At 42.8% G+C, this 57,671-nt stretch carries 57 protein-coding genes and 1 other RNA gene (2 of these 58 cut by a window edge); 23 read left to right on the top strand and 35 right to left on the bottom strand.

The window, feature by feature from the left end; translation table 11 throughout:
- The 6 genes from C8R11_RS04510 to C8R11_RS04485 all read right to left on the bottom strand — a co-directional run.
- A protein-coding gene (locus tag C8R11_RS04510) for a DUF262 domain-containing protein (RefSeq protein WP_107794661.1) crosses the window boundary here: on the bottom strand, positions 1-309 show its 5' portion. Its footprint begins 1,380 nt before the window's first position; only the first 309 of its 1,689 coding nucleotides appear in the window; the start codon lies at positions 307-309; its stop codon lies beyond the left edge, outside the window.
- A complete protein-coding gene (locus C8R11_RS04505) occupies positions 302-502 on the bottom strand; it encodes a hypothetical protein (protein WP_107794660.1) in 201 nt (66 codons plus the stop codon). Before C8R11_RS04505 ends, C8R11_RS04510 begins: the two co-directional genes overlap by 8 nt.
- A 205-nt stretch (positions 503-707) precedes the next feature.
- Entirely contained in the window at positions 708-1,718 is a 1,011-nt protein-coding gene (locus C8R11_RS04500) for a zonular occludens toxin domain-containing protein (protein WP_107794659.1), read from the bottom strand.
- Between the two features lie 14 nt (positions 1,719-1,732).
- Entirely contained in the window at positions 1,733-1,951 is a 219-nt protein-coding gene (locus C8R11_RS04495; protein WP_107794658.1) for a hypothetical protein, read from the bottom strand.
- Entirely contained in the window at positions 1,948-2,241 is a 294-nt protein-coding gene (locus tag C8R11_RS04490; RefSeq protein ID WP_107794657.1) for a DUF2523 domain-containing protein, read from the bottom strand. The genes C8R11_RS04495 and C8R11_RS04490 overlap by 4 nt, the downstream gene beginning before the upstream one ends.
- On the bottom strand, positions 2,238-2,771 hold the full coding sequence (locus C8R11_RS04485) for a virulence factor TspB C-terminal domain-related protein (protein ID WP_107794656.1): 534 nt from the start codon (positions 2,769-2,771) through the stop codon (positions 2,238-2,240). Before C8R11_RS04485 ends, C8R11_RS04490 begins: the two co-directional genes overlap by 4 nt.
- A gap of 418 nt (positions 2,772-3,189) precedes the next feature.
- Here C8R11_RS04485 and C8R11_RS04480 point away from each other — a divergent pair, with 418 nt between their 5' ends.
- The gene (locus C8R11_RS04480) at positions 3,190-3,444 is read left to right on the top strand and encodes a type II toxin-antitoxin system Phd/YefM family antitoxin (protein WP_107794655.1); all 255 of its coding nucleotides are present in this window, start codon (positions 3,190-3,192) and stop codon (positions 3,442-3,444) included.
- Complete coding sequence (locus C8R11_RS04475) at positions 3,441-3,695, top strand: Txe/YoeB family addiction module toxin (RefSeq protein WP_107794654.1); 255 nt, start codon at positions 3,441-3,443, stop codon at positions 3,693-3,695. The genes C8R11_RS04480 and C8R11_RS04475 overlap by 4 nt, the downstream gene beginning before the upstream one ends.
- 128 nt (positions 3,696-3,823) lie before the next feature.
- Here C8R11_RS04475 and C8R11_RS04470 read toward each other — a convergent pair whose 3' ends face one another.
- The 3 genes from C8R11_RS04470 to C8R11_RS04460 all read right to left on the bottom strand — a co-directional run bounded on the left by C8R11_RS04470 (position 3,824) and on the right by C8R11_RS04460 (position 8,973).
- Entirely contained in the window at positions 3,824-4,084 is a 261-nt protein-coding gene (locus C8R11_RS04470; protein WP_107794653.1) for a hypothetical protein, read from the bottom strand.
- A 369-nt stretch (positions 4,085-4,453) separates the two neighbouring features.
- Entirely contained in the window at positions 4,454-6,274 is a 1,821-nt protein-coding gene (locus C8R11_RS04465) for an AMP-dependent synthetase/ligase (protein ID WP_107794652.1), read from the bottom strand.
- A complete protein-coding gene (locus C8R11_RS04460) occupies positions 6,274-8,973 on the bottom strand; it encodes an acyl-CoA dehydrogenase (protein WP_107794651.1) in 2,700 nt (899 codons plus the stop codon). The genes C8R11_RS04465 and C8R11_RS04460 overlap by 1 nt, the downstream gene beginning before the upstream one ends.
- Before the next feature lie 239 nt (positions 8,974-9,212).
- On the opposite strand from C8R11_RS04460, the gene dapE reads away from it, so the two are divergent.
- Entirely contained in the window at positions 9,213-10,343 is a 1,131-nt protein-coding gene (gene dapE / locus C8R11_RS04455; RefSeq protein WP_107794650.1) for a succinyl-diaminopimelate desuccinylase, read from the top strand.
- Between the two features lie 163 nt (positions 10,344-10,506).
- On the opposite strand, the gene C8R11_RS04450 is transcribed toward dapE, so the two are convergent.
- Entirely contained in the window at positions 10,507-10,983 is a 477-nt protein-coding gene (locus tag C8R11_RS04450; RefSeq protein ID WP_107794649.1) for a hypothetical protein, read from the bottom strand.
- Between the two features lie 161 nt (positions 10,984-11,144).
- Positions 11,145-11,579: a hypothetical protein gene (locus C8R11_RS04445; RefSeq protein ID WP_107794648.1), complete on the bottom strand. Its 435-nt coding sequence runs from the start codon at positions 11,577-11,579 to the stop codon at positions 11,145-11,147.
- A 492-nt stretch (positions 11,580-12,071) separates the two neighbouring features.
- On the opposite strand from C8R11_RS04445, the gene C8R11_RS04440 reads away from it, so the two are divergent.
- The 6 genes from C8R11_RS04440 to C8R11_RS04415 all read left to right on the top strand — a co-directional run bounded on the left by C8R11_RS04440 (position 12,072) and on the right by C8R11_RS04415 (position 17,318).
- Entirely contained in the window at positions 12,072-12,977 is a 906-nt protein-coding gene (locus C8R11_RS04440; protein ID WP_107794647.1) for a TIGR01777 family oxidoreductase, read from the top strand.
- 86 nt (positions 12,978-13,063) lie between these two features.
- The gene (locus C8R11_RS04435) at positions 13,064-13,720 is read left to right on the top strand and encodes a DUF938 domain-containing protein (RefSeq protein WP_107794646.1); all 657 of its coding nucleotides are present in this window, start codon (positions 13,064-13,066) and stop codon (positions 13,718-13,720) included.
- Positions 13,721-14,458 carry an SDR family NAD(P)-dependent oxidoreductase gene (locus C8R11_RS04430; protein WP_219908538.1) on the top strand — a complete coding sequence of 246 codons (738 nt, stop codon included), beginning with the start codon at positions 13,721-13,723 and terminating at the stop codon, positions 14,456-14,458.
- A 44-nt stretch (positions 14,459-14,502) separates the two neighbouring features.
- Entirely contained in the window at positions 14,503-15,111 is a 609-nt protein-coding gene (locus C8R11_RS04425; protein WP_107794645.1) for a DUF1326 domain-containing protein, read from the top strand.
- A 70-nt stretch (positions 15,112-15,181) separates the two neighbouring features.
- Positions 15,182-15,925 (top strand): DUF2182 domain-containing protein, encoded by a 744-nt coding sequence (locus C8R11_RS04420; RefSeq protein WP_107794644.1) that lies wholly within the window; start codon positions 15,182-15,184, stop codon positions 15,923-15,925.
- A gap of 37 nt (positions 15,926-15,962) precedes the next feature.
- A complete protein-coding gene (locus C8R11_RS04415; RefSeq protein WP_107794643.1) occupies positions 15,963-17,318 on the top strand; it encodes a DUF3422 family protein in 1,356 nt (451 codons plus the stop codon).
- A 12-nt stretch (positions 17,319-17,330) separates the two neighbouring features.
- Here C8R11_RS04415 and C8R11_RS04410 read toward each other — a convergent pair whose 3' ends face one another.
- Complete coding sequence (locus C8R11_RS04410) at positions 17,331-18,710, bottom strand: L-serine ammonia-lyase (protein ID WP_107794642.1); 1,380 nt, start codon at positions 18,708-18,710, stop codon at positions 17,331-17,333.
- 489 nt (positions 18,711-19,199) lie between these two features.
- On the opposite strand from C8R11_RS04410, the gene motA reads away from it, so the two are divergent.
- Genes motA through C8R11_RS04395 form a run of 3 tightly spaced genes read left to right on the top strand, consistent with a single transcriptional unit; the run spans position 19,200 to position 21,837 of the window.
- Entirely contained in the window at positions 19,200-20,060 is an 861-nt protein-coding gene (motA, locus tag C8R11_RS04405) for a flagellar motor stator protein MotA (RefSeq protein WP_090697199.1), read from the top strand.
- Positions 20,061-20,116: 56 nt separating this feature from the next.
- Positions 20,117-21,049, top strand: a complete 933-nt coding sequence (gene motB / locus C8R11_RS04400) for a flagellar motor protein MotB (protein WP_107794641.1) — start codon at positions 20,117-20,119, stop codon at positions 21,047-21,049.
- Between the two features lie 29 nt (positions 21,050-21,078).
- Positions 21,079-21,837 (top strand): class I SAM-dependent methyltransferase, encoded by a 759-nt coding sequence (locus tag C8R11_RS04395; RefSeq protein WP_107794640.1) that lies wholly within the window; start codon positions 21,079-21,081, stop codon positions 21,835-21,837.
- Positions 21,838-21,892: 55 nt separating this feature from the next.
- Here the strand turns inward: C8R11_RS04395 and cysS are convergent, their stop codons facing one another.
- Complete coding sequence (gene cysS / locus C8R11_RS04390; protein WP_107794639.1) at positions 21,893-23,275, bottom strand: cysteine--tRNA ligase; 1,383 nt, start codon at positions 23,273-23,275, stop codon at positions 21,893-21,895.
- A 227-nt stretch (positions 23,276-23,502) separates the two neighbouring features.
- Between cysS and C8R11_RS04385 the strand changes: the two genes are divergently transcribed.
- Both C8R11_RS04385 and C8R11_RS04380 read left to right on the top strand, forming a co-directional pair.
- A complete protein-coding gene (locus C8R11_RS04385; RefSeq protein WP_425320574.1) occupies positions 23,503-24,015 on the top strand; it encodes a peptidylprolyl isomerase in 513 nt (170 codons plus the stop codon).
- Positions 24,016-24,027: 12 nt separating this feature from the next.
- Complete coding sequence (locus tag C8R11_RS04380; protein WP_107794637.1) at positions 24,028-24,519, top strand: peptidylprolyl isomerase; 492 nt, start codon at positions 24,028-24,030, stop codon at positions 24,517-24,519.
- Positions 24,520-24,597: 78 nt separating this feature from the next.
- On the opposite strand, the gene C8R11_RS04375 is transcribed toward C8R11_RS04380, so the two are convergent.
- The 17 genes from C8R11_RS04375 to C8R11_RS04295 form a co-directional block, all read right to left on the bottom strand.
- Positions 24,598-25,773, bottom strand: a complete 1,176-nt coding sequence (locus tag C8R11_RS04375; RefSeq protein ID WP_107794636.1) for an O-succinylhomoserine sulfhydrylase — start codon at positions 25,771-25,773, stop codon at positions 24,598-24,600.
- Between the two features lie 71 nt (positions 25,774-25,844).
- A complete protein-coding gene (purF, locus tag C8R11_RS04370) occupies positions 25,845-27,365 on the bottom strand; it encodes an amidophosphoribosyltransferase (protein WP_090697211.1) in 1,521 nt (506 codons plus the stop codon).
- Positions 27,366-27,449: 84 nt separating this feature from the next.
- Positions 27,450-27,971, bottom strand: coding sequence for a CvpA family protein (locus C8R11_RS04365; protein ID WP_107794635.1), 522 nt, complete (start codon positions 27,969-27,971; stop codon positions 27,450-27,452).
- 86 nt (positions 27,972-28,057) lie between these two features.
- Positions 28,058-28,726 carry an SPOR domain-containing protein gene (locus tag C8R11_RS04360; protein WP_107794634.1) on the bottom strand — a complete coding sequence of 223 codons (669 nt, stop codon included), beginning with the start codon at positions 28,724-28,726 and terminating at the stop codon, positions 28,058-28,060.
- Between the two features lie 23 nt (positions 28,727-28,749).
- The gene (folC, locus tag C8R11_RS04355; RefSeq protein WP_107794633.1) at positions 28,750-30,051 is read right to left on the bottom strand and encodes a bifunctional tetrahydrofolate synthase/dihydrofolate synthase; all 1,302 of its coding nucleotides are present in this window, start codon (positions 30,049-30,051) and stop codon (positions 28,750-28,752) included.
- A 96-nt stretch (positions 30,052-30,147) separates the two neighbouring features.
- On the bottom strand, positions 30,148-31,026 hold the full coding sequence (gene accD / locus C8R11_RS04350) for an acetyl-CoA carboxylase, carboxyltransferase subunit beta (RefSeq protein WP_107794632.1): 879 nt from the start codon (positions 31,024-31,026) through the stop codon (positions 30,148-30,150).
- 31 nt (positions 31,027-31,057) lie between these two features.
- Positions 31,058-31,864, bottom strand: a complete 807-nt coding sequence (gene trpA, locus C8R11_RS04345; RefSeq protein WP_107794631.1) for a tryptophan synthase subunit alpha — start codon at positions 31,862-31,864, stop codon at positions 31,058-31,060.
- Between the two features lie 101 nt (positions 31,865-31,965).
- On the bottom strand, positions 31,966-33,165 hold the full coding sequence (trpB, locus tag C8R11_RS04340; protein WP_090697225.1) for a tryptophan synthase subunit beta: 1,200 nt from the start codon (positions 33,163-33,165) through the stop codon (positions 31,966-31,968).
- Positions 33,162-33,779 carry a phosphoribosylanthranilate isomerase gene (locus tag C8R11_RS04335; RefSeq protein WP_090697227.1) on the bottom strand — a complete coding sequence of 206 codons (618 nt, stop codon included), beginning with the start codon at positions 33,777-33,779 and terminating at the stop codon, positions 33,162-33,164. The genes trpB and C8R11_RS04335 overlap by 4 nt, the downstream gene beginning before the upstream one ends.
- Before the next feature lie 22 nt (positions 33,780-33,801).
- Positions 33,802-34,599, bottom strand: a complete 798-nt coding sequence (gene truA / locus C8R11_RS04330) for a tRNA pseudouridine(38-40) synthase TruA (protein ID WP_107794630.1) — start codon at positions 34,597-34,599, stop codon at positions 33,802-33,804.
- A gap of 73 nt (positions 34,600-34,672) precedes the next feature.
- Positions 34,673-37,333, bottom strand: coding sequence for a FimV/HubP family polar landmark protein (locus tag C8R11_RS04325; protein WP_107794629.1), 2,661 nt, complete (start codon positions 37,331-37,333; stop codon positions 34,673-34,675).
- A 170-nt stretch (positions 37,334-37,503) separates the two neighbouring features.
- The gene (gene asd / locus C8R11_RS04320) at positions 37,504-38,616 is read right to left on the bottom strand and encodes an aspartate-semialdehyde dehydrogenase (protein WP_107794628.1); all 1,113 of its coding nucleotides are present in this window, start codon (positions 38,614-38,616) and stop codon (positions 37,504-37,506) included.
- A gap of 73 nt (positions 38,617-38,689) precedes the next feature.
- On the bottom strand, positions 38,690-39,751 hold the full coding sequence (gene leuB / locus C8R11_RS04315) for a 3-isopropylmalate dehydrogenase (RefSeq protein WP_107794627.1): 1,062 nt from the start codon (positions 39,749-39,751) through the stop codon (positions 38,690-38,692).
- A 30-nt stretch (positions 39,752-39,781) separates the two neighbouring features.
- Entirely contained in the window at positions 39,782-40,420 is a 639-nt protein-coding gene (leuD, locus tag C8R11_RS04310) for a 3-isopropylmalate dehydratase small subunit (RefSeq protein ID WP_107794626.1), read from the bottom strand.
- A 10-nt stretch (positions 40,421-40,430) separates the two neighbouring features.
- Positions 40,431-40,559 carry an entericidin A/B family lipoprotein gene (locus C8R11_RS04305; RefSeq protein ID WP_107794625.1) on the bottom strand — a complete coding sequence of 43 codons (129 nt, stop codon included), beginning with the start codon at positions 40,557-40,559 and terminating at the stop codon, positions 40,431-40,433.
- A 40-nt stretch (positions 40,560-40,599) separates the two neighbouring features.
- Complete coding sequence (leuC, locus tag C8R11_RS04300; protein ID WP_107794691.1) at positions 40,600-42,009, bottom strand: 3-isopropylmalate dehydratase large subunit; 1,410 nt, start codon at positions 42,007-42,009, stop codon at positions 40,600-40,602.
- A 509-nt stretch (positions 42,010-42,518) separates the two neighbouring features.
- Positions 42,519-43,964: a TM0106 family RecB-like putative nuclease gene (locus C8R11_RS04295; protein ID WP_107794624.1), complete on the bottom strand. Its 1,446-nt coding sequence runs from the start codon at positions 43,962-43,964 to the stop codon at positions 42,519-42,521.
- 333 nt (positions 43,965-44,297) lie between these two features.
- On the opposite strand from C8R11_RS04295, the gene C8R11_RS16050 reads away from it, so the two are divergent.
- The 5 genes from C8R11_RS16050 to rluB all read left to right on the top strand — a co-directional run bounded on the left by C8R11_RS16050 (position 44,298) and on the right by rluB (position 47,879).
- Positions 44,298-44,450: a hypothetical protein gene (locus tag C8R11_RS16050; protein ID WP_181258153.1), complete on the top strand. Its 153-nt coding sequence runs from the start codon at positions 44,298-44,300 to the stop codon at positions 44,448-44,450.
- 339 nt (positions 44,451-44,789) lie between these two features.
- Positions 44,790-44,888: signal recognition particle sRNA small type (ffs, locus tag C8R11_RS04290), an RNA gene on the top strand.
- A 165-nt stretch (positions 44,889-45,053) separates the two neighbouring features.
- The gene (dnaX, locus tag C8R11_RS04285; protein WP_107794623.1) at positions 45,054-46,691 is read left to right on the top strand and encodes a DNA polymerase III subunit gamma/tau; all 1,638 of its coding nucleotides are present in this window, start codon (positions 45,054-45,056) and stop codon (positions 46,689-46,691) included.
- Positions 46,692-46,704: 13 nt separating this feature from the next.
- Positions 46,705-47,034, top strand: coding sequence for a YbaB/EbfC family nucleoid-associated protein (locus tag C8R11_RS04280; protein WP_107794622.1), 330 nt, complete (start codon positions 46,705-46,707; stop codon positions 47,032-47,034).
- 62 nt (positions 47,035-47,096) lie between these two features.
- Positions 47,097-47,879, top strand: coding sequence for a 23S rRNA pseudouridine(2605) synthase RluB (gene rluB / locus C8R11_RS04275; RefSeq protein ID WP_244531777.1), 783 nt, complete (start codon positions 47,097-47,099; stop codon positions 47,877-47,879).
- Here rluB and prmB read toward each other — a convergent pair.
- Positions 47,868-48,785 carry a 50S ribosomal protein L3 N(5)-glutamine methyltransferase gene (gene prmB / locus C8R11_RS04270; RefSeq protein ID WP_107794620.1) on the bottom strand — a complete coding sequence of 306 codons (918 nt, stop codon included), beginning with the start codon at positions 48,783-48,785 and terminating at the stop codon, positions 47,868-47,870. The two genes, rluB and prmB, sit on opposite strands and share 12 nt — an antisense overlap.
- 124 nt (positions 48,786-48,909) lie before the next feature.
- Between prmB and tadA the strand changes: the two genes are divergently transcribed.
- The 4 genes from tadA to C8R11_RS04250 all read left to right on the top strand — a co-directional run bounded on the left by tadA (position 48,910) and on the right by C8R11_RS04250 (position 54,497).
- A complete protein-coding gene (gene tadA / locus C8R11_RS04265) occupies positions 48,910-49,383 on the top strand; it encodes a tRNA adenosine(34) deaminase TadA (RefSeq protein ID WP_280523864.1) in 474 nt (157 codons plus the stop codon).
- 25 nt (positions 49,384-49,408) lie between these two features.
- The gene (locus C8R11_RS04260; RefSeq protein ID WP_107794618.1) at positions 49,409-49,888 is read left to right on the top strand and encodes a L,D-transpeptidase; all 480 of its coding nucleotides are present in this window, start codon (positions 49,409-49,411) and stop codon (positions 49,886-49,888) included.
- 140 nt (positions 49,889-50,028) lie between these two features.
- Positions 50,029-51,666, top strand: coding sequence for a FecR domain-containing protein (locus C8R11_RS04255; RefSeq protein WP_107794617.1), 1,638 nt, complete (start codon positions 50,029-50,031; stop codon positions 51,664-51,666).
- The gene (locus C8R11_RS04250) at positions 51,663-54,497 is read left to right on the top strand and encodes an EAL domain-containing protein (protein WP_107794616.1); all 2,835 of its coding nucleotides are present in this window, start codon (positions 51,663-51,665) and stop codon (positions 54,495-54,497) included. Before C8R11_RS04255 ends, C8R11_RS04250 begins: the two co-directional genes overlap by 4 nt.
- A gap of 62 nt (positions 54,498-54,559) precedes the next feature.
- Here the strand turns inward: C8R11_RS04250 and nagZ are convergent, their stop codons facing one another.
- From nagZ to era, 4 genes are all read right to left on the bottom strand, one after another.
- Positions 54,560-55,606 (bottom strand): beta-N-acetylhexosaminidase, encoded by a 1,047-nt coding sequence (nagZ, locus tag C8R11_RS04245; protein WP_107794615.1) that lies wholly within the window; start codon positions 55,604-55,606, stop codon positions 54,560-54,562.
- Between the two features lies 1 nt (position 55,607).
- A complete protein-coding gene (gene acpS, locus C8R11_RS04240; protein WP_107794614.1) occupies positions 55,608-55,985 on the bottom strand; it encodes a holo-ACP synthase in 378 nt (125 codons plus the stop codon).
- Entirely contained in the window at positions 55,982-56,707 is a 726-nt protein-coding gene (gene pdxJ, locus C8R11_RS04235; protein WP_090697265.1) for a pyridoxine 5'-phosphate synthase, read from the bottom strand. The genes acpS and pdxJ overlap by 4 nt, the downstream gene beginning before the upstream one ends.
- Before the next feature lie 113 nt (positions 56,708-56,820).
- Positions 56,821-57,671, bottom strand: partial view of a GTPase Era gene (era, locus tag C8R11_RS04230; protein ID WP_107794613.1) — the 3' portion only. 43 nt of this gene lie beyond the right edge of the window; only the last 851 of its 894 coding nucleotides appear in the window; its start codon lies off the right edge, out of view — the gene reads right to left on this strand; the stop codon is at positions 56,821-56,823.

Genomic DNA, 57,671 nt, shown 5'->3' with positions numbered 1-57,671 from the left:
ATTATCTTTATTATTGAAAAATCGCATCATTTCTGCAAGAAATATACTAACAGTAGCAAGTCTTTGTTGGCCATCAATAATTTCTATCTTTGAACCACTTTCATGAGGAATGCCAACTATAGTCCCCACAAAATAGGAAGTACTATTATCTAAATCAATAGCTTTTCCAATATCTTGAAACAGTGCTTCAATCTGTAGTTCAGTCCAGCTATATTCTCTCTGGTTAGCAGGAATTATTAATTTGTTATTTGCAATAACACCACCTAAGCCATAGATGTTAAATTTCATATTAGAATTAAAATTAGCCATTTCTAAATTCTCTCACTAATTCATCAATAAATGGGGCTCGTAGACCAGCTGCTTCTAGCTCTGCAATCGAATTCATTCGAAGTCTTTCTCTCATCCATGTGGCTAAGGGGATGCCCGCTAATTCTGCACACATCTCAAAAGACTTCTTTTCATCATCAGATAAGCGAACTTGAACTTGTTTTATTTTATTCATAATATGATGTATAGTAATTTGTTATGCATAATAATATATTAATTAAAATAACATATCTATATGATATGCATAATTCCTATATATTTTATTTGCATGTGTATATATTATGCATTATATATTCAATTTGTAAAAAAGAAGTTTGTTTTGCAATATGTAAACAGTGAACAAGCTGGAAACAAAATAAAGTTTTTTTCCAAACAGTTTCTTATGAAATATATAACGCTTTTATATTGCTACTTTTACTCTGAGTCCAACCGTGCTTAGCTGCTAACTGGCAACTTTCTTTCGGGATCATGAGCCGTTCTGCTGGTTGACCATAGCAGACACACCCCAATTGTTCAGAGTTGAGGCACGCGGCTACCCTGTCCCAGTCGTAGATTTTTGAAAGGATTGTCGGCAGTATTTTTGCTGTGGTTTGCTGTTCTATGATTTGTTGCTGCTGTGGTGTCGCGACATTTTCTTGGCTGACTGATACTGTCAGTATGTTCTCTTGAATAGTTTCTGTATTTTCATGATCTGATAGAAATTCATGCGGTGTTTCTTCTTTGGGTGTGTCGGTTTTGCTTAATATTCGGTCAACGCCGAAATAAACAAAAACCGCGGTTAATATCAGGAATGTGACAAACACATAAAAAACCATTGGTATGCGCTTTTCAGGTTTGATGTGTTGGGTTGCCGAGTGGTACAGGTTAAAGGATTGCTTGGGCAGTTTGTAGTTGAATGTGATGGCGGCGTTTTTGTTTGATTGTGCTGCGGGGTTGCGGCAGTATTCCGGCCATTCGTAGATTTTCCGGCCTGCCCATGTCGGGCGAATGTGCAAATGGCGGTCTACCAGCGCAAGTACGTTTCTATGTATCAGTGTTGGTGATTGGGTGATTAAAAAGAATGTCAGGCCGAAGTGTCGGTGAATGGACAGGTCTTTAATGTCTTCGGTTATCTTGCTGCCAGTGGTCGGCCACATTCTTTGTACTTCATCGACGACGATTATAGAGCCGTGTTCTATGTTGGTGAGTTCGGGTAAGTTTTGTTCCGGTTCTGTGGTCTGGTTCCAGTTTTTAACGTCGTCATAGGTCAGTTCAATTGTCGGAATTTTTAGTTTTGGAATACCGACTGTATAGATGATTTTTCCTTCGTCATGGGCTTTTTTGATGACGTTCCAGACGGCGTATGAAGTTTTGCCGCCGCCAGGTACCGAGGTTAGTAATGTAATGCTCATGATGTGCCTCTTGATTAGAACCGTCTTGATCCGTCAGGGTTATAGTAGTCTTCCCATTCACCGCCGTATTCATGGTCGTAGTCGTAGAATTTTGTGGCGTTGGAAACGGTTTTGCGGCTTTTGGCGATTGAGAACAGGACGACGCGCAAGACAAGGGCTAAGCCGATGATGTGCCAGACATCTGCAAGCGCTGTGGTGATTGCGGAAACGACGATTGAGGAAATGTCTATCATTTTGGTAATATTCCTAGTTTTGACATTGATGTGAATGTGACCCTGAAGGCCATTGCACCGGCTATGAGCCCTAATGCTTCCCCTATTCCGGCAAGGCCAATGAGTTGAAGCGCGTCGGTTGCGAGTGAGTCAAATTGGCTGCGGGCGTAGTTCAGGGCAATGTCAAAGGCGGCACTGATGGCGGCGTAACTGATAACACCCACACCGGCGGCAGATAGTCCGGTTTTAACGATTGCGCCGATGTTGGATTCAAAGAACTGGCCGAGCGGGACTAATATTTCCTTGATCATTCTGTTTTAATCCCTGAGATGATGAACATTGCAGACAGGCCAGCGATTACGAGAATGATTGGCCGCACGCCGGTTGCAAAGTCGCACGCGGGTTGCATGGACAGGTTTAAATTGCCATAGCCATAGCTGACTGACCTGTCAGCGGGACAAGAGCCTTCACCCCATGATTCATAGCTGAATATGTCGGGTAATTCGTATTCTTCGAGGTCTTTGTCGTTTACGTTGTCAAAGTCTATTTCGTAGTCGATGTCTGGCGGATCAGGTGGCGCAGGTGGCCGGATTTCGCTTTCTGTGGTGGTTGATCCGGTGGGGTTGTTGTTCAGGTCGTAGGTAGTGACTGTCTTTTTTTCTTTAACGTCGATCTGGTTCGGGTTTTCGGTGGTGGCTGCGTCGGTGATGTCGACTGATGTTTCAGTTACCTGCGTGCCGGTGGTGTTGCCTTGTGCGTCTTTGGTGGTGATGGTTTCGCTGCCTATGGGCTGGTTGATCGGTGCGTCCAGTGCTGGCGGCGTGCTGACATCGACGGGCACATCACCGCCGTTTTCCAGTATGTGGTCGGTTGATGCGGGGTCATTGAGTTGTGTTGCTGCATTATCCCATTCGGTTTCACTGGGTACGGTCGGTTCTGATGTGCCATCTAAAATACATTCCGTACCTTGTTGTACATAGCGGGACGGACATTGCTTTGGTATTGTTTTCTTAAAAAAGGAGGAGTCCGTATACTGATTGACAATAAGGAGTACTAGGGGTGCGAATATTATTTTTGATATTTTTATTGTCGCCTTGTTTGAGCTATGCGGCAGAGTCTATCAATTGTCATTTTAATCGCTTTCATCAAGTCAATCATGAAGTACCTGATGTGACTGGTTATGCGGACCTTGAAGCAAGTATTGCGTACATGTATTTGTACAAGTACAATTATGAGTACATTACTGAGAGGTACTAACGATGGATACAATGAGCTATTCCGCATTTCGCAGCCACCTGGCAGGTACGCTGGATAAGGTGAATGATGACCATAAACCGATCTTGATTACTCGGCAAAATGGTAAACCTGCTGTGGTGATGAGTCTGGAAGATTTTCACGCCTACGAAGAAACTGCCTACCTAATGGCAAGCCCTAAAAATGCAGAGCGATTGAATCAAGCGATAGCGGAAGTGGAAGCAGGAAAAGTGATTCAGAAAGGGCTTATTGAGGAGTGATTTTATCCTGGGCTGAAAAAGCATGGGAAGACTATCTATATTGGCAGCAAACTGATAAAACAGTCCTGAAGCGTATTAACACACTAATCAAAGACATCAAGCGAGAACCATTTGACGGACTTGGAGATCCAGAATCTTTAAAACATAATTGGTCTGGCTATTGGTCGCGTCGCATTAATCGAGAGCACCGCCTGGTTTACAGAGTGAAAGATGATTCATTAATTATCGTACAGTGTCGCTACCACTATTAGGCCCAAATACATCATAGCTGTTATGCGACGCTTAATTTAACTGAAAATTTTGACCGATCTAACGTTTATCAGCGTGAACGTTAGATCGGTCACTTTGACACATACCGATATGTGTTTAGGGTAACGGGTTATATTTTTAGTTTTTTGTCAGGGAATAATTTCTCATGTATTTCGTGTAGCTCATATATCTCCTGCATTACTTCCGGAGGAAAACCATTTCTTGACCGATCATGATCGTTCACTAACAATTTATTTATGAATGGATAGAATTCTGGAAATCCCCAGTGTAGCTCAATTTTATCTGCTACATGTTTGAAGTCGCGTTCAAGTACAGATTCATTGTTATTTAGATAGGCATTAAATTCTTTGATTAATTTTCTTAGAGGCACTCTAATTCCCTTATCAGTTTTAAAATAAGGGAATTATATTTTGAGGAATTCAACTAACGCAATTGAGAAAAGATATACTAAAGTAATCTTTTTCCAAATTACATTACTTTATACATGTAATATGTTGAAAATAAAAATTATTCATCTTCTAAAGACTGGGAATTAAATTAAGGACAGTTCAGTTGTTTTGTAATAAATGGGTAGTCAGACTTGAAGTCTGCTCACCTTTAGGTTCGGTCAAATGCCAGCCTTGTACGCATATCATTTCTTAGTTTAAAGTATTCCCACATTTGTTTTGTATTGCAAAACAAGGTTGAATCCGCTGCATCCGGACTAGTAATCGGTTTTTTTGTTTGAAAGTAATAAAAGTTAATGTCCTTCGTACATTCTTTCAATTTTGGCTTTAAATTGTTCCATAATTTTGGATCGCCGTAGTTTTAAAGTCGGTGTTAACATTTCATTATCAACAGTCCATGGTTCGGGCATGATTGTGATTTTGCGGATGCGTGCATAGCCGGGAAACTCACGGGTTTGGTAAGTCACTTTTTCAAGCAGGATTTCCTCGATTTTTTGCTTTTGTGCATCATTTGCATTTATGATATCTGCATCAATCCCTTGTTCTGCGGCAAATTTGTTCCAGTTATTTTTATCAAGCACGACCAGCACACTTAGGAAAGAACGGGCCTCACCAATGACCATGATCTGTTCGAAAATCTGATCTCGTAAAATGGCTGTTTCCATGTCACCGGGAGGAATTTTTTCGCCGGTAGACAATACTATGATATCTTTTAATCGTCCTGTAATCGTAATATGACCTTGCGAATCAATCGAAGCAACATCGCCTGAATTCAGCCAACCATCAGTTGAAATTATCGCTTGGGTTGCCTGAGGATTGTTCCAGTAACCCATCATGATATTCGGACCGCGGATCAATAACGCATCGTCTTCACCCAATTTGACCTCAACGCCGGGTAGCGGCAATCCTACACTGGCCGGTACATTGTCTTCATGACGGTTGACGCAGACAACCGGGCTGCTTTCTGTCATGCCATAACCTTGCAGAATGGGCAGCCCCAGGCCGATAAATACGCGGGAAATTTCGGCTGACAGTGCCGCGCCGCCACTCATGGCATGGCGCAAACGCCCACCCAGTTTATTCATAAGCTTGGATGCCACCAAATGATCCAGCAACGGCCATAACAAAAATACAGGCCGCCAGGATGCGCGTTTTTGTTGGTGCTCAAACCGGCTATATCCAACCTCAGCGGTAAATTCAAACAGCCATCTGGCAAATGAAGAACCTTCAGCAAGTTTTGTACGAATGCCTGCGTAAATACGTTCATAAATTCTTGGTACCGAGATCAGAATGGTCGGACGAATCGTCAACAGGTCTTCCTGTAATTGTGGAATTGAACGCGCATAGGCAATGGTGGCACCACACATCATCGGCAAATAGTAACCCACAGTTCGCTCAAACGTATGTGACAAGGGCAAAAAAGACAAAAGTAAATCATTTGGCGTAACCTGTACAACCTGTAAGCTGCTGTAGGCATTCGTCAGAATATTGTGGTGATTGAGCATCACACCTTTGGGACGGCCGGTCGTTCCTGAAGTATAAATAATGGTAGCCAGGCTGTTGGGATCGCTACTGATATGCTGTATTTCTTCGGCTTTGGCCGGAAGCCACTTTGACAGTGTCATTAAACGAGGGTCATTTGAAAGTGAGGAAGATGTGTTTTTTTCACCAGTCGACTCTACCAGTACGATGCGCTGCAGACTTTCAATATTACTGCAAGCTTCACAGATTTCTGGCGTGTGTACAGAATCTTCAAGTATTAACAGTCTGACACCTGCGTCGGCCAGCATGTAAGCGATGTTATCAGCGCGATCTTCAGTATAAAAAGGCACGACAACCAGTCCCAGACCTAAAGCAGCCTGATCAAACATAACCCATTCCGGGCTGTTTCGTATCATCACGGCGACACGATCTCCAGGGGGCAGCGATTCTCTAATCAAGGCAGCTTGCCAAAGGGCTACCTGTGCATTCATCTGCGACCAGGTATACACACACCACGTTGCGCGTTCCGCATCGTAGTAACGGTAGGCTTCTGCTTCAGGGGTACATTTCACGCGTTCGTTAAATAAACCATCCAGTGTTTTTGCCTGTTCAACTGAAATAATATGATTCATCATTTTGCCTGGTTTGTCTGAGATTTGTCTGCGTTGCTGTCACCGCTTTGTTGATTTTCTTCTTCTGCCTTGTTCCCAGAAGGGGCCGAATCAGATGTGGTTGCTTGCTCGGCAGGTGCTGGCTTTTTATGTTTCTCAGTTTCTGAATCTGGGGCTGGTATTTCTTTATTCTCGCTGTTAGGTTGCACAGGTTTTGTGTCTGTAAACAAATCCGAAGCAGCGATTTCACTTAATTGTCCTGATTCAAACAATTTGGATTGTTCAATTCCACTGATTGGAGGATTTTCACTGGCGTCATCCTCAGGCTGAGTCACTTGCTCTGGTTCAAACTGCTCAAGCTCAGGCTCAGTCGAAGCAGCGAGCGCGGATTGATTGGACAGATTGAATGGTTCGTATGCTATATCCTGTGAAAAATCGTCAACTTTAATGACACGGCTACGCAATTCTTTCATCTTTTTCAGTAATTCAGCTTCCGCGGCAGTGATTACATTCAGATGGTATGCCTGCGTAATTTGCTTGTCACCCTGTGCCGTCACCTTTCCTGATTTCACAGCGTTGCGTACTTTGGACTCAAGTGGAGCGCTTTCGATCGCACATTTGAGGGCTTCTTCCAGGTCGGACATCGGGTCGCCCGGTGTGGTCGGTATAAAAATACCGGAAGTCAATCGGTCCCGTGCTTCACCTGGTTCCAGCATTATTCTGGCAATTTCATGTCCTAAATCGTCAGTTGGTGGAGAATACGGTTTTCCAACAGGGAAAATCCACTTTCTAAGTAACCATACAAAAACTTTGTTAGCAGGAAAATTACTCAGAACTTCGTCAAAAGTCTGCTGAATGCGATACACAGCATCCTGCATGGACCAGTGCAATAAAGGCAAATCTGCTTGCGGGCGGCCATCGTCTTCAAACCGTTTCAGCGTCGCTGAACAAAGATACAGATAACTCAGAATATCACCCAAACGCGCAGACAGTCTTTCCTTGCGTTTCAATGCACCACCCAGGAACATTAAGGCAATATCGGCCAGAAAAGCAAAATTTACGGATAACCGCGTGAGTTGCTGATAATAATTTGCAATTTCCGGCGGGCTGTTTTCAGGAACGCTGCCTTTCATGTATTTACCGAAAAGACCATACACGATACTGTTCATCGTGTTGCGCATGCTGAATAAAACATGTCCGACCAGCGCGGCATCAAATATTTTCGAGGCGCGTTTCTTGTCCGTATCGTTTGCTGCAGTGACTTCCTGCAAAATATAAGGATGGCAGCGGATTGCCCCCTGACCAAATATAATCATGCTGCGCGTCAGAATATTGGCGCCTTCAACGGTAATACTTACCGGAATATGCTGATAAGATCTTCCCAGATAATTGCGCGGGCCAATACATATTCCTTTACCGCCATGAATATCCATGGCGTCATTAACTGCCTGACGTGCTCGTTCGGTTAAGTGGTATTTCACAATAGCTGAAATCACAGACGGTTTTTCACCCAGGTCGACGGCTCCGGCTGTCATGACGCGTGCGGCATCCATCATATAGGCATTGCCGCCAATCCGCGCCAGAGCCTCTTCTATACCCTCAAAATAACCGATCGGTGTATTGAATTGCACGCGCACCCGGCCATAGGCACCACTGGTTCTTGCCGCCAGTTTTGCAGCGCCTGCACCGGTTGCCGGTAATGAAATCGAACGGCCTGCCGCCAAACAATTCATTAGCATGCGCCAGCCCTGCCCTACGCCTGCCTGACCGCCAATAATCCATTCCATTGGAATGAAAACGTCTTCACCTGAATTGGGGCCGTTTTGAAATGCTGCGTTGAGTGGAAAATGACGCCGTCCGATATTGAGTCCGGGAGTATCTGTTGGTATCAATGCCAGCGTAATGCCGAGATCTTCTTCCTGGCCGAGTAAATGATCGGGATCATACAATTTAAAAGCCAGCCCGAGAATGGTCGCTACGGGACCAAGCGTAATATATCGTTTCTCCCAGGTAACGCGCATGCCCAGCACATCCTGTTTGCCTTCAAATTCGCTTTTGCAGACAATACCGTAATCCGGGATAGATCCGGCATCCGATCCGGCTTCAGGTGAGGTCAAACCGAAACAGGGTACTTCCAGGCCTTTGGCCAAACGGGGTAAATAATGATTCTTTTGTTCGTCAGTCCCGTAATGGAGCAGTAATTCCGCCGGCCCCAGTGAATTAGGCACCATGACCGTAACTGCCGCCGTGCCACTTCGTGAACTGATTTTCATGACCACTTCGGAATGCGCCAGTGCAGAGAATCCGTAGCCACCATACTCTTTCGGGATGATCAAACCAAAAAACCCATTGTCTTTGATAAACTGCCAAACCTCCGGCGGTAAATCTATTAGTTCATGAGTAATCTGCCATTCATCCAGCATTTCGCATAATTGTTCGACCGGGCCATCAAGGAAAGTCTGTTCTTCGTCACTTAATTGCGGCTTGGGGTATGCCAGCAATTTATTCCAATCCGGTCTGCCGCTGAATAAATCGCCGTCCCACCAGACAGTACCTGCATCAAGCGCTTCTTGTTCGGTTTGAGATATTTGCGGTAGCATTTTACGAAACATTTTCAATATCTGATTAGTGACAATCAGGCGGCGTAAAACAGGCACAAACAAAATGATTGCGATTACAGCCAGTATTGATAAAAAAATATAAAATAGCGACAGGAGCATCTTTTTTTCCCTTATTGATCGAACTCAGTTAGTTAAATTCCTGCTTGCGCACATGGTCAGTGCATGTCTTTCAACAGACGTGTAGAATTCAGATTCTGCCTCAAGGCATAAATTTACATGATAATCACATAAATCCCTACACCCGGATTGCAGTTTTGTACTTAAGGTGTTGTTTAATACATACACTTGATATCTGTCCATATCATTCAATCCCTTTTTTTATATATGAAGGATTCTAAATGACCAATGAAACATTGGATTTAGCTCAACAATTAATTGCGTTGCGCTCTGTGACACCCGAGGATAACGGTTGTCAGCAGATACTTGCGCAGCGGTTGGAAAAAATAGGTTTTCATATCGAGAATATGCGTTTTGGTAAAGTTGATAATCTCTGGGCCAGACGCGGTGAGGCGTCACCCGTACTGTGCTTTGCTGGACATACCGATGTCGTTCCTACCGGTCCATTGGATCAGTGGAATAGCGATCCCTTTGTTCCATCAATTCGCGATGGGAAATTATTCGGGCGCGGCGCAGCAGACATGAAAGCATCGCTTGCTGCTTTTGTAACAGCCATAGAAGCATTTATTGCCGACCATTCGGCTCATAAGGGTTCTATCGCGTTGTTAATCACGTCGGACGAAGAAGGTCCTGCCGTTGATGGCACAGTCAAAGTCGTTGAAACACTCAAGGCGCGAAATGAATTACTGGATTATTGTATCGTGGGCGAGCCCACTTGTACCCATCAATTAGGCGATACTATTAAAAACGGACGGCGCGGTTCACTCTCAGGCAATTTAACAATTAAAGGTATCCAGGGTCATATTGCCTACCCGCATCTGGCAAAAAATCCCATTCATATTGCCGCACCGGCTATAACGGAGCTTGCGCAAATGCAGTGGGATGAAGGCAATGAATATTTCCCCCCTACCACCTGGCATATTTCCAATATCAATGGCGGCACTGGTGCAACCAACATTATCCCAGGTTTGGTGAACATGCTTTTTAATTTCCGCTTTTCAACCGCCAGCACAGTTGAGTCGCTGCAGACAAAAGTACACGAAACACTCGACAAACACCAGCTAAACTACGATCTAGGCTGGGAGCTTTCTGGAAAACCTTTTCTTACATCCGATGCCGAACTTGCCAGCGCCATGCGGGAAGCGATAACGCAAGTTACCCATATTGCACCGCAACTTTCTACTTCGGGCGGTACTTCGGATGGGCGATTTATTGCAGATATCTGCAGGCAGGTGGTTGAATTCGGACCTTGCAATGAAACCATACACAAGTTGAATGAACATGTAAATGTGACTGATATCGATCGTCTGTCAAAAATTTATCAGCTTACAATGGAAAAATTATTAACTTAACAGGTCATTGAAAATTGTTATCGAAAGACTAGCGATACCAGGTAAAAACAGGCAATAAAGCGATATTTACGCATAATTTGAACATTTTATGCCTGTTTTTAACGCAACAGAGATCACGCAGATAATTTTTCACACGGCCTGTTAAACGTTTCTCAATTTACTGTTAGTTTGGCGCAGTATGCTTCAAATTAACTTTTGCTTTATCTATTTGCAGACTTCCATCATCATGTCCTGGAATAACGGTGGATTTACCTGCCAATGATCTATGATAAGCTGCTTTTTCTTTATACTCCTGCTGTGCTTGTTCGTAGCTGCGTATTTTAAGTGCAATGCGTGACTTAGTGTTTTTCGCATTTTTGCCAAAACGGCTGGTATGCGAATGTTCTAATGCCTCAAGTTGTTCTTCAGCTTTAGCCTGCATTTCTTCAGCCAGTTTTTCATACTGTTGCGCCAAAGCATCATGATTGTGATTGCCTTTGCCAGGTTGTATTATATCGGCTCCATTATCTTGAGCAGATATTAATGGACTCACGGGTGCGCAGGCAATTAACAATGCAAACATCGATATGATTGCAAGATATTTACCTACAAGAATGAGTACTGGTAAAACAAGAAAATTATTGATGGTTTTTAATTGCATGGCAGTAATACTCCCGATAAAAAAATAGCGCTTTAACGGTGAATTAAAGCGCTATAACACTTAACAAAGATATGATTCAAGGGGTGTCATTATGGATAAGCTGTTTAATAAATACTCAAAGCAGTGTCTGATCGCGTCAAATCTTATGAAATACGTCTAAATTACAAACCATTGTGCTGATTCGCTTTGTATGTTGCTTTATTAAATTGTTTGTTAATTTGAGCGGGTCGGTCAGTTAATTCTGGAGATGTTTGGGCAGCAGCAACAGCCTTATGGTACGCAGCTTTTTCCAAATTATCTTGTGCTGCTTGCTCGAATGTAGAAATTTTATATGCGATATGCGATTTTATATGTTGCCCGTTCTTGCCAAAAAAACTTGAGCGTGGTTTATGCTCAAGTATTTCCATTTGTTCCGTTGCCTTCGCCTGCATTTCTTTAGCCAGATTTTCATATTGCTCGGCTAATGCAAAGTGATCATGCGAACTCACGTTATTCTGAGCGCCATAACCCGCCTCTGTCGCCCAAGTATTCATTGACAAACTTGCAACGAGTAAAACAAGTGCGCTTAATATTGTAAGGTACCTGCTTGTTTTCATGTGGATATGACTCCATTCGATTAATCAGCAGTCATTATATTAGCGAGCTAAGCTGAATAAAGATATGAGGGAAACTATTGTTTTATACTAAGCGAAACCATTAGTCGTCTGTTAAGAAAACTATCTGCGCTGACGCTGCGTCTGCAACTGCATCGAAAAGTTGTATTTAACGGCTTGTCAGGACGCGTTGAGGCATAATTCCATAAAAATACCCGCTTTGATTCTTTTCCATCAATCACAGTAATTCCTTTGACATCGAAATTTTGGATACCACTCAAACAGCAGTTTTACTATCTGTTCTTCTTTTTTGGTATTTTGTCTTACTTTATCTTTTAATTTTCATTTAGTCTAAACATAATCCATCATTGTTATTAAGGTTATACATTATACTTAAACTGTCATTGTTGATTTTCCAAAGCGCTTCGCCAGTGAATAATAAGAAAAATACATGATGGCGTTTATTAAACAAACAAAATGAGAGGGGCTATCTTTATGAAAATTTTGATAACGGGCGGAACCGGTTTTATTGGACGATCACTGTGTCCGGCGTTGTACTCCGCAGGGCATTCAATAACTATGTTAAGCCGTTACCCTAACAAAGTCTCGTCTATTTTCGGCGATCAGATTCAGCAACTTAATTCAGTTAAGCACTTAGCTGATGACGCACATTTTGATGCGATTATTAACTTTGCCGGCGCACCCATTTTTGCGAGTCGTTGGACTGATAAGCGTAAGCAGATTCTTCTAGAAAGCCGGGTTGATATCACACGCCAGTTGGTTGAATTCATCGAACGGGCGGCGACTAAACCGGCCGTTTTTCTTAGTGGCTCAGCGATTGGATTCTATGGCGATCAAGGAGACACTTTACTTGACGAGTCCGCATCAGTATTGGAACAAGATAATTTCGGCCATCAGTTATGCGCAGCCTGGGAGCAGGCAGCCAATAAGGCAAAAGAACAGGGTGTCCGTGTTTGCATACTGCGTACCGGATTGGTGATCGGTAAACATGGCGGATTTTTGCAGCCTATGATTTTGCCATTTAAACTGGGGCTGGGTGCAAAACTTGGCTCAGGCACACAATGGATGCCCTGGATTCACATGGATGATTATGTCGCAATTTGCGAAACATTACTCAATAAAGACGAATTAGAAGGTGTCTTTAATCTGACAGCGCCCAATCCGGCCACCAATAATGATTTTACACGCGTGTTAGCAAAGCAACTGAAAAGACCTGCATTTTTAACAACTCCTGCCTGGGCATTAAATTTATTACTGGGAGAGATGTCACAGTTGTTACTTGGCAGCCAACGTGTCATTCCGAAACATCTGCTCGATTCAGGGTATCAATTTAAATATACAGAATTGGAAGCGGCATTAGAAAATGTGCTGCAGAAATGACTGGCATGAATGTATTGGTCACGCAGTTATATACTGTTATCCTTATGTTTTAAAAACTTTCAGATAAACATGCAGAGGAAAAGCACATGAATCAAGAAATGCCGCCCTTAGACCCACACCCACTGAGCGAATATGTCGCTTGGGCTGGAGGACGTAATCGTGAGCCCATTCTGGGCGTTTTAAAAGATAAATTACCCCAAGACCCTGCTGAGCGCGTGCTGGAAATGGCCAGTGGTAGCGGCATGCACATTAATTACTTTGCGCCTCATTTTGAGCATTTACATTTTCATCCCACTGACCGTGATACTGAGGTTTTTGACAATATCAAGAACCTGACCAGTCAGCAAGGTAATAATAATATTGCTGATCCGGTGCATCTGGATTTAACAGACCCAGAAACCTGGTTTAACCCGGGTCCTGAAAAGTCTTTTGCTGTCATATTCTGTATCAATATTTTTCAGGTTGCTCCTGTTTCTATAGCTGATGGCATGATGAAATGTGCAGCGCATTTGTTGAAAGACGACGGTTTTTTACTGATCTACGGACCATTTCGTGTAGAGGGTGAATTCTCAACAGGCTCCAACAAGGAATTTCATGACACACTGAGTTCTGCCGGCGTGCCGGAATGGGGATTAAAAGACATTGCTGATTTAAAAAAAGCGGCCGCTGAACATGGCATGGAACTGAAAGAAAAGATCGATATGCCCAGTAATAATTTTTCACTGATCTTTGGAAAAATATAATTGATAACTGCATCAGGTTCGGCGATTGTCGTTGGTGTTGGGCCGGAACGCGGATTGGGCGCAGCGCTTGCGCGTTGTTTTGCCGAAAAAGGATTGCATGTTTTTATAGCCGGTCGCAGCGAATATAAATTACAAAGCGTGGTTAAAAATATTCAACAGGCAGGCGGTTCTGCAACTTACGTGGTCGCTGACATAACGAGCGAAACCAGTGTGAATCTTTTATTTGATATCATACAATCCCGAAACGACACGATACATGTCGCTGCTTACAATGTTGACAGCAATATCCCTGCTTCTTTTCTGGAAACCGGCGTCGAAACATTTACAGCATTATGGCAACAGAATTGCCTGGGCGCTTTTTTATTTGCAAAACAGCTAATGGCACTAATGCAAACTCAGGCACAGGGAACGGTTTTCTTTACAGGTGCGACCGGTTCGCTCAGAGCAAAGCCGCCATTTACTGCATTTGCAGCTGCCAAAGCCGGATTACGAGCGCTGGCGCAAGGTCTGGCACGGGAGTTTTCTCCGCAAGGCATTCATGTGGTGCATACCATCATTGATGGTGTGATCGATGGAGAACGAGCGCGACTCCAATTTCCAGAATATGTTAAAACGAAAGGTGCGGATTGTCTGCTGCAACTGGAAGCGATTACCCAGACTTATTGGGCCATCCATCAGCAGCCTCGCAGCGCATGGACACATGAACTGGATTTGCGGCCCTTTAAAGAGCCCTTTTAATAGTATTATTTGACGCACTATACATACAAATTCGGACAATATTTATGAACACTTCCACTGATTGGAATCTGCAAGGCAGCTATTTTGAAGCGTGTAATTGTGCAACCGCATGCCCTTGCGTTTGGCTACAACCACCTACTGAAGGCAACTGTAAATTACTGGTCGCTTGGCATATTGACAAAGGCCACTTGAATGGTGAGTCGCTTGATGGTTTGAATGTTGCATTAGCCTGCTTCGCACCCGGCAATATGAAAGACGGTAACTGGGAGGCGGCATTGTATATTGATGAACGCGCCAGTGACACGCAACTTGAAGCAGTTACAGAAATATTCAGCGGTAAGCATGGCGGACACCCTGCGCTGCTCATGAGCTTTGTCACCGGAATCTGGGGCATCAAAAAAGTAAAAATTGATTTCCGGATGCAAGGCAATAAGCGTGAATTAACAATACCTGACATCGCCGACATAACTGTTGAAAGCATACAGGGGATTAAAGGCAGTGAATCAACAATCGATAATCCGCCGTTATGCGTGGTCACCAGTCATCCGTCGGTCGTTGCACGATCAACTCATTATGAGTTTCATGACTACGACAAGGCCTGGAAATTCTCGGATCGCAACAGTTACTACTCACCGTTTACTTATCAGCCTTAACTCACAAGCGAACTTTCAACACATCACTGCAGGATTATTAATAATCCGGTAAATTTCGTTGGTTAATAGCATGTCTAAGAACCAGGCAATCATTTTTTCAACCTTGTTGGCAGTAATTATTATTGCCTGGGCGTATCTTTTTTATCAACATTGGCAAATGACAACATTGCCAATGTCTGACATGTGGATGCTGCCATCCGATGCTTCTGTCTGGCATTGGATTGATTTTGGTCTGGTCTATATGATGTGGGCGGTAATGATGGCCGGAATGATGCTACCTTCGGCCATGTCGATGATTTTAGTTTACGCAAAAATTTGTGAACAGCGCTATCAAACATCTCATCCTTATACTTTCTTATTTGTGTTTGCTTATCTATCGGTGTGGTTAATATTCAGTGTAGTACTGACTTTGTTGCAATGGCAAATGCATGGTCTGCAGTTTTTATCGCCCATGATGGATGTGCAATATAAATGGATGGCTGTCATAATTTTTCTTCTGGCAGGCATTTACCAGTTCACACCGCAAAAAAACAGCTTTCTTCAATCCTGCCGTACCCCATTGGGTTTTTTATTGACAGAATGGCGTGAAGGAACGCTGGGTGCCTTCAGGATGGGTATTAAGCACGGCAGTGCTTGCCTGGGATGCTGCTGGGCGCAGATGATGATCATGTTTGCAGTAGGTGTTATGAATCTGCTGGGCATGGTGTTAATCACTGCATTAGTTTTTGTAGAAAAAATTATACCGCATCATTATCAGTTTTTTTCCAAAGCAATGGGTATTCTGTTTATAGTATGGGGCTTCTGGCTGATATAAATTATCCAAACAGCTTACAATAATACCGGGAATTTTAATGCATTCAGACAACACGTCATCACCTTTGGCTGCCAACAATACAGATTCGTTGAGAAAAGAATTACTGGGTATTTCTCAACATCAGCAAAGACAGGAATTGCATAGCGAACTTAATGCGACCGCGCAAGATTTAGTGACCATTCCTGCGCAGCTTTCACATCTGGTTTTGTTGTCTGAACGGCAATGGATTGATCAGGAGCGTAAACTACTAAGCGAATTGTGCGAGCATTACAACATTGCATTACCTAACTGCCATGAAAACGAATTCACAGTAAATCTGGATGAATTACAACTCAAATGGGAACGCCACACTGAATATTCAACATACACAATTTATCAGACAGGATCTTTTGAAATCCCTTTTGACAATCCACCTATCAGACGCCTTCCGCACAAGTGGCTGGCCAGGTTACCTGGCGAAATTCTAGTCGCCACTCATATTGCACTCGATGATCGTTCGCGTCCCAAGCGTAGTTTGAGCGAATTGGCGCAGTTATTTTCCTCTAATACTGTCATTGGTTCTAAAGTAGCCGGTGGCAGCGCCAGTGTATGGAGTGACAATCAAATTCATGAAGACGGATTTGGTCGTATTCTGATACATGATGAAAATCTGCGTAGCAGACAAATTGGGCGACTGGTACAGCGGTTGCTGGAAATTGAAACTTACCGCATGCTGGCCATGCTGCCGTTACCCATAACACGCCAAATGATCCCCCAATTGGCTCGTGCTGAACATCTTCTAGCTACATTGATTGCTGATAGTGCCAATTTGACCAGTATTGAAGACGAGCAACTATTGCTGGATGAAATAACCAAATTAGCAGCACAAATTGAACGGCTGTCAGCACAAACTGGGCATCGATTCAATGCATCCCGAGCCTACTATAGTATCGTAAAATTGCGTATTACCGAGCTACGCGAGGAACGTATTGAAGGTTTGCAAATGCTTCAGGAATTCATGTTTCAACGTTTATCGTCAGCAATGGGTACTTGTGAACTGGTATTTTCAAAACTAGAAATACTGTCTATGCGGCTTGCACGTGGTTCAGCTTTGCTGCGTACGCGTGTGGATATTTCCATGGAGGCGCAGATCCGTGACTTACTCAAATCAATGGATAATCGCGCGCATGTCCAGTTGCGCCTGCAGGAAACAGTCGAAGGTTTGTCTGTTGTTGTGCTGAGTTATTATTTGCTTGGCTTGATTGGTTACGGTTTAAAAGCGATCAAGGCGACCGGTTATATGATCAATGTGGAGCTGATAACCGGTATCGCCATTCCAATTGTTGTTGTTGCTGTTTTTTTTACAGTAAGGGGTTTTCGAAGAATGGTAAACAAACAGCATCAAAAAAAATGACTCATGCGGTCACTAGCATTCTGTAATACTGACTGCCAAACCACCCAGTGATGTTTCCTTGTATTTCACTGACATTTCCAAGCCTGTCTGTTTCATCGCGGCAATGCAGTTGTCTAATGACATAAAATGCTGGCCGTCACCCCGGATTGCCAGTGATGCAGCCGTATAAGCTTTAATCGCACCAAAACCATTACGCTCTATACATGGTACCTGAACAAGGCTGCCGACCGGATCACAAGTCATCCCAAGATGATGCTCCAATGCAATTTCTGCAGCGTTTTCAATCTGTTCGGTAGTGCCGCCTTTTATTGCACAAAGTCCCGCCGCTGCCATGGCTGAGGCTGAACCTACTTCACCTTGACAACCCACTTCTGCACCTGAAATGGAGCTGTTATGTTTGATTAACCCCCCTACTGCTGCGGCCACCAATAGAAAATCCCGTACCTGATCGTTTGTGGCACCTTCATGTGTGACCGCATAAAAAATAACTGCGGGAATAACACCAGCCGCTCCGTTGGTCGGTGCTGTAACGACCATATGGCCTGCCGCATTTTCTTCATTAACAGCCATGGCGTAAGCACATAACCAGTCATTTAAGTTTGCGTGCTGCGGATTATTCTGTAATTGGCGATACAAGGATTTAGCGCGCCGCTGTACATTTAACCCACCCGGTAAGCGACCTTCGGCTTCCAGGCCATTCTGAATACATGTATACATCGCATCACGGATCGCATCAAGCCCGGCGTTCAATTTATCCTCGCTGATACGTTCCGCTTCATTACAGCGTTTCATAGCAGCAACGGATAATTTACTATCGGCTGACATTTTCATCATTTGGTTTGCATTTTCAAATGGATAGGCACAAGATTGTTTCGCTTCCATTTTAAGCGGCGCAACAAGTTGATTGATCTCGGCTAATGTTGTGATAAATCCACCGCCAATTGAGAAATAGGTTTCCGTCAGAACCGTTTTACCAGTCGCATCCATGAGTTGAAAAATCATTCCATTAGGATGCTCAGGCAATGGGTCTCCACGATCAAAAATAATACCATCCGTTGGAGAGAACAGAATCGAATGTGTATTATCGAGTTTTAGCGTGTCACGCTGCGAAAGATCGTCAACCAGCTTGTTTACATCTTCTTTAGCAAGCTCCTGCGGTGTGTAATCATTCAGTCCCAGAATCACCGCACGATCGGTCGCATGGCCCTTACCGGTAAATGCCAAGGATCCCTTAAGGGTACAGCGCAATTGGAGTGGCTGCGTATTTTTATGATCGTTAATAAATGCCTTACAACGACGACGAAAGTCCTTTGCAGCTACCATCGGTCCCATAGTATGGGAGCTGGAAGGGCCTACGCCAATTTTGAAAAGATCAAGAACACTGATGAACATGAGTAACGCCCAAATAAACAATAAATGAATCGGTTAAAAAATAATAGAAACATGAAAAATCTTATGGCCAGTATCACCATAAGATTCATGACATCTTTGATTCTAATCATTCTACAGATAAAGCCAAGTTATTGGCTAGCCAATAAAGAAAAAAGCGTTGGAAGGGTAAAAGAATTGATTCTGATAGCAAGTATTAGGCTACCTAACACCTCACGCATTTTCACTCGAGAGAATCCGTGTGTCCGCGCATTATCACTTATTTTGTTTGAAAGCAGACACCGTTTTTCAATATTGTAATGTTATTGCGGTGTGATACAAATATTGCAACACAATGATTAATATTTAGTTTTATTGGCGACAAAAAGTGACGGCAGAAATACGGGCTAATTTCGCGTTTTCTCACATCTTTATATTTATATGTATATGTTAACTTTTGCTAAATTTATTAAACCAAATGACTATTTAATTTACTCCTAGGGACTTTTTACAATGTTAGTTATTGTCGGTTACGTTATTATCATTTTATCTGTTTTTGGTGGATTCGCGCTTGCAGGAGGCCATTTGGCTTCATTATGGCAGCCAGTCGAGGTGTTGATGATTGGCGGTGGAGCATTCGGAGCTTTTGTTGTCGGCAATTCTGGTAAAGCAATCAAAGCCACCATGAAAGGCTTGCCGAGTGTTTTCAAAAGTTCAAAATATACCAAAGCGGTTTATATGGAGCTCATGACATTACTTTATGAGATTCTGGGGAAAATACGTAAAGAAGGTTTAATGTCAATTGAAGCAGATGTTGATGATCCGAATAATAGTCCGATTTTTACAAAATATCCTACCATTCTGGCCGACCATCATGTAACAGAATTCATTACCGATTATTTGCGCTTGATGGTCGGTGGCAACTTAAATGCTCTGGAAATTGAAAATTTAATGGATAGTGAATTGGAAACACATCATCAGGAAGGTACTGTTCCGATACATAGTGTTGCCAAAATGGGTGACGGTTTACCGGCTTTTGGCATTATCGCTGCAGTTATGGGCGTCGTGCACACCATGGAATCTGTCCATTTACCACCGGCTGAATTGGGTGTTCTGATTGCTGCTGCATTAGTAGGTACTTTTTTAGGTATTTTGCTGGCGTATGGTTTTGTCAGTCCACTGGCTGGAAAACTTGAACATCAATTGCACGAATCAAGCAAACTGCTTGAGTGTATCAAGATTACATTGCTTGCTAACCTGAATGGATATTCACCTGTACTGGCGGTGGAATTCGGAAGAAAAGTATTGTTTTCCACGGAGCGCCCTTCATTTCTAGAACTGGAGGAACATGTGAAGAAGAGCAAAGGAGACTAAGTTCCACTTTGGAATTAAGACAAAAGATTAACAATAAGACTTAACGAGGTATATTTATGGCTGACGATCTTTCGCAACGTCCCATCGTTATCAAGCGTATTAAAAAAGTTGCGGGTGGTCATCACGGCGGCGCATGGAAAATTGCCTATGCCGACTTTGTGACTGCAATGATGGCATTCTTTCTGTTGATGTGGTTACTAGGATCCGCTTCACAGGGTGATTTAGAAGGCATTGCTGAATATTTCAAAACGCCATTGAAACTTGCTATGTTTGGCGGTGCCAACGTTGGTGACGCAACCAGTATTATAAAGGGTGGTGGTACTGATCTGACATACAGTACGGGCCAAGTTAAAAAAGGCGAGGCTGTTACTGAAAAGAAGATACTTGATCTTAAAGCTGCGCAGGCCGAACAAGAACGTATAGAAATGTTGCGCCTTAACAAATTAAAAAAGAAAATCGAAGCTGCAATCGACGCCAATCCAATATTAAGGAAATTTAAAAATCAGTTATTACTAGATATTACCACGGAAGGATTACGGATTCAGATTGTGGATGAATTAAACCGCCCTATGTTTTCCAGTGGACGGGCTGAATTACAATCTTATACCAGGGTCATCCTTCAAGAGATTGGAAGAACACTGAATGATGTGCCCAATAAAATCAGTCTTTCAGGTCATACCGATGCAACTCCTTATCCTTCCGGAGATAAAGGTTACAGTAACTGGGAGTTATCGGCTGATCGCGCCAATGCCTCTCGCAGAGAGCTGATTGCTGGGGGCATGGAAGGTGAAAAAGTATTGCGTGTTGTCGGACTATCGTCGGCAGTACTATTTGACAAGGAAAATCCTTTCAATCCAATCAACCGTCGCATCAGTATCATCGTAATGAATAAAAAAGCCGAAAATGCAATTACCCAGGAAAGCGAAATAGTTAATGTAAGAAATCAAACAGAAATCAATGCGCTGACAGCACCGGATTCTGTTAACTGATCATTCTTACATTGGAAGAAGGCCGTTAAATGAAAAAAGGTAAATTCAATAGCCGTTTGCCAGTACTGATAGCATTTGTGGCCCAGCTGGTGGCCTTAACAATGATTTTACCTTTAATGGTCACATTTCCGTCTGCTGGCATTCTTGAATGGGCCATATTACATGGTATTGTGGCCGCCATCTTCAGCTACCTCTTTAAAATGGCCACTTGGTGGATTCCAATACAATTGAGTTTCATGCCGGCTGTTATAGCTACACTTTCAATTGGGTTATCCCCGTATTGGTTTGGCCTTGGTTTTTGTTTACTTGTATTGATTTATGGTAAAACATACCAGACGCAAGTACCTTTGTATCTCTCCAGCAATGAAGTTACAGTCGCTTTGACGTTATTCTTACCCCTCAATAAAGAGTTTACTTTTATAGACCTTGGGTGCGGCTGCGGAGGATTACTCAGCAGACTCAATAAAACACATGCCAATGGCGCATTTTACGGCATAGAGGCTGCGCTATTGCCGTATTTAATCGGTAAAGTAAGAAATTTATTCAAAAAATCTGGTTGTAAAGTTCAATGGGGTGATCTGTGGAAGCAGAATCTTTCTCAATATGATGTCGTTTATGCCTATCTGTCTCCAGTGCCCATGAAATCAATATGGGAAAAGGTCTGTCGCGAAATGCAACCTGGCAGTATTTTTATCAGCAACACATTCATGATTCCGGGTGTAACACCCGAAAAAAGTATCAGATTGAATGATTTCTCCGGCTCCACCTTATACATTTGGCGTATTTAGCTCAATGTTCCACAGTATATGTTGTGGATATTATGAAGTTAAAAATATAGAATTCTTAATTTCGTCTCCAGGTGGTACCTTGTGGCCCATCTTCAAGAATGATACCCGAATTAAAGAGATTCTGGCGTATTGTATCGGCTTCTGAATAACGACCAGTTTTACGTGCTTCCAGACGCTCTTGAATCAACTGCTCTATTTTGTCGGGTGAAATTTCTTCTTCCGATGTTTCGACTGAACTGTTCTGTAGATAGAATTGTGGCGTTTGTTGCAATAAACCCAATACTTTACCGAGTGATTTAAGCAACGATGCGCTTTCAACAGATTGTGTTTTGTTAACTCTACCGGCAAGTTCAAATAACACAGCAATGGCCTCAGGCGTATTGAAGTCGTCATTCATTGCCGTCATGAATCTTGATGCATGTTCATTTGTCCAGTCTATATCATTATTATTCGCTACTTCAATATCTTTTAAAGCAATATATAAACGATCCAGTGCAAGTTTGGCATCTTTTAAATGCTGATCGGAATAATTCAATGGACTGCGATAATGTGCACGTAGAATAAAAAAGCGTACAACTTCAGGCTGGTAGCTTTTTAGAATTTCTCTAACGGTAAAAAAATTTCCCAGTGACTTAGACATCTTCTCACTGTCAACACGTACAAAACCATTATGCATCCAGTAATTAACAAAAGGATGATCATGTGCGCCTTCACTTTGAGCGATTTCGTTTTCATGGTGTGGGAATTGCAAATCCTGTCCACCTCCATGAATATCAAAGTGTTCACCCAGAAATTGCTCACTCATCGCTGAACATTCAATATGCCAGCCAGGGCGACCTTTGCCCCAGGGTGAATTCCAGTAAGGTTCTCCAGGTTTGGCTGATTTCCATAAGACAAAGTCAAGCGGATCTTTTTTATTGGCATCAATTTCAATACGCTCACCTGCTCGCAAATCAACCAGTGATTTGCCGGATAATTTCCCATAACCTGGAAAATTATGAACAGCATAATATACGTCACCATTGTCCGCTTTATATGCCAGTGATTTTTTGACTAATGTATCAATCATGACAATCATGTTTTCTACATATTGAGTTGCACGCGGTTCATATGTCGGCCGATCAACACTTAATGCTGCGGCATCTTCTTCCATTGCGTGGATAAAGCGATTTGTCAGCGACTCGATTGTTTCCTTGTTAGCGAGCGCACGTTTAATAATTTTATCATCAATATCAGTAACATTCCGTACATAAATGACTTCAAATCCACATGCCTTCAGCCAACGGGTGACCATATCAAAGACGACCAAAACGCGTGCATGACCCAGATGGCAAAAGTCGTATACGGTCATGCCACAAACATAAATTTTTACTTTTCCGGGTGCCAGGGGTACAAAATTTTGTTTATCACGAGTGAGCGTATTATAAATTTTTAACATGCAAAAATTAGTTATGATTGTAGAAATGTCTATCTTCTTGATAGAATCCTGAATGCACTGAATTTAATCAAAAAAACCTGAGGAGTATAACATAACAAGTAATCGTTAATTCCTCGTTAACAAACAATTCATCAAGGAATCCAATGCGTATTATTCAATCTATAATATCCGTCTTCGTTTTTTTTATTTTTTGTAGTACAACAAGTTATGCAGCTAATCCACAAGTGATGATAAAAACAAACCAGGGTACTGTCACGCTTGAGCTTTATCCTGAAAAAGCACCCAAAACAGTTGACAATTTTCTGCGCTACGTTGAAGAGGGGTTTTATAAAAATACGATATTCCATCGTGTGATCTCCAATTTCATGGTTCAGGGCGGTGGTTTTGACACATCATTTCACCAAAAATCTACGCATGCTCCAGTTGAAAATGAAGCCAATAATGGCCTTAAGAATGAAGTTGGTACGATAGCGATGGCACGTACATCCGACCCACACTCGGCAACAGCACAGTTTTTTATTAATGTTGCTAATAATACGTTTCTTAATTTTACTGCGCCACATCCAAGAGGTTATGGCTATACCGTTTTCGGCAAGGTAATTGATGGCATGGAAATCGTGAATCAAATTGCCAAAACACCCACTGGATCTGGTGGGCCTTTCCCGGGTGATGTTCCCAGAAATATGATTATCATTGAAGATATTTCAGTGCTATCATCCGCCACAGAAAATAATCAATAATAGGTAATTTTTATGATCAAACTAACCACCAATTTTGGTGATATCACGCTAGAGCTCAATAGCGACAAAGCACCTGAAACGGTACAAAATTTTCTAAACTACGTTACAAGTGGATTTTATGACAACACCATTTTTCATCGTGTGATCGATGACTTTATGGTTCAAGGCGGCGGTTATGAGCCGGGTATGAAGCAGAAACAAACGCAACCCCCCATTCAGAATGAAGCCGCCAATGGTTTGAAGAATGATATCTATACCATTGCCATGGCCAGAACCGCTGATGTTCACTCAGCAACTTCACAATTCTTTATTAATGTCGCCAGTAACGGGTTTCTCAACCACAAAGAGCCTACCACACAAGGATTTGGATATTGTGTTTTTGGCAAAGTTGTTGAAGGACAGGACGTGGTTGATAAAATCAGGAAAGTAAAGACCGGCGATCGCAGCGGACACCAGAATGTTCCGCTTGAAGACGTTATTATTGAGAAAGCTGAGGTTATTTAGATATTCAGCTTCATGTAAACAACAAGCCGGTCTTGCAATTGGTAATAGGTAATTGATTTTTATTGTCCGATTTCTATTTTATCCTAAACCGGTTGCCAGATCGGCCTGAATATCCTCCACAGCCTCAAGACCAACTGCGATTCGCAAAAGACCGTCGGTAATGCCTGCAGCATCACGTGCTTCCTGACTGATTCGTCCATGTGTGGTCGATGCCGGGTGTGTTATCGTGGTTTTAGCATCGCCCAGGTTTGCAGTTATTGAAATTAATTGAGTTTGATCTATCACGCGCCAAGCGGCTGCTCTATCCCCTTTGATTTCAAACGTTACAATACCACCACCTGTATTTTGCTGTCTATTAGCGAGCTTGTATTGTGGGTGCGATGGCAGACCGGGATAGAAAACCCGATTGACATTAGGGTGTGCTTCCAGCCATTGCGCAATTTGTAGAGCGTTTCGCGAATGTGCATCCATGCGAACTTTAAGTGTTTCCAAGCCTTTCAGGATAACCCAGGCGTTAAAAGCACTCAATGTGGGACCTGCGGTACGCAAAAAACCATAAACCCCCCCTTCCATCATCAGTTCCCGATTACCTAGAACGGCTCCGCCCAGCACTCTGCCTTGTCCATCCAGATATTTGGTAGCTGAATGTATTACAATGTCCGCACCTAAAGCGAGAGGTTTTTGCAGAACGGGGGTGCAGAAACAATTATCAACTGCAAGCCATACACCTGCATTTTTAGCCACTTTTGCCAGCTCAGAGATGTCAGAGACTTCTGTTAATGGATTAGAAGGCGTTTCAAGGAAGAAAAGTTTGGTGTTTGGCTTGACTGCCGCTTCCCACATTCCGACATCAGTCGCAGAGACAAATGTTGTTTCAACACCAAATTTTTTCAGGATATTATTAAATAAATTAACAGTAGCGCCAAATAAGCTCTGTGATGCGACTATATGGTCACCTGCTGATAACAAGCCCATTACACATGCCAGAATCGCAGACATGCCAGATGATGTAGCAACACACGTTTCCGCACCTTCCATAGCAGCAAGACGTTCTTCCAATGCTGTTACGGTTGGATTGGTAAATCGCGAATAAATGTTACCGGACTCTTCACCGGAAAACCGGGCAGCAGCCTGTGTCGCATTATCAAAAACAAAACTGGAAGTTAAATAAATAGCCTCAGAATGTTCGTTAAACTGGCTGCGATGAATACCTGTTCGCAGTGCAAGCGTTTCAGGTTTGAGTTGATCAGGCATTTTTAACAATTACTCCAGAAGAAACTTGAATAGAAGAAAAATGACAGTATGTGCTGTAATGGTACTGTCATTTAATCAGACACAGCAAGGCTTAAATCAAGCTGTGTTTTTGACGCCGATCGTGAAACAGTCTGTTTGGCGTTTCTTTTTGCTTCCAAAGTATTTAAATATTCAGGGGTTACATTTCCAGCGATATAGTCGCCATTAAAACAGGAAGTTTCAAAACGGGATAACGCAGGATTTACTTTTGACACAGCTAGTGTCAACGCTTCCAAATCTTGAAAAATCAAATAATCAGCACCTATTTCACGGCAGATTTCATCAGTGTCACGTTCAGTTGCAATTAGCTCCTGTCGGGTTGGCATATCTATTCCATAGACATTCGGGAAACGTACCGGTGGTGATGCCGAAGCAAAATAAATTTTATTAGCACCTGCATCACGGGCCATCTGTACAATTTCACGGCTTGTTGTCCCACGTACAATTGAGTCATCAACCAGTAATACATTTTTTCCCTTAAACTCGATACTCATTGCATTAAGTTTCTGACGCACAGATTTTCTGCGTTGCTGTTGTCCTGGCATAATAAATGTCCGTCCAACGTAACGATTCTTAATAAATCCCTCGCGAAACTCCACACCCAATTGATTGGCCAGCTGTAATGCGCTTGGACGACTAGAATCAGGTATGGGAATAACGACATCAATATCCAGATTGTCCATGGATTGTGTAATTTTTTGAGCCAAAGATCTGCCCATATTTAATCTTGTTTCATAAACAGAAACTCCATCTATCACGGAATCGGGCCGCGCCAGATAAACATATTCGAAAATACATGGATTCAGGACTGTTTTGTCAGCACATTGTTTACTGTAAAAATTCCCTTTATCATCAATAAAAATAGCTTCGCCGGGCGCAATGTCACGTATCAGTTGAAATCCAAGGGTATCCAAAGCAACACTTTCAGAAGCGACCAGAAATTCTTTTCCTTTTTCAGTTTCTATTGTGCCAAACACCAATGGGCGAATACCGCAAGGATCGCGAAAAGCCAACAGGCCATAACCGGCAATCATCGCAACAACTGCATAGGCACCTTCACAACGCTGATGCACTCCACTGACTGCTGCAAAAATCGCGGCAGGATCAAGATGGCAATTACCCGTGCTTTCCTGTAATTCATGTGCCAACACATTCAATAATACTTCAGAATCCGAGTGAGTATTGACATGACGCAAATCCGTTTGAAATAATTCCTGATTAAGTTTGTCTGCATTAGTGAGATTGCCATTATGGCTCAATACAATGCCAAAAGGGGAATTCACATAAAAGGGCTGGGCTTCTGCAGGTGATTGAGATGATCCTGCTGTTGGATAACGTACATGCCCTATTCCCATATTACCCAGTAATGCGCGCATGTTTCGGGTACGAAAAACATCACGCACCATGCCCAGCCCCTTATGCATATGAAAAGTGTTTCCTTGCGCTGTTACAATGCCGCCAGCATCTTGTCCACGATGCTGTAACATGAGTAAGCCATCATAAAGCAACTGATTAGCCGGTGATTTTGCAACAATACCTAAAATTCCACACATACCAATACTCCGTGAGTCCAGTGTTTGGATAATGACATAACAATTATTCTTCTCCAGCTATACGCAGGTTTCAGTCGCGAAACGTCAGTTCGATTGCTGGATAATTTCATCTTTTCTTTCAAAGCTAATGCGTTTAGACAAGTCATCAGGTAACCAGGGTAGCACTTGTTCAGCCATTGCTTCCATGGGAGGGCTTAACACAGCTTGATGCCATAAAGGTTGCTGGGGCAAAGCGGTTAAACCTGCGATCAAAACTAAAGTCATAATGATGATCAATGCCCGGGCAAACCCAAAAAAAGCACCTAGAATCCGATCAATAAAACCTAAGCCAACATTCTTAATAAGTGTATTCATCAACGTGGTGATTAAAACGGAAACAATCAAAGTTACGATAAACACCAGAATAAACGCAGAAATAAGCCGCAGCGACTCACCACCTATCTCAGGTGGCATATAAGGCTCCAAATCATGTGTAAATGTACTTGCCGCAATAAAAGCAACCACCCAACCTGCGATTGATAAGACCTCGCGCACCAAACCCCGAATGATACTTAAGATGACTGATATAAAAAAAATACCTAGGACAACATAGTCAAAAATAGTCATTGATAAGAAAGCTTACGCGCTAAATTGAGCGCTACTAATCTAATTTGATCTGGGGACAAGTGACAAAGTTAAAATAGTCGCATTTTTTATCTCGGCGTCACTACACCGTCGAGCCCCAATCTTTTGAGTTTTTCAAGCTCAAGCTCCGCAACATTACGATTTGAAAAAGGACCAATACGTACACGCGTGACAACATTGCCGTTGATCATATGTGTTTCTGTATATACACTTCTGACTCCACTAGACTTAAGATTGTTCAACTGTTGCTGTGCTTTTGTTTTGTCGGAAAAAGCGCCTAACTGCACAACATATTGATCGGAGGCTTGACTTGGCTGTTGTTTCGTATGCACAGTCTGTGCAATCTCGAATCTCGGCTTGATTCCTGGTATAGGAATGTGACTTTTTACGATATTTTCATCATTTTCATTGGCATCATAAACCTGGTCTAACGGTTGGAGTACATCTGAAAAATCAGGCGATAAAGCAGATGAAAACTCTGCTTGGTCAATCGTTTCATTTATGTTGCCTAACGGTGGTGGGGTCTCAGATGGCAGAACTAAAGGCGGTATCTCGGTAATATCTTCTTTAGGGAAAAGATGAATATCAATTTCATGTGTTTCTGCATCAGGTTTGGGTTCATCAAATATCATGGGCAGAATGATGATTGCCGCCACAACCAGCACAATTGCACCTACCAAACGCCTCCGGGCGCGCTTTCTGAGCAATAGCTCTTCTTCAGTGATATTTTTGTTCATTTTAGATAGTCAAGTATTACTGATTATTTTCCCTTTCTTAATTCCTGATGCCCTAAAACTGCACCTACTGTATAGAAAGACCCAAACACGCAAATTCTATCATTTTTGTCTGCTTGTTCACAGGCAAATACATAAGCCGATTCAATATTCTCAAATTTGTGAAAATTGTGGCTTTCCCGGATAGCTTTCAGTTTATAAAGATTTTGTAATAATTCATCGGCATTAGCACCTCTGTATGCATCAATGGAAGATAATAACCAGATATCTATATGTTGCTCAAGTTCCTGTATCACTCCATAAATGTCTTTATCACGTAGCATAGCAAAAACGGCATATGTTTTACCGGATGGTTGAGTGATTTTAAGATTTTTTGCCAGCGCTTGCGCTGCTGCAGGATTATGTGCAACATCCAAAATAATCATAGGTTGATTTGATGTCACCTGAAATCTTCCAGGCAAAGAAACCTTTAATAATCCTTCACGGATTGCCTGCATGCTAACCGGTAATTGATCGCTGAGCATTTCCAAAGCCATTAGGCATGCACTGGCGTTTTGCAATTGATAAGCGCCGCGCAGTGCAGGAAGCGGCAGAGTCCGACGCCACCCTTTATGGCTCCAAAAATTCCAGTGATCAACCTTCTCGGTATAACCAAAATTCTGATTGATTATTTTCAACTGAGCACGGGTATTTTCTGCAAACTGAACAATGCTGCATGGCAGATCTGCTTCTGCGCAAATGGCTGGTTTGTTCTGTCTAAATATACCCGCCTTTTCATATCCGATAGCGTCACGGGAATCTCCTAAATAATCCATGTGGTCAAGGGCTATACTTGTCAGGATAGCGCAATCAGCATCAAAAATATTAACAGCGTCCAAGCGCCCGCCCAAACCTACCTCAAGTATGGCAACATCAACTTGTGCAGAAACAAATAAGTGCATCGCAGCAAGTGTGCTGAATTCAAAAAAAGTTAACGAAATACGGCGATTCTCCCTTGCCTGATTGACATGGAAGAACGCTTCACATAATTGTTGATTCGTTACTTCTTTTTGTCGAATACGGATGCGCTCGTTGTAACGATTAAGGTGCGGTGATGTATAACACCCGACATGGTAACCTGCTATGGTTAAAATAGATTCCAGCATCGCGCAGACAGACCCCTTTCCATTGGTTCCGCCAACAATAATCACCGGACAGGTCGGTGTTAACCCAAGCTCAAAACGCACCTGGGCGGCGCGTTCGAGTGTCATGTCAATTGTTTTTGGGTGTAGCTGTGCAAGGTATTCCAGCCACTGTGCAAGTGAGTTATTTTTCAGATCAGGGTGCATTAAGGTAAACTATTACCCATGTTTGCACATGAGATAATAAATCAATCAGAAGAGCAAACAATTAATTATTTTAATTTTCGTTGCGATTTATTTAACTCAAACCGATATTGTTGCAGGTGCTGGGATGCGCATCAGTAAAGTGGATAGGTTTGCAATTTTTTCGCGCATCTGCCTGCGATCAATAATCATATCTACTGCCCCGTGGTCTAATAAAAACTCAGCCCGTTGAAAACCTTCCGGTAATTTCTGCCGTACAGTTTGTTCAATAACACGTGGACCAGCAAATCCAATTAAAGCACCTGGCTCGGCTACGACAATATCACCAATAAAAGCAAAACTGGCAGAAACACCGCCCATAGTTGGGTCAGTGAGTACAGATATAAAGGGTAATTTCTCACGGCTTAGACGCGTAAGTGCTGCTGATGTTTTGGCCATTTGCATTAGGGAGAATAATCCTTCTTGCATACGTGCACCCCCACTGGCGGTAAAACAGACAAAGGGCACTTGATGATCAATGCAAGCATTTATTCCCCGGACAAAACGTTCTCCAACAACTGATCCCATTGAACCGCCCATAAATCCGAACTCAAATACGGCGACAACAAGTGGCACAGACAGGATGCTGCCTTTCATTACTATCAGGGAATCATCTTCATCGATATTCGATTTGGCTTGCGATAGACGATCAACATAGCGTTTACTATCTTTAAATTTCAAAGGATCGGTGGGTTGAACTTCAATCCCAATTTCCTGACGGATATTTTCATCAAGCAAATAATCAATACGTGTTCTGGCAGAAATACGGTTATGAAAATCACACCGAGGACAGACGTTCAGATTTTTAACCAAATCAGTATAGTAGAGCACGGCTTCACAAGAACTGCATTTGCTCCAAAGTCCTTCTGGAACAATTTTCTTTTCACCGTTTTCTTTGCGTTTTATTTTAGGTGGTATGATATTTTGAAACCAACTCATAAATAGTACTCTCCTCTATGAGAGATTATATTCAGCTGCATTTATTATCAATAGCCTTACGCATGTCTGCAACCAAGTTACCAACATTTTTTACTATCTCTGACTGGGGTGAATGCTCAATTTCTTCGATTATACGGCTACCGATTACAACGGCATCTGCCAGTTGTGCAACCGCACTCGCTGTTTCACTATCACGTATGCCAAAGCCTACACCAATGGGTATAGCTATTGCTGCACGTAATTTCTCCAGCATGGATTCAACATTTTTTAAATCCAGATGCGCAGCACCTGTCACCCCTTTTAAAGAAACATAATAAATATAACCTTTCGCAAGTTTTGCAACTTGTTGAATGCGAGATTGAGCAGTTGTGGGAGACAGCAAAAAAATTGTATCTATACCATACTGTTCCAGGTATTTAACCCATTCTTCGCATTCTTCAGGTGGATAATCGACTGTGAGCACACCATCTACGCCAGCATCTTTTGCTTTTAGTACGAAATGCTCGTAACCCATTGCTTCCACAGGATTTGCATAGCCCATTAAAACGACAGGCGTTTGCTCATTTTTTTTTCTAAATTCCGCTACCATCTCAAGTACAGTAGTCAAACCTACTCGATGCTTCAATGCGCGTTCTGAAGACCTTTGTATCGTTGGTCCATCCGCCATCGGGTCTGAAAACGGCACACCAAGCTCAATAATATCGGAACCGGCATTGACCAAACAATGCATCAAATCAACAGTTAATGCAGGATCTGGGTCGCCTGCAGTAATAAAAGGAATCAGTGCTTTTTTTCGATTTGATTGCAGTAAAGCAAAAGTTTTCGCTATGCGACTCATAGTAATTGATAAAAAATATTCAAAATTCAAAATGCAAATAAAGTCAGCATCTGAATTCTAAATTTAAATTTTGTGAAAAAAGCTTATCAGGTTGATAATTCTCAGAGAGAAAGTCCAGACATTTCTGCAACAGTTGCCATATCCTTGTCACCACGTCCGGAGAGATTGACTAAAAGCAATTGATCCTGAGCAAGAGTTGGTGCAAATTTAGCTGCATAGGCCAAGGCATGGCTTGACTCAAGTGCGGGCATGATGCCTTCAAAACGACATAATGCGTGAAATGCTTCCAAGGCTTCTTCGTCTGTAATACCAACATATTCAGCACGATGAATATCTTTCAGCCAGGCGTGTTCAGGTCCAACGCCAGGATAATCCAGCCCAGCCGAAATAGAGTGTGTCTCGATGATTTGACCGTTTTCGTCCTGAATCAAATAAGTCCGGTTTCCATGCAGTACGCCGGGCTTACCTTTCATTAATGTTGCAGCATGCTGGTTTGTATCCAAGCCCTTTCCAGCGGCCTCCACACCAACCATTCGCACATTCTCATTATCGATATAGGGATAAAACAAGCCGATAGCATTGGAACCACCGCCCACACAGGCAATCAACACATCCGGCTGCCGTCCAAAGGTTTCTTCCATCTGTGTTTTGGCTTCTTTTCCAATTACCGTTTGGAAGTCACGCACCATCATGGGATAAGGGTGTGGGCCAGCAACGGTACCGATGATATAAAAAGTATCTTCAACATGTGTCACCCAGTCGCGCATGGCTTCATTGAGCGCATCTTTGAGTGTGCGCGAACCGGATTCAACCGGGATTACTTCAGCACCCAATAATTTCATTCGATATACATTGGTAGCCTGGCGTCTGACATCTTCAGCACCCATATAAACGACGCATTCCATTCCGTAGCGTGCTGCTACTGTTGCAGTCGCCACTCCATGCTGACCAGCACCTGTTTCAGCGATTACACGGTTTTTACCCATGCGCCGGGCCAACAGTGCCTGACCGATAGTATTGTTCACCTTATGAGCGCCAGTATGGTTTAAATCTTCGCGTTTAAGAAGAATTTGAGCGCCACCCAGGTGCGCCGACCAACGCTTGGCATGATAAATGGGGCTTGGGCGCCCCACATAATGTTTTAATTCATATGCGAATTCGTCCTGAAAATCAGGATCACTACGATAGTGCACGTATTGTTCGCGCAATTCATCCAAAGCCGAAATCAACGTTTCAGCGACAAACACACCGCCATAGGGGCCAAAATGACCACTTTTATTCGGTAGATCATAAACATTCACAGTTCTCGAACTCCTTGCATGAAAGCAATAATTTTTTGCTCATCTTTTATACCTTTTGCCGATTCTACACCACTGGATACATCTACTGCCCAAGGACGAACTTGTTTGACTGCAGTTGCGACATTTTCGGTATTCAATCCTCCCGATAAAATCACTGGCAGCGGTAAATATTGTGGAATTAACCGCCAGTCAAATACTTGTCCGGTGCCACCTGGCATGCTCTTTGCGTAGGTATCCAGCAGCAATCCTTTGGCCGTGTGATATTGATTGGCATATTGTAACAAATCCACATCATCCTTGACGCGAATTGCCTTAATATAAGACAAAGAAAATTGCTCGCAAAACCCGGGGTCCTCATTACCATGAAATTGTAACAAACTTAATTTGGCGGCTGATGCAGTTTCTTCAACCCAGTCGGAATCAGGATCGACATAAACGCCTACTGTATTGATAAAGGCCGGTATTTTTGCTGCAATTTTACTTGCTTGCTGTGGCGTGACATAACGCGCACTTTTGGGCCAGAACACAAAACCGATGGCATCCGCACCCCATTTAATCGCTGAAATGACATCTTCTACGCGGGTAATCCCGCAAATTTTTACGCGGACCGTCATATTTTAAATTGACTAGAAGTCGTCATGAAACACGCGAATAATCCATAAAACTTAAACTTTCGCTCAATTTGGGAAAATTCCACTTTGGATCATACATAATGCCGGTTAAATATAAACCTGCCGCAGAAAATGTGGGGGCAGCGAATGTTCTATTGCGGTTTTCCAATAAAATCTGCATCCAGTCTGGAGAATATTTTCCTTTGCCAACATAGACTAGACACCCTACGATGTTTCGCACCATATGATGTAAAAATGCATTAGCACAAAAATCAAACAGCATCATATTACCACGGTGTGATATCTCCAGGCGTGTCAGTGTGCGTACTGGTGTTTTTGCCTGGCACTCAGCGGCGCGAAAGGCTGAGAAATCATGTCTGCCAATCAGTTTCTTGGCACCGGCTTGCATCTTTTCAAGATCAAGTGGCTGATGGAACCAACCAACTTTTTGGGAGAAAATGCCTGGCCGTATAGGATGATTGAGCAGTAAATATTGATAACATCGGGCATGTGCACTGAAACGCGCATGAAACTGGTCTGAGACCGCGTGGGCCCATAGTATCGCAATATCTTTTGGCAAGAATGCATTGACACCTCGAACCCACGCATTCAGTGGGCGCAACGCTGATGTATCAAAATGGACTACTTGATACAAAGCGTGCACACCTGTATCGGTTCGTCCGGCTGTTACCACGCGAATTGATTCACAGGCAATTTGTGATAAAGCGAATTCTAACTTATCCTGTATTGAGCACCCACATGGTTGACTCTGCCATCCACAATAATTGCTTCCATTGTACTCAAGTATAAGTGCAATTCTCACAATATTGCTGGAGTCAGTCTATGATGACAAGCCAAAAAACTACACACACATTCTAAATAAGCAAACAAATACACTACAGCTTTTCCAGTAATTCTGTTGCAGTTTTTTGTTGATTATCATCGCCTTCCTGAACAACTTCTTCGAGCATTTCTCTTGCGCCTTCCTTGTCTTCCATTTCCAGGTAAGCTCTTGCCAAATCAATTTTAGTTTCTATTTCATGCCATTGCTCATTTTTTGCATTTGGCTCGGAAAATGCGGCAGCAGACTCATTTTCTCTGTCTTTTTCCTGATGATCAGAAATTTCGTCGGTATTTTCTATATCCAGATTGATATCAGAGAAATCAATTTCCGACGCTTCCTTTTCTGAATTTGCTAAAGCATTGGCGTTGACATCAGGATCCTGTAATTTAGACGATGAATCCAATTCAGGTATGTCAAGCATATTTACTTCGCTGTCTTTTTTATGGGCATTTTCATCAATCGCATTGCTATCATCGGCTAAATCAATTGCTGAAGGGTCGATTGAAAAATCAAGGGCGTTATCATCAGCATGAGATTCAGACTTTGAGGCTTGTTCCTTGTTTGATTCAGCTTCATTCCATTCATGAGCTTCTGGTGACTCTTTCGTTTCATCAAAGTCAATTTTCAATTCATAGTTCTCTGTATCATTATCCGCAAGATTCACTTCATTATCTGGAAAATCAATTGAATGCTCATCGTCAATTACGATGTCATTTTCTGGCACCTCTGCTTTTGATTGATCACCAGAACCAAGCAAATCGTTTAACTCATCTGGCGCGTCACTCAAGCCGCCAATACCGGAAGAATTGTTATCATCAAATTCATTTATTTCAGCAGATGATTCTGATTCACTTAATAACTGGGTTGCTTCATTCTCAGATTGTTCATTTTCATTAGAGAAGTCGAGTTCTATTGCCTGATCGGAATCAAATGATTCTTGTTCCAAAGTTTTAACTGGTTCATCAGAATCAGACGTTAAATCTATTTTTGTTACGTCATCACTTGTTCGCGAGTTTTCTTCCGGGAAAAAATGGTCCGGTTGATCGAACTCATCTTGATCATCCTTTTCATTTTCAACAACGTGAGCAGCAGCCACCGCTGCCGCTGTTTTGTTACGTAGCGCTGACGATAACTCTTCATATTTGGATTCTTCAGCTTCGGCTTCAGCCTCCGCGGCTTTTCTCCTTCGCCTGAAAACAACTGCAAGTAGAGTGAGCAATAAAATTGCTGCAATTGCGCCTAAATAAATCAGATTGTCCATGACTTGATCCAGCACTGATGCTTCTTCCGACTCAGGGGACTGTATTGGATTTGAGCTGGACTCAATCGGTACTGCGGGTGCAACAGGTTTTGTTTCAATCATTTCTGCTTTATCTGTTGCTGGTAATGTTGTTGAATCTGCTTCTGTCATAACGTCTAATTCAATTGCAGAATCTGCAAATTCAACTTCTGATGATATAGCATCAGATTGAATGACTTCAATTGACTCTATTTCAGACTTCGGTCGTTGCACCTGTGTCTGTGCATTTATCTGTGCCTGCGTTAAATCTGAGCTCTGCAATGCTAATAATTTTTGTAAATTCTCAACATTCTTTTCTAGCATGGCAACTCGTTCATTCGCTTCTCGTAAAGCGAGATTACGAGCAATGGCATCCTCCTCCATCATGCGCACGCGTTCTTGCGTACTGAGATCTGAAGGTACATTCTGAGAATCCGAGGCGCTCGCGCCGCTCGACAACCGCAATACTTCTTCCGGCGTTCTGGCTTGTGTAACTGCGGCGCTGTCAATTGTCGTAGTAATTTGTCCAGAATCAGTTTGTTTAAGGGTTTCAGAACCTTGCTGTTCTTGTGATGACAAAGCCAAATTCTGGCGATATTGATGCCAATTGCTTACCTGTACTTTGACTTCAGCACTTGCGTCCTTTTCGCTGATTTCAGTTAACGCTTGCAAATCCGGAATTTTTAAAACCACACCTGTTCTGAGCAAATTCATGTTGTCTGCGATGAAAGCTTCACGATTTGCCCGATACAGTGCTACCAGCATTTGGTTTACATTGACTTCTTTGGGTTTAACCTGCCTGGCAATTGACGACAGCGTATCTCCCTCTAATATCGGACCATATGTATCAGGTGGTTGAACGGCACGCTCAGGGGTCAACTGCCGCATTTCCATGGCTGGCTGCGCTACAGGGGGCGAAGTGACAGGCGTCATTTGTGACGCACCCTGTACTGCAGAAATAGTCTCCGTTCCTGCAATAACCCCTGTATTTTCCTGAACTGAACGTACAACCGGTACTACTGGTTCCGATACTTGAGTATCCGCAGGATCAAGCAATACAGTGTATTCACGCAACAAACGTCCTGAAGCCCAGCTGAGCTCCACCAACATATTTAGAAAAGGTTCGTTAATTGATTGCGGAGAAGTAATTTTGACGTAAGGAGTACCATTGACACGCGACTCTATTAAAACCCTAAAAGTCGAGAAAAAAGGTTCATACCGTATACCCGCTTGCGCAAATGCCTCACGGGAAGCAAATTCGGCTTTTAATGTTGACAGCTCTTCTTCACTGACGGAAACCAAGTCGATTTCTGCATTAAGAGGCTGCCCCAGGGAGGAATTGATTGTTAATTTACCAAGCCCAGCAGCATTAACTGTTATTGTGAAAATTAAGCCGAATAAATACAAACATGCTCTTAAAAAAGAAGTATACACAGAGGACCCTCTCTTGTTCTCAAAAGGAAATAGATCTAGCCTAGCACTACCTTTGATGATGCAAGTTCTAAATATTCCGCGAATTATATGCTAATTCTTTGAAAATAATTCTGAACTTTATGGTAAGACGATACCATTTGTCTTAATAATCAGTCAATAATTGTCTGAATTTAATGTTGCACTAGAATTCTAAGCATTCTGCGTAACGGCTCAGCAGCGCCCCAAAGCAATTGATCACCAACGGTAAATGCTGATAGATACTCATCACCCATTGCTAATTTTCGAATACGCCCGACTGGTATTGATAAAGAACCGGTAACAGCTGCAGGGGTTAGTTTTTCTGTTGTTACCTCGCGCTCATTTGGAATAACCTGAACCCATTCATTGGCTTCGGTAATAATATCTTCCACTTCGTTTAAAGGCACATTCTTTTTGAGCTTCATTGTAAGCGCCTGACTATGGCATCGCATGGCGCCGATACGTACACAAGTCCCATCGACCGGCACTGGAGAGTCCTTTCTGCCCATAATTTTATTGGTTTCAGCTAAGCCTTTCCATTCTTCACGGCTTTGACCGTTGGCTACAGCTTTATCAATCCAAGGAATCAAACTGCCTGCTAACGGTACCCCAAAATTGGCAACCGGAAAATTTTTATCACGAAGTGTACCTGCAACTTCACGATCAATATCCAAAATACTTGAAGCCGGATCATCAAGCAGATCTTTGGCTACTCTATGAGCTTCCCCCATTTGTTGCAGTAGTTCACGCATATTACGTGCACCGGCACCTGATGCAGCCTGATAAGTCATTACATTCACCCATTCAACCAAGCCCTTCTCAATGAGCCCCCCAACAGCCATTAACATCAGACTGACAGTACAATTGCCGCCAATATAGTTTTTCACACCATCGTGCAAAGCTCGCTCTATTACAGGCATATTTACAGGGTCGAGAATAATGACTGCATCATCATTCATTCGCAAGGCTGAGGCAGCATCGATCCAGTATCCCTGCCACCCCGCCTGTCTAAGTTCTTTGGCAATCTTATTGGTATAATCACCGCCCTGACAAGAAACAATGACATCCATTGCAGCAAGATCATTTAAATCATAAGCATCTTTAAGCAACGGAATATTTTTTCCAATATCGGGTCCTTTCTCCCCTTTTTGAGAAGTTGAAAAAAACACAGGATCAATCAAAGAAAAGTCTTCTTCCTCACGCATACGCTGCATCAAGACAGAACCCACCATACCACGCCAACCGACAAAACCAACCTGTTTCATTGCTTACCTATAATTTTTGAATATAAAAATATATTGATCTTTTGAAAAATTAATTATTATTTGACTTATTGATTTATAAGTTTGACAACACTGCATCACCCATCTCTCTTGTTCCTAAAACATGTGTCCCCTGACTTACAATATCTCGTGTGCGCAGTCCCTGTGCCAGAACTTTTTTGACCGCATTTTCTATGCGTTGCGCTGCTTGCTCCAGATTAAATGTATAGCGCATCATCATCGCAACGGAAAGAATGGTTGCCAGCGGATTTGCGATATTCTGACCTGCGATATCCGGCGCCGAACCATGAATCGGCTCGTACAAACCTTTATTATTACTATCCAGCGAAGCAGAAGGTAGCATGCCAATTGAACCAGTCAGCATGGAAGCTTCATCAGACAAAATATCGCCAAACATGTTTCCAGTTACTATCACGTCAAATTGTTTAGGATCACGGACTAATTGCATGGCTGCATTATCCACCAACATATGCGAGAGCGTGACATCCGGATATTCGTTACTAACTTCTTCCACGACATTGCGCCATAGCTGGGTGCACTCAAGAACATTCATTTTATCAACCGAGGTTAACTTATGATTTCTTTTTTGTGCGGCCTGAAAAGCAACATGTGCGATGCGTTGTATTTCAGATTCATTATAAATCATAGTGTTGAACCCAACACGTTGTCCATCACGGGTTTCTATACCGCGCGGATCACCAAAGTAAATATCGCCGGTTAATTCCCTAACAATCAGAATATCGAGTCCAGCAACCACTTCAGCTTTTAAGCTGGATGCTTCTGAAAGTTCTGAATAAAGTATTGCAGGACGTAAATTGGCAAACAAACCCAACGCTTTGCGAATAGCAAGCAGTCCTCTTTCGGGTCGCAGAGCTCGGGGCAAGGCATCGTATTTGGGTCCACCTACCGCGCCGAGCAGTATCGCATCTGCTTGCGCAGCCAGTTGATGAGTGGCGTCAGGATAGGGTTCACCGGATACATCGACGGCACAGCCTCCTATCAAGCCGTGCTCAATTTCAATATCAAGACCATCTTTTTTTAATACATCCAGTACTCGCACTGCCTGTGCAATAATTTCCGGCCCTATACCATCACCTGCCAAGACTGCAATTTTCATAGTTGTTGTTTCATTATTATTTTTACATATTTACGTAAAAAGCCAAGGCTGCTCTTCACGATGCCTTTGTTCAAATTGCTTGATTTTATCGGTTTGTTGCAACGTCAACCCGATTTCATCCAGACCATTTAACAAGCAGTGCCGGCGAAATGCATCCACGTTAAAAGTAAATTGTTCACCATCTGGCGTAATCAGCAATTGCGTCTGCAGATCGACCTTTAATGTATAACCCATCGTTTCAATTACTTCGCGAAACAGCTGGTCCATGATTAACCTATCCAAAATAATGGGCAGCAATCCAATCTTAAAGCAGTTGTTAAAAAAGATGTCTGCAAAGCTCGGTGCAATAATAACTTTAAAGCCATAATCCTGTAGTGCCCATGGAGCATGCTCTCGACTTGAACCGCATCCAAAATTGCTTCGTGCCAGCAAAATTTGTGCAGACTGGTAACGTGGTTGATTCAGAACAAATCCAGGATTCAGATGGCGCTGCGTGACATCCATACCCGGTTCGCCGTGATCCAGATAACGCCATTCGTCGAATAGGTACTGTCCAAACCCAGAACGTTTGATCGATTTCAGAAATTGTTTTGGAATAATGGCATCGGTATCCACATTAGCACGATCCAGCGGTGCTACGAGTCCCTCAAATGCTTGAAATGTCTCCATTAGCTAAATTTTATTCTGCTGTTCGTTCAATTGCTTCACCACCTTTTTGAATATCCTTACCAAAACCCGATATCGTATTGCAAGCTGACAGATATAAAGAAGCGGCAGCTGCAATCATCACTATTGATAATGTTTTCATGATTTTCCTCATTAAAAAATAATAACATTTCATCGATTGATTAATCGATTTCTCTTACATCGACAAAATGCCCTGCAATAGCTGCTGCGGCAGCCATTGCAGGGCTGACCAGATGCGTACGGCCACCTGGCCCTTGCCGTCCTTCAAAATTGCGATTGGAAGTTGAGGCACAGCGTTCGCCTTTACTCAATCGATCATCATTCATTGCCAGACACATAGAACAACCAGGCTCGCGCCATTCGAAACCGGCTGTCTGAAAAACCTTATCCAGACCTTCTTTTTCCGCCTGGTGTTTGACCAGTCCAGAACCTGGCACAACCAACGCCAATTTGATTGTCGAAGCAACATGCTTTCCTTTGACCACATCTGCCGCCGCACGCAAATCTTCAATTCTCGAATTTGTACACGACCCAATAAATACTTTATCGAGCGTTATGGACTGAATCGGTGTATTTGGCTGTAAGCCCATATAATTGAGTGCTTGTTCCATATCCTGACGTTTGACCGAATCAGCAACGTTCGCAGGATCAGGTACAAAACCGTCAACCGTTGTAACCATTTCAGGAGAGGTTCCCCAAGTGACCTGTGGACGAATACTGGCAGCATTTAAAGTAAGCGTTTTATCAAAAATGGCATCCGGGTCGCTATGTAGTGTGCGCCAATAAGTAATCGCTTTTTCCAACAACTCACCTTGCGGAGCGAATGGTCTTCCTTTGATATATTCAATGGTCGTTTCATCAACCGCCACCATGCCTGCTCGCGCTCCGGCTTCAATCGCCATGTTGCATAAGGTCATGCGCCCTTCCATCGTGAGCGCCTGAATCGCGCTGCCCGTAAATTCAATTGCATAGCCCGTCCCCCCAGCAGTGCCAATCTCGCCAATAATTGCCAGCGCAATATCCTTAGCGGTCACCCCCAGTCCAAGCTTGCCGTCAACCACGATTCGCATGGCCATAGATTTTTTTGTCAACAGGCACTGCGTTGCCAGAACATGTTCCACTTCAGATGTCCCAATCCCAAAAGCAAGACAGCCAAAAGCACCATGTGTACTGGTATGTGAATCACCGCAAACCACTGTCATGCCAGGTAACGTAGCGCCCTGTTCCGGACCGATAACATGCACAATTCCTTGACGCAAATCATCCATCTTAAATTCGGTAATGCCCAGTTCATCACAATTTTGATCAAGCGTTTCAACCTGCAAACGTGAAACTGGATCGTGGATGCCCTGGTCTCGATCTGTTGTGGGCACATTATGATCAGCCACTGCAAGTATTGAATTTATTCGCCAGGGCTTACGCCCGGCTATCTTCAAACTCTCAAACGCCTGCGGACTGGTTACCTCATGGACCAGGTGGCGATCGATATAAAGCAGCGTGGTGCTGTTCGCACTATCTAATTCAGTATGGACAACATGCTGTTCCCAAAGCTTATCGTATAACGTTTGCATCATCTTACAATTTATGGATTTAATTTGATTATGTAACGTTAAATTATTACATAAAGTACGATTAAGAAATAGCCATAGTCTTTTTTTAGACAGCAGTTTTCGCAGCAAATTTCGGATGGAACCCTTATTAAATTTTAAAATGGGGCACAATTAAATTTATGCTAATTTGGAACTGATAATCCTATATTCAATGTTGTTTCATGAGATTCCACCATAAGAAGAATGAAATGCATATGCCAAGAATGCCAGCAACGCACCTGATTTTGAGTTGCAGTGCTGGCAGAATTGAATAAAAGTACGAAGTGACGATCATCTATTCCAAGCTAACAAGCTGCTGAAGAACTGTCTGCGTCGCCATTGCGAGGTTAAAAACAAGTTTAAATACTTATTGTTCAACTTCTTATTCGGCATATTATGCGCCGCGCTCGTTAAGCCAGCTTGGCTTCTAACCGTTCAAAAAATGTTTGCAACAATAATTTACTTTTTTTACTGCAAATGGATTCGCTCTGTCACGTAAAATGATTCCGCAACCACACTTCCAGTTTGCGCGTAGCCAATACATCATCGCGATTATAGCCAAGTATTTCAACTTTTAACCGCTGTTTTTTTTGTGTCTCGGTAGTTTTCAAAAAATGATTGAATTGTACTACGGACCATTGAGAACCAGATTCTTGATTTTGCCATTGAAAATTAACCAACCCGGGGTGTTTGCAGATATCCTTTAAACCGTAGCCTTGTAATGGCAGTATAAGGTTATCCATGACCGGTCTCTGCATGTCAAATAATGGTGTATCTTCGTCGTGCTGTCCCAGCAACCATTGCACGGTAGCATGCTTATCCATGCCGTAGCGTTCTGCATATTTTTTAATCGTGTTTTTTTCATGATTTGAATAATGGGCGAGAATAAGCGAGGTATAACGCGTACGATAAAGTTCTATTTTTTCCAGAAATAACAGCCAACCGTTATAGTCCTGTGTTTCATCATCAGTCCATATGTAGTCAAAATCATTACGAGTATAGGGTGGTATCAGCAGACCCCATAAATAAACATGCCGTTCGCGTGTAGACGTCAGTGGATTATCTTCAATATCGAAATGAATCCAGGTGCCCGCAGGAAGTGTTACTTTATTTAGTTGAAATAATTCATCGTTAAGAAAAGAGCGAGCCTGCAGGATGACACGCTGTTTTCGTTTCAGACTGGTCAGATGCGGCATATCCGGAATATCTTCGGCATTTTGTGTGGCAAGTTGTGAGATAGTTTCAATACCATTCTGAGCTAGATGTTCGGCTGTGTGTCCGTGCACGCCATAGAGCAATGAGATATCCTCCATAATGTCAAATTGTGGACGACAATGCGAAAAATAAGGACAAATACGGCATTTGCTATGGCTATACCGTACGACCGGCTGCTCATGTTGTTCACGTAACCGCCGCATGTCGTTAATAAACGCATCAACAAGCGAATCGATTTCGTCGCCAATATTTGCTATACGTCCATCTCCAAGAAATACAATGGCCGGTAATTGACCGGCCAGCAACCGACGATACAGACCCAGTTGAATCTGCAGCGCCTTTTTGTTTTCTTTTTGTGACAGTTTGGCATCAGCCGCCTGATATTCCCCACATTCATGACGAATCAAAAAATCAGGATAACCCACCAGACCAAGTTCATGATCAATCAATCGAGCCTGATAAATGACGGCTACGCCCTGTTGCATTAACGCTTGCGTATGTTCGAAAGTGGCTGCACGATACACCTCATGCTTTGACTGTAATTTGGCCAATATATTGGTTTCGTGCTGCAGTCCGGCATTAAATAATAGCTGATTGAATGGATCTGCATCATGGTTAACTGCCTGATGCAGATCGAGCCAAGTGCGTCTTTTGCAGGACACCCAGGTTGTCGCATCACTGGGTTTGATTAAATAAAGATTGGGATTATTACTGACTGTCATACTGTCATTCAATGGTTTGCAATCCTATCTGGTCCAACTGACTATTTAAAAAAATTAAGTTACGATAGTTATAATTCATGGCAGGCTTTATTTTCATGCTTATGCAAATAGCTACACAGTCTTACCAAAAAATGTCAAATCTCGATAGAACCTCACTGAAGAATAACATTCGTTTCCCTTGACGATTACTATCACGTTGTTATTTCAAAATATTTTATTATATAGTGCAGCAGTGTCGTAGAATTTCTTACCGCACTAAATAAGGCAGCATATCAATAGAGCAATTTATTCTTAAATAAACCTCGCTTGATCAATATTTGCAAAGGACAACCCATGAAAAACTTAAAATTATTTATAATTCCAGTAGCAATATTCATAGGGCTAGGTGGTTGTATATCATATAGTTCAAAGAAGGAAGAAACAGTAGTGCCAACTCAGTCAAGTTACATCGATGCCCAAGAGCGAATTAGTGAATATAAAAATTAAACGGTTTTTTACCAAAGACGAGATATTTACAAATTAAAAACTGCCGAACATCCACCGAATGTTCAGAAGATGCATATTTTGGCCCAATCTTCACGAAGTACAAAATTACATCTTCATTAACGATTCCCGCCATAGAGGTTACGGATTCCGGAAAGACACAGATCAATATTGAAAAAAACTAATAATTATTTGTTATTTGACAGGATCAATGAACAAATTCGAAGTATAACGCCTTCTATGACATTTAAGCCTTGTAACATTGCATAAATTCTGGAAAGCGCTTTGTTTGCAGTTCGTGTACTGGTATACTCACGCTTCCTGTAAAAACTGTTATCCAATGGCGGGCCTCCCCGCATTGCAAAGTAGCGAATCTGGTCAGGTCCGGAAGGAAGCAGCCACAGCTATTTTTTGCAAGTGCCGGGGGTCTGGCTCGCCACCCTGATAAGCTTCAATTGAAATTTCTTGTTCCGTTTTTATTACGCCTTTTCAGAATAAGTTACCCTGCAGTGGATCGCGCGCCTTTTGGACAACCTGCTCGTAGTTAATTCACCTGCTATAATATACATTTAGCGCATCATTATATTCAGAAAATTTAATAAGATCGTGTCTCAATCACAAGTCCTTGCACGAAAATGGCGACCCAAAACCTTTTCCGAGTTAACCGGACAGGATCACGTTGTAAGAGCATTAACGAATGCACTGGAGCAGAACCGGTTACATCATGCCTACCTATTTACTGGTACACGGGGTGTGGGAAAAACAACAGTAGCACGTATTCTTGCCAAGGCACTGAATTGTGAAAAAGGTGTGACATCCACACCATGTGGAAATTGTGCGGTCTGCATGCAAATTGATGACGGACATTTTATTGACTTGATCGAGCTTGATGCCGCATCCAATACACAAGTCGATAACATGCGGGATTTATTGGAGAATGCACTTTATGCGCCCACCAATGCCCGTTTCAAAATTTACATTATCGATGAAGTACACATGCTCTCCAAGTCAGCATTCAATGCCATGCTGAAAACCCTGGAAGAGCCTCCTGCGCATGTTAAATTCGTGCTGGCGACGACAGATCCGCAAAAAATTCCCGTTACCGTCCTTTCCCGCTGTTTGCAGTTTAATTTGAAGCATATCCCGCCTCCCCTTATTTCGGAACATCTGAGAAATATCTTGGCTTTGGAAGAAATTCCTGCGGATAGTGTTTCGTTGGCACTTATTGCACAAGCCGCTCAAGGTAGTATGCGGGATGCTCTTAGCATTCTGGATCAAGCGATCGCTTTTGGGGACGGCAAGGTAACTGAAAGTACGGTTCGCGATATGCTGGGTGCCATTGATAAACGCTATCTCTATGACATACTCACAGCACTCGCAGCAAAAAATGGACAGCAGATGCTATCGCTTGCTGACGAAATGGAAATGTTGTGTCTTTCATTTGAATCTGCGCTGCAGGATCTGGCAGCAATATTACATCGCATTGCACTCGCACAAACGGTACATCAGGCAATTGATAACGAAATGCCGGACCACCAGCAGATTTTCTCGCTGGCCAAAATATTTGCTCCGGATGATATACAACTGTTTTATCAAATAGCGCTGCACGGACGTAATGATTTAAGTCTGGCACCAGATGAATACGCCGGTTTTACTATGACGTTAATACGTATGCTGACTTTTGCGCCAGATAATCTGGTTACATCGCACTCATCACTGCAACAATCACACACCGTGCAAAATGCCCCAGCAACAAGCACGGCACATGAATTTACCCATACAAAGAGTAATGCAGTCATCTCTACAAAACAAAAAAAAACCACAGAATCCTTGGCTGACCAACACATATCTTCCACAGGATCCTTACAGAACTGGCCCGATCTGGTCAAACAGCTGAATTTGACCGGTATGGCGAAAATGCTGGCGCAACACAGTGAGGCAAATATCTTAACCCATGATAAGATTGAATTATTTGTTCCGGAAGTACACAAACACCTGCTCGATAAAAAATACCAGCATGCAATACAGACCGCGCTGGACGTACACTTTTGCAAGCCCGTTTCTCTCAACTTTGCTATTGGCAGTATTACCGGCATGACACCGGTTGCTATACAACAAATAGAAAACGAAACAAAACAGGCAAAGGCGATAGCAGCAATCGAAAAAGATCCGATTGTGCAGGAATTGGTAGACAGTTTCGATGCGAAAATCATAGAATCATCAATTAAACCTATTCAAAATTAAAGGAGATTCAAGCATGAAGGCTAATCTGGCAAACATGATGAAACAAGCCCAACAAGTTCAGGAAAGCATGAAACAGATGCAAGAAAAACTGGCTGTTCTGGAAGTCGAAGGGCAGTCTGGCGCAGGCATGGTCAAAGTCGTAATGACCTGCCGTCACGATGTTAAAAGCATACATATTGACGACAGCCTGGTCGGTGACGGCGATGACAAGGAAATGCTGGAAGACCTGATTGCAGCTGCATTCAATGATGCTGTACGCCGTGTTGAATCAACAACACAGGAAAAAATGGCCGAGATGACAGGCGGACTGGGTTTGCCACCCGGCATGAAACTGCCATTCTAATCAAAGCATAAGAACACGATTCTATGTCTACGAACAAGCCATTCAGGCCAGCAAAAAGAAAAATGCCTTTGCGGACTCCGGCATTTGCAAAACAAGATTCTTCTGTTGCCACCGCAACCACTTATAAACTGCAAAAACTTTTAGCACAAAAAGGGCTGGGTTCGAGACGAGAAATGGAAACACTGATTGCCTCAGGTCGTGTCAGTATCAATGGCAGGGTGGCTGTTCTGGGTGATCGCATCGGCTCGGAAGACAGAGTTCAAATTGATAAACGTGTCATACGCTTTGATCTGGCTGAACGTTTACCACGTGTGTTGCTTTACCACAAACCGGAAGGTGAAATTGTCAGTCGGAATGATCCGGAAGGCCGCCCAACCGTTTTTGACAAACTACCCCACCTTAAGTCTTCTAAGTGGATTGCGATCGGTCGTCTGGATTTTAATACCAGCGGTCTATTGATATTTACCACTGACGGTTCGCTGGCAAACCGCTTGATGCATCCGCGTTTTGAAGTAGAACGGGAATATGCAGTGCGTATCATTGGTGAATTGACTACCGAACAGATTACACGGTTGACAACAGGCATTCAGTTGGAAGACGGCACCGCTTCTTTCAGTCAACTTGCTGAACAGGGCGGCGAAGGCATAAATCGCTGGTACCGCGTGATATTGCAAGAAGGCAAGAATCGTGAAGTCCGACGCATGTTTGAATCACTCGGGATCATGGTCAGCCGACTGATGCGGGTGCGTTTCGGTCCGATCAATTTACCCCCGAGAATAAAACGCGGCAAGTGGCTGGAACTTGAAGAAAAGGAAACGAGACGTTTGTTAAGTTTACTTTCCTGACTTGCGATCATCTGCCGCCAGTTGATCGCGACTCAATAAAAAAACAAACGCATCACCGGCGCTGGTTTCCAGCCATGTGAACGGTATCCGTGGAAAAGCCGCTAACAAGGCGTCTCGGTTGTGTCCGATTTCCACAATCAGTAAACCAGATTCTGTCAAATAATCGGCGGCATTGGATAAGATATGCCGTGTGGCATCCAGTCCGTCAATTCCGCTGGCCAACGCATTAGAAGGCTCATGGCGGTATTCCTCTGGCAACGCTGCCATTGACTCGGCGTTGACATAAGGTGGATTACTGACAATCAGATCATATTGTTTGCCGGTTAAGCCGGTAAACATATCAGATTCAATTAAATGAACCCGTTTTTGCAAGTGATAATTCATAACGTTCTTTTTTGCAACATCCAGTGCGTCTAAAGCAATATCTGTTGCATCAATCTCGGCCTGTTCAAATACATCTGCCATTATGATGGCCAGACAACCCGATCCTGTGCAAAGGTCCAGGGCAGAATGGATGTTATCAGGATCATGAATCCATGGCTCCAATTGAGCTTGTAAGAGTTCCGCGATAAATGATCGCGGTATAATCACACGCTCATCCACATAAAATGAATAGTCTCCCAACCATGCCTGGTGTATCAAATAAGCCGCCGGTTTCTTCTCTACAATGCGGCGCGTTAGAATATGTTCAATCTGCAACAATTCATCATTGGTTAAACGGGCATCAAGAAAAGAATCCAGTTGATCCAGTGGCAAATGCAAGGTATGTAGGATAAGATAAACCGCTTCATCATAGGCTGTGGCAGAACCATGACCAAAAAAAAGTCCGGCTTGATTAAATCTACTGACCGCAAAACGAAGCAGATCACGTATGGTATTTAACTGATTTCTTGCTTGAGTAAACATTTGATTTATTCTGGATGGAAAATTTGAATTAGCAGAACAAATGAGATTCAACTACGTAAATGTAGCATAAAAGCCATCTTAAACGCCTGAATTTTTAAATAATTGCATCAAATTAGCATAAGTGATACAAAACAATCTAGACAGAAAATATATGCGTTTTGCACTTGAACAGGCGTTAAAGGCGCAGGCATTGGGCGAGGTACCTGTCGGTGCTGTTATTGTACAAAAAGAGAGTATTATCAGCCACGGATTTAATTGCCCTATTATAGCGAAAGATCCAACAGCCCATGCCGAGATCATGGCATTACGTAATGCCGGTCAGTACTTTAAAAACTACCGGCTGCTCAACTGTACGCTTTACGTCACACTGGAACCCTGCGTTATGTGTATCGGTGCGCTTTTTCATGCGCGTATTGAGCGTTTGGTTTATGCCGCTTCTGATCCCAAAACAGGAGTTTGCGGCAGCGTGATCAACTTGCCGGCTGAATCGCGTTTGAATCACCATATGCGGGTAGATAGCGGCATTATGGCAGAAGAAGCCAGCGCACTGTTGAAACAGTTTTTTGCGCAACAGCGCAGAAAACACCTGGTAAAGTGACATTGAATGCAAGAGTAACCATGTTATGAAAATTAATATTTCCATATATAAGCAACAGCTTGAGCTGCTGAATGATGATGAACAGGTGATAAACAACTATCGAATTTCATCTTCAAAAAGCGGTACAGGTCAGCAAAACGGCAGCTTTTGTACCCCGCTGGGAAAACATATCATTCGTGCCAAAATCGGTTCAGGACAACCCGCCAATACAGTGTTTATTCGCCGTCGACCGACCGGGGAAATTTACACACCGGATCTGGGATATCGATATCCAAATCGTGACTGGATATTAACGCGCATCTTATGGTTGTCAGGATGTGAACCGGGTTTTAATCGGGGTGGATCAGTTGACACTATGCGGCGCTTTATCTATATCCATGGCAGTCCGGACAGCGTGGAAATGGGTAAGCCTGGTTCCATTGGATGTATACGTATTTCAAATGACAATTTATTGGAATTGTATGATTTGGTTTCCACAGGTACAGTAGTTAATATCATCCAGTAACCGGTTTATAAATCATTTTTGCTGATAACACTCGTTATAGATTTGGCCTTGACTTTTAAATAATTATTACCCGTCTGCGCCTAGGGTTCTATTTGTTCATAAAAATCTTATCAAACCGAAACTAGTGATAAGGGAATAGTATGTATCAAGCGCTTGTTAAGTTGCGTTGTCTTTTGTTGGCAACGCTAATAATTTTGCCCACTTGTGTTATTGCAGAAGAATGGATTTATACAGTGCGGCCGGGTGATAACCTGTGGAATCTGACCGAGCGTCATCTGACGGGCATGCAATATGTAACAAAATTGCAACGGCTGAATGGTATTCAGAATCCGTATGTCATACCACCCGGCACCCCGTTGAGAATCCCAATGGCCTGGACCAGAATGGGAGAAAATGTGCATGCACAAATTGTCAGTGTTTATGGTTCCGTCTTCATTCAACGACCGCCACAAGAAAAAATACCCGCAGAAGTTGGGATGCAGTTATGGGCGGGCGACATAATCCAAAGCGAGAATGACTCTTTTGTTACTATTGAGTTTACAGACAATTCAGAAATGCGTGTGCAGGACAACAGTCGCGTTCGTATAAAAAAAATGCAAATATTGGGTGATTATGGCCTGGTTGAAACATTAATTGATCTGGAACAAGGGCGTATTGAGAATTCAGTACTCGAAAAACCTTTCACAGGAACCCGATTTAGAATACAAACACCATCTGCAATCAGCTCAGTCAGGGGAACGTCGTTTCGTGTTGGCACTATAGATTCGCACACAGCAACTACGAGTGAAGTACTTTCGGGTAATGTGAACGTCAGCAATACGAAAAGCGATGTCCAGGTTCCAGCTGGTTTTGGTACAGTGACGCCTTTAGGTGCTCCGCCTTCACCGCCTGTAGCGCTTCTGCCACCGCCTGATTTATCTGAAACCAGTAGCTACTATGAAAGCTTGCCTTTGGTCATTCATCTGAAGCCATTATCAGGTGTCAAGGGGTATCGCGCACAGATTGCCACGGATCGGGACTTCAAGAATCTATGGTCGGAATTCACCACAGTGACACTGCCTTTTCGTGATGGCGATATACCGGACGGTGATTACTGGATGAGAATCCGCGGCATTGATGCATCCGAAATTGAAGGCAAAGATGCAATTATCCGTTTTTCACTCAATGCACGGCCCGAGCCACCTTTTATAATCGCCCCTATACCAGGTGGTACTACAACGCCTGAAAATCAGGAATTCAGCTGGACGACTCAGTCTGAGGCATCTCATTATGCGCTTATGATCAGTCAGGACTCTGAATTTTCCAGTTTAATATATTTTAATTCTGAAATTAAAGAAAACAATTTAACACTAACTGAACCACTTGTCCCCGGTCACTATTTTTGGCGTATTTTCTCAGTCTCGGCAAATGAAGGGGCCGGCCCGTTCAGTGATGTAATGTCTTTTAGAGTACCTTATCCTGGACCAGCACTTGAAGAAACAAAGCTGGGCGAAAATGAGATTACATTTTCATGGCGTGCAGCTGCAACAGGTCAAAGCTTTCATTTCCAGCTTGCACGTGATGCAGCATTTAGCGATATCATTTATGACGAAATGACTTCGGCTTCTCAAATAACCATTCAGAAACCCGATGGTGGCACCTATTACCTGCGCATCAAAACTATTGAATCTGATGGCTTTCATGGTCCCTGGGGACCGAATCAGCTTATTGAAATCCCGCGTGATATGCCTTACTGGTTAATGCTGTTGTTGCTATTGCCACTCCTTGTTCTTATATGATTTTTCTAGAAAATTTCAGGAGACAACAGAATACTTTTATCGTACGTACATTTTTTCTTCTGACTACAATTACAGTTATCGCTTACACCGAAATACTGGAGCGCCTGGATTTTGTGGTCTATGATGAAATATTGCATTTTATTGATTCAACGCATGATTCGAATATCGTTATTGTAACAATTGATGAAAAAAGCCTGAGCGCTTTGGGCAGTTGGCCATGGTCGAGGGGAGTGCATGCAGAACTGATTAATCGATTAACATCCATTGGCAATAAAGTGGTGGCGTTGGATTTACTTTTTTCCGAATTGCAGAGTACTGATGCACATGCTGATCTGTTACTGGCAAAAGCAATTGCAACACACGGAAATGTTATTTTGCCTGTGGCGCCGATTTCAAATAACAATTCCGGTGCATTATACTTAACCGCGCCCCATCCGATTTTCAGACAACATGCTGTACTCGGACATGTAGATATAGAACTCGACAGTGACGGTGTTGCGCGGCGTGTTTTCCTGTATGCAGGTATTGATGCACCGGCATGGCCTGCATTAGCGCTTGTTCTAGCAAACCCTTCAACGGCAGGGCATTCACTTCAAATCAATGATAATAAAAAAGGTGATGACCGCCTCAAACACTGGGTCCGTGCTGAAGAAACACTTATACCTTATACAGGTAAATTAAATAGTTTTCGGCATGTTTCTTATTCAGATGTTTTATTCAACGACGCAAAGTTAGCCGATTTAAAAGGAAAAACAGTTATTGTCGGCATGACGGCAGCCGGCATGGGTACGCGTTTTGCAACACCTCTTTCAGCTGACAACCGACAATCTATGACCGGTGTAGAATGGCACGCAAACGTATACGTAATGTTGCAAAACAATCATGCCATTCACCCTTTGCCGGAAATATGGGTGACGATACTATCATTTTTATGGGTAGCGATTATTCTTACTGGTGTTTGCTGGACAAAAAATAATTTCACAGTCCCATTATTGGCTTTTTTCATGGTTGCCGGTTTATTTCTCGTATACCAGTCACTAAAGATTTACCATGTTTGGATACCTCCCAGTGCAGCCCTGTTGGGTACGCTTGCCATCTACCCTTTGTGGAACTGGCGTCGCGTCAATCAATTTATACGCGCATTTTTAATTACGCAATTACGCTCCAGCACCGCATTGGAAGCAATACAAGATGGCGTCATTATAACTGACGCGCATGATCATGTTGTCTATATCAACAGAGGTGCCGAAAAAATTCTGCGTACAGAATTCAATCAGATCAAAGGAAAAGTGTTGCAGCAAATTCTACATCTCTACACAAACCACAACCACCGACCAGAAGATCGATCCGTTAAAAAACTTCTAACACCTGGCCTGGATTGTCCTGGCGTACTCGAATGTGGCTTGAAGACAACGCTTAATACTGAACGTACCGTGCGGATTACACGTAATCAATTACATGATGAACACGAAGCGTTAATAGGATCAGTCATCGCCATCACTGATATCACTGATACCGTTGAGCTGACACAACGCATAGCACATCATGAGGATTATGATGCGTTAACTAAATTACCCAATCGGACAAAGCTAATGACACAGTTTGACCAATTGATTCAGGTAACTCAAATCACAAACAAAACTATTACCATTTTTTTTATTACTCTGGATAATTTTAAAAAAGTCAACGATGCTATGGGACATCAGGCTGGCGACAAACTGCTGCGGATGGTTTCCGAGCGCCTGAATGAAAGTGTGAACCAAGATGATATCGTTGCACGCTGGGGCGGCGATGAATTTATTCTACTCTCTGTATACTTGACTGATAAAGATATCGCTACTGGAATGGCACAAAAACTTCTTGAAGTCATCAGAAGCCGTTTTGAAATTGATAGTTTAGAAGTATATGTATCTGTCAGCATCGGTATCAGTTTTTATCCTGAAAATGGATTAACAAGTGATACGATACTAGAAAGAGCTAGAACAGCCATGTATCGTGTCAAGCGAGACGGCGGCAACTGTTTTAATTTTTATTCACCTGAATCGACTTTGGTGTGGACACGCGATCGGCTTGAATTGGAAAAAGAGCTGCGCGCGGCTATCACAAACCATGAGCTTCAGGTTTTGTTCCAACCGATAGTCCATGCAGAAACGCACCATATTGCCCGGATGGAAGCGCTTGTGCGATGGCCTCATCCAGCGCGAGGTTTCTTATCGCCAAGTGAATTCATACCGCTTGCTGAAAATGTTGGATTGATTGACCAACTTGGGGAGTTGGTTTTAAGAACCTCCTGTTTAGCTTCTTATAAATTATTAAAACTGGGTTATTCCGTCAACGTTTCGGTCAACGTGAGTCCTCGACAACTGCTAAATAAAAATTTCCTGCAAACAATTTTTAACGCGCTGCATGATTCGGGGTTGCCCCCTCGTTTATTAATACTAGAAATAACTGAAAGTGCTATCGTTAATGATATGGAACGCGTTGGTAATATTCTTACAAAAATCCGAGAGCTTGATATTTTAATCGCTCTGGATGATTTTGGCACAGGATATTCATCACTCACATTATTACGTGAACTTCCCATCGATATTATAAAAATTGATAAATCGTTCGTTCGTACACTGGATCAAAATCAGAACGATTTGACTATTGTTCAAGCCATTATCGGTCTGGGGATCAATATGGGACTGTTAGTTGTCGCAGAAGGAGTAGAAACAGCAAAGCAAGCCAGAATTCTGCTTCAGCATCACTGCTACTATCAACAAGGATATTACTTTAGTCGGCCTATTCCCTATCAGGCGTTATTGGAATTAATCAATAAAAATAGATAATTAACACACTCAGATAAATGCAATCTGAACATATCAAGAACTGATGAAAACTCTGTCTATTTTCAAAAAGTTAATACTTCATTTGGATCGCCAATGGCGCTAATTTCACGAACTGCTTGGACATAAGTAGCATCTTCACGTAATTTTATCATTGAAGCAAAATGCTTCTTCCCATGCATATGCGCAAAACGTGCAAGACTGGCTGCAGAAGGATTCCATTGCAGTTTATCAAGCAACTCATCAGCTCCCTGTGAATTGTTGCATACCAGAATCATGTCACACCCGGCCTCAAGTGCGGCATTTGCCCGCACAACAATAGAATCAAAATGTGCAACACCCTGCATGCTCAGATCATCACTGAAAATGCAGCCCTCAAATCGCAGTTCTTCACGTAATATCGTTTGCAGCCATGTCCGGGAAAAACCTGCTGGCTTTTGATCGATTTGGGGATAAATAACATGTGCTGCCATAATTCCGGTTATACCATAATCAATCATGCGTACGAAAGGTATTAAATCATCCATTTCAATATCCGCATATCGGCGTCCATCGATAGACTTCTCTAGATGTGAATCTGCTTGTATAAAGCCATGTCCGGGAAAATGTTTGCCAACCGCTTGCATTCCGCCTGCTTTTAGCCCTAGTATTAAAGCGTGAGCAAGATCGGAAATTGCTTGAGGATTACGGTGAAATGCACGATCGCCGATAACACCACTTTGACCATGATCAACATCCAGCACCGGTGTGAAACTCAAATCAACACCACCGGTTATCAATTCGGTTGCCAGCACGTAACCTATCTGCTTGGACAGATGTTGTGCACGCTTTGGATACTTATCCCAGATCTTCCCAAGTTCTCGCATCGGCGGCAGCCGTGTAAAGTCGTTTTTAAAGCGCTGTACACGCCCGCCCTCATGATCAACTGCAATCAATAAATGCGGTGCCCTGATAGCTCTGATCTGTTGAGTCAGTAATGATAGTTGTTTAAACGAGGAGAAATTGCGCGAAAACAGAATAACGCCGCCCGTTAAAGGATGCTGCAATCGCCTTATATCCTCGTCAGTCAGACTGACACCAGTTAAATCGAGCATAATAGGGCCAAGCGACATATTATTTTTCCAAAATAACGAAGGCGCAGGCCATGTTCAATTCATCACTAATAGACAGATAATGACTGATGATGCCTTTTTCACTGATTAACTGGTCAAGTTTCGGGTGAAATTCAAAAAAAGGCTTACCCAACGCATCATGTGTTATCGTAATAAACTCAAGATTCACAGGATGGCGTAGCCCAGTGCCCATTGCTTTCGAAAGTGCTTCTTTGGCAGCGAACCTTCCAGCTAGAAACAGAACGGGTTTGCTACATTTTTGGTATTCATTCCATTCAGTATCTGTCAAGATTCGCCGTGCAAATTTTTCTCCATGTCTTTCCAATGATTGGGCAATTCTTGAAGGATCAACCAGATCTGTCCCAATACCGTAGATCATCTGACCGCCTCAAAAATAAGCCGTTTCATATCTTTAACCGCTTGTTCCAGGCCGGTAAAAATTGCACGTCCGATAATGGCATGGCCAATGTTTAATTCCGAAATACCGGGAATTGCCGCAATGGCTTGCACATTTTGATAATGTAACCCATGACCTGCATTAACTCTCAGATTCCGTTCGAGTCCATATGCAACAGCTTTTTTAATTTTCTCAAACTCACTCGTCTGCATGGCTGAAGTGATGGCATCCGCATAACCACCTGTATGAATTTCAATAGCTGGTGCACCCGCACTGAATGCCGCATCAATCTGTTCAGTATCCGCATTGATAAACAATGAAACACGTACTCCCGCATCGGTTAATTGACGACAAGCATGTTTGACTTGATTAAAATTTTTGACGACATCCAACCCTCCTTCTGTTGTAAGCTCTTCACGCCGTTCTGGCACAAGACAGATATCATGGGGCTTAATTCGCATTGCTATTTCGATCATTTCAGGCGTAACAGCGCTTTCCAAATTCATTCGCGTCGTGAGCAGGCCTCGCAGCTGTTCTACATCACGATCCTGAATATGTCGTCGATCTTCGCGCAAATGCAGTGTGATTGCATCGGCACCGGCTGATTCTGCAATAATTGCTGCTTCAACAGGACTTGGATATTCCGTGCCGCGTGCTTGCCTGAGTGTTGCTACATGATCAATATTGACGCCAAGTTCAACCATAATGTTCTATCCCGGACAAAATCGGATCAATCAGTTTTTTTATAATCATCTTCCGCAGTGTGCTATGTGAATTCTAGGTTGGTTGTTGTGTCATTTTTCGTTAGGTGGCAACGCTATTCATATCCAAGCTGCTTTAACACACTGGCATTATCAGCCCATCCACTTCTAACCTTTACCCACACTTGTAAAAATACTTTTTTTCCAAATGATTTTTCCATTTCTTTACGTGCTTGACTCGCAATTAACTTGAGTTTCTCACCATTTTTTCCAATGATAATAGCCTTTTGACCGGATTTATCAATCAAAATAGTTGCATAAATTTTGTACAATTTTTCAGTTTCGGAAAATTGATCGATAACAACACTCGTTGAATATGGGATCTCGTCACCCATTAAACGAAACAGTTTCTCACGTATCGACTCAGCAGCAATAAACCGCTCACTTTTGTCGGTTATCTCATCTGCACCATACAAAAAAGGGTTCTCTGGTATATGCGGACGAATTACGTCAAGCAGTGTCGACAATTGCGTTTGATTTTCCGCACTCACAGGGACCATGGCCGAAAAATTAGATTTTTTGGCCATTTTATCCAAAAAAGGTAATAATTGATTTTTATCAGTCAACCGGTCAGTTTTGTTCACAACGAGTATAGTCGGCACCGTTTGGGGTAATAAATTCAATACAAGCTGGTCTTGCTCATCGAAACACAGCGCTTCTATGACAAACAACACAACATCAACGTCCTGCAAGCTTTGCGACACAACTCGGTTCATTGCTGTATTCATTCGATTCTTATGCCGTGTCTGAAAACCCGGTGTATCCACAAAAACAAACTGAGTATTCTGGTCAGTCAAAATTCCATTGATACGATAACGCGTTGTTTGCGCTTTTCTGGATGTGATGCTGATTTTTTGCTGTATCAGGTTATTGAGCAGTGTCGATTTGCCAACATTCGGACGACCTA

It is taken from the genome of Nitrosomonas aestuarii, from assembly GCF_003046585.1.
Lineage (GTDB): Bacteria > Pseudomonadota > Gammaproteobacteria > Burkholderiales > Nitrosomonadaceae > Nitrosomonas > Nitrosomonas aestuarii.
Note: the sequence above shows the minus strand (reverse complement) of the source record. Positions and strands in the feature narration are given on the sequence as shown.

Bases quoted from the DNA above. Each gene is read 5' to 3' on its own strand.
- C8R11_RS04410 (WP_107794642.1), bottom strand. From the start codon at position 18,710: ATGTTCATCAGTGTTCTTGATCTTTTCAAAATTGGCGTAGGCCCTTCC.
- acpS (WP_107794614.1), bottom strand. From the start codon at position 55,985: ATGATCTACGGTATTGGGACAGATCTGGTTGATCCTTCAAGAATTGCC.
- leuC (WP_107794691.1), bottom strand. From the start codon at position 42,009: ATGCAAACGTTATACGATAAGCTTTGGGAACAGCATGTTGTCCATACT.
- C8R11_RS04490 (WP_107794657.1), bottom strand. From the start codon at position 2,241: ATGATCAAGGAAATATTAGTCCCGCTCGGCCAGTTCTTTGAATCCAAC.
- folC (WP_107794633.1), bottom strand. From the start codon at position 30,051: ATGCACCCTGATCTGAAAAATAACTCACTTGCACAGTGGCTGGAATAC.
- C8R11_RS04435 (WP_107794646.1), top strand. From the start codon at position 13,064: ATGAATCAAGAAATGCCGCCCTTAGACCCACACCCACTGAGCGAATAT.
- C8R11_RS04255 (WP_107794617.1), top strand. From the start codon at position 50,029: ATGTATCAAGCGCTTGTTAAGTTGCGTTGTCTTTTGTTGGCAACGCTA.
- C8R11_RS04445 (WP_107794648.1), bottom strand. From the start codon at position 11,579: ATGAAAACAAGCAGGTACCTTACAATATTAAGCGCACTTGTTTTACTC.
- C8R11_RS04505 (WP_107794660.1), bottom strand. From the start codon at position 502: ATGAATAAAATAAAACAAGTTCAAGTTCGCTTATCTGATGATGAAAAG.
- cysS (WP_107794639.1), bottom strand. From the start codon at position 23,275: ATGTTAAAAATTTATAATACGCTCACTCGTGATAAACAAAATTTTGTA.
- accD (WP_107794632.1), bottom strand. From the start codon at position 31,026: ATGAGTTGGTTTCAAAATATCATACCACCTAAAATAAAACGCAAAGAA.
- C8R11_RS04250 (WP_107794616.1), top strand. From the start codon at position 51,663: ATGATTTTTCTAGAAAATTTCAGGAGACAACAGAATACTTTTATCGTA.
- motA (WP_090697199.1), top strand. From the start codon at position 19,200: ATGTTAGTTATTGTCGGTTACGTTATTATCATTTTATCTGTTTTTGGT.
- C8R11_RS04280 (WP_107794622.1), top strand. From the start codon at position 46,705: ATGAAGGCTAATCTGGCAAACATGATGAAACAAGCCCAACAAGTTCAG.
- purF (WP_090697211.1), bottom strand. From the start codon at position 27,365: ATGTGTGGAATTTTAGGTATTGTTGCAAAATCACCGGCTAATCAGTTG.
- C8R11_RS04500 (WP_107794659.1), bottom strand. From the start codon at position 1,718: ATGAGCATTACATTACTAACCTCGGTACCTGGCGGCGGCAAAACTTCA.
- C8R11_RS04415 (WP_107794643.1), top strand. From the start codon at position 15,963: ATGCATTCAGACAACACGTCATCACCTTTGGCTGCCAACAATACAGAT.
- prmB (WP_107794620.1), bottom strand. From the start codon at position 48,785: ATGTTTACTCAAGCAAGAAATCAGTTAAATACCATACGTGATCTGCTT.
- C8R11_RS04395 (WP_107794640.1), top strand. From the start codon at position 21,079: ATGAAAAAAGGTAAATTCAATAGCCGTTTGCCAGTACTGATAGCATTT.
- trpA (WP_107794631.1), bottom strand. From the start codon at position 31,864: ATGAGTCGCATAGCGAAAACTTTTGCTTTACTGCAATCAAATCGAAAA.
- C8R11_RS04335 (WP_090697227.1), bottom strand. From the start codon at position 33,779: ATGACGGTCCGCGTAAAAATTTGCGGGATTACCCGCGTAGAAGATGTC.
- nagZ (WP_107794615.1), bottom strand. From the start codon at position 55,606: ATGTCGCTTGGCCCTATTATGCTCGATTTAACTGGTGTCAGTCTGACT.
- C8R11_RS04380 (WP_107794637.1), top strand. From the start codon at position 24,028: ATGATCAAACTAACCACCAATTTTGGTGATATCACGCTAGAGCTCAAT.
- motB (WP_107794641.1), top strand. From the start codon at position 20,117: ATGGCTGACGATCTTTCGCAACGTCCCATCGTTATCAAGCGTATTAAA.
- C8R11_RS04480 (WP_107794655.1), top strand. From the start codon at position 3,190: ATGGATACAATGAGCTATTCCGCATTTCGCAGCCACCTGGCAGGTACG.
- C8R11_RS04375 (WP_107794636.1), bottom strand. From the start codon at position 25,773: ATGCCTGATCAACTCAAACCTGAAACGCTTGCACTGCGAACAGGTATT.
- asd (WP_107794628.1), bottom strand. From the start codon at position 38,616: ATGAAACAGGTTGGTTTTGTCGGTTGGCGTGGTATGGTGGGTTCTGTC.
- C8R11_RS04365 (WP_107794635.1), bottom strand. From the start codon at position 27,971: ATGACTATTTTTGACTATGTTGTCCTAGGTATTTTTTTTATATCAGTC.
- C8R11_RS04440 (WP_107794647.1), top strand. From the start codon at position 12,072: ATGAAAATTTTGATAACGGGCGGAACCGGTTTTATTGGACGATCACTG.
- C8R11_RS04360 (WP_107794634.1), bottom strand. From the start codon at position 28,726: ATGAACAAAAATATCACTGAAGAAGAGCTATTGCTCAGAAAGCGCGCC.
- leuB (WP_107794627.1), bottom strand. From the start codon at position 39,751: ATGAAAATTGCAGTCTTGGCAGGTGATGGTATAGGGCCGGAAATTATT.
- C8R11_RS04495 (WP_107794658.1), bottom strand. From the start codon at position 1,951: ATGATAGACATTTCCTCAATCGTCGTTTCCGCAATCACCACAGCGCTT.
- C8R11_RS04305 (WP_107794625.1), bottom strand. From the start codon at position 40,559: ATGAAAACATTATCAATAGTGATGATTGCAGCTGCCGCTTCTTTATAT.
- C8R11_RS16050 (WP_181258153.1), top strand. From the start codon at position 44,298: ATGAAAAACTTAAAATTATTTATAATTCCAGTAGCAATATTCATAGGG.
- C8R11_RS04385 (WP_425320574.1), top strand. From the start codon at position 23,503: ATGATAAAAACAAACCAGGGTACTGTCACGCTTGAGCTTTATCCTGAA.
- C8R11_RS04420 (WP_107794644.1), top strand. From the start codon at position 15,182: ATGTCTAAGAACCAGGCAATCATTTTTTCAACCTTGTTGGCAGTAATT.
- rluB (WP_244531777.1), top strand. From the start codon at position 47,097: ATGCCTTTGCGGACTCCGGCATTTGCAAAACAAGATTCTTCTGTTGCC.
- C8R11_RS04465 (WP_107794652.1), bottom strand. From the start codon at position 6,274: ATGAATCATATTATTTCAGTTGAACAGGCAAAAACACTGGATGGTTTA.
- C8R11_RS04425 (WP_107794645.1), top strand. From the start codon at position 14,503: ATGAACACTTCCACTGATTGGAATCTGCAAGGCAGCTATTTTGAAGCG.
- C8R11_RS04450 (WP_107794649.1), bottom strand. From the start codon at position 10,983: ATGCAATTAAAAACCATCAATAATTTTCTTGTTTTACCAGTACTCATT.
- C8R11_RS04260 (WP_107794618.1), top strand. From the start codon at position 49,409: ATGAAAATTAATATTTCCATATATAAGCAACAGCTTGAGCTGCTGAAT.
- C8R11_RS04295 (WP_107794624.1), bottom strand. From the start codon at position 43,964: ATGACAGTCAGTAATAATCCCAATCTTTATTTAATCAAACCCAGTGAT.
- leuD (WP_107794626.1), bottom strand. From the start codon at position 40,420: ATGGAGACATTTCAAGCATTTGAGGGACTCGTAGCACCGCTGGATCGT.
- pdxJ (WP_090697265.1), bottom strand. From the start codon at position 56,707: ATGGTTGAACTTGGCGTCAATATTGATCATGTAGCAACACTCAGGCAA.
- C8R11_RS04460 (WP_107794651.1), bottom strand. From the start codon at position 8,973: ATGCTCCTGTCGCTATTTTATATTTTTTTATCAATACTGGCTGTAATC.
- dapE (WP_107794650.1), top strand. From the start codon at position 9,213: ATGACCAATGAAACATTGGATTTAGCTCAACAATTAATTGCGTTGCGC.